Below are 57090 nucleotides of genomic sequence, written 5' to 3' on the forward strand. Positions count from 1 at the left end.
GATCCCCGAACCGAGAACGATTATCGTCACCCTCGGGGGTTTGCCAGGCGCGGAGATGAGCATCGTTGGCGTCGATCTCCCCGCCGATCGCTCCTTTGCAGTCCAGGTCGAACCCGACCGGCTGAAGATGCTGAAGGTTTTCGTGCGCCTGCCCGCCGACCAGATTCATGGCCAGGCGCAGACCTTCACATTCCGGGTCGAAGACAAGGTCAGCTTCGAGTCCAACGAATACACCGCCACCTTCAACTCGCCGGAGATCGCCAGATGAACGCCACCACGCGAAACCCCCGCGAGTTCACCGGCAGGCACATGTTGGCCACCATCCTTGCCTTTTTCGGCGTGGTCATCGCGGTCAATCTGACGATGGCGACGCTTGCCAACACAAGCTGGACCGGCCTTGTCGTCGAAAATACCTATGTGGCGAGCCAACAATTCAACAAGAAGGCCGAGGAAGGCCGTGCGCAGGCAGCGCTTGGCTGGACCGGCCAGTTGACCATCGCATGGGGCGAAGTCCGCTATTGCATCATCGACGCCGCGGGCAAACCGGTTTCCCTGCATGGCGTGAAGGTGCTGTTTCGCCATCCGGCTTACGAGAAAGAGGATGAGTCCGTCACGCTCGCCCTGGTCTCTGGCCAGGAGTTTGCAGCACCACACGTGCCAAGGGATGGTGTCTGGATCATCGAAATAGACGCCGATGCCGGCCTGGCAAGACCTTATCGCGACGTGCGCAGGGTCATGATTTCCAATGGAGCGCTAAAATGAGCTGCTGTGCACCGAGCGCGGAAGTCGCGCTGGATCTTGTCAGCGGCACCTCGGTCCTGCCCTCCAGCCAGGAAATCAGGCTGGCGAGCCGATCGCTTGGCGACGACCTTCATCAGACCGACCTTTCGGTGCCGACCGTTCACTGCGGCGCCTGCATCCAGACCATAGAGACGGCGTTGGGAAAGCTCAATCACGTCCAGGCCGCCCGCGTCAACCTTTCAACGAAGCGGGTCTCGGTCCAGTGGCGCGGCGATGAGGTTCCACCATTGGTCGCAGTGCTCGGGCGCCTGGGCTACCAGGCACATCTGTTCGAAGCCGACACCGATGCGAAGGACAGGACGTTATCGGAGCTCATCCGCGCCGTCGCCGTTGCCGGCTTTGCGGCGGGCAACATCATGCTGCTCTCGGTATCGGTCTGGTCCGGCGCCGAAGGCGCCACCCGCGATTTGTTCCACTGGGTCTCGGCGCTCATCGCCATTCCCGCCCTCGCCTTTGCCGGCGGCATCTTCTTCCGGTCGGCCTGGACTGCGCTGCGCCACGGCCGCATGAACATGGACGTGCCGATCGCCGTCGGCGTGTCGCTGGCCTACGCCATGAGCCTCTATGAGACGATCACCCATGGCGACCACGCCTATTTCGACGCGTCGGTATCGCTGCTGTTCTTCCTNCATGAGCCTCTATGAGACGATCACCCATGGCGACCACGCCTATTTCGACGCGTCGGTATCGCTGCTGTTCTTCCTGTTGATCGGCCGCACGCTCGATCACGTGATGCGCGAACGCGCCCGCACCGCTGTGAAGAGCCTGTCACAATTGGCCGCACGCGGTGCCATGGTGCTGCGCGGCGATGGCGCTCGGGACTATCTGCCGGTGGGCGAGATCGAACCGGGCATGATGTTGCTGATCGCCGCCGGCGAAAGGATCCCCGTCGATGGCAAGATCGCGCGCGGGACATCGGACGTCGACTGCTCCCTGGTCTCCGGCGAGAGCACGCCCAGTAGCGTGGCGCCGGAAGACACCGTGCAGGCCGGGGTCCTCAACCTCACCGGTCCGCTGACGATTGAGGCGACAGCGGCCGCCAAGGATTCGTTCCTGGCGGAAATGGTTCGGTTGATGGAGGCCGCCGAAGGTGGTCGCGCCCGATATCGCCGTATCGCCGACCGCGTGTCGGCACTCTACGCGCCCGTGGTTCATCTCACCGCCTTGGCAACCTTCCTGGGCTGGATGGCGGCGACCGGCGACTGGCATCGGGCGATGACGATTGCCATCGCTGTTCTCATCATCACATGCCCCTGCGCGCTTGGCCTCGCCGTCCCAATCGTTCAGGTGGTCGCCGCGCGGCGCCTGTTTGAGAATGGCATCATGGTCAAGGACGGCTCGGCCATGGAGCGCCTGGCAGCGATCGATACAGCCGTGTTCGACAAGACCGGCACGCTCACGCTTGGCCAGCCCAGGCTCGTCAACACGTCGTCGATCGATCCCGCCATGCTGGCAATCGCTGCCGACCTGGCCGCGCATTCGCGTCATCCATATTCAAAGGCCATTGCCGGCTTTGCCGTCAGCAGCAGCCAGCACAAATTCGACGCGGTGACCGAGCACCCGGGTTTCGGGATCGAAGCCACCGCCGCCGGTATCACCTGGCGGCTGGGTCGACGCGGATGGGCTGGTTGGAAGGCGCGAACCGGCGGCGAAGGCAAACATGGCTACGGCGGAACAGTGCTGACGAAAAACGGCATGATTGTCGCGTCCTTCGTTTTCGAAGATGCGCTACGCCTCGACACCAGGGCAGCGATCGATCAACTGCGCAACGCTGGTATGTGCGTGGAAATGCTGTCGGGCGATACCGCGAAAGCCTGCGCCGAGNACGAGGACCCCCACCCCGATCCGCTTCGCGGATCGACCCTCCCCACAAGGGGGAGGGTAAAAGGTGAGGATAGCCCCTCAGAACTCAATCCCCTGCTGTGCCTTCACGCCGGCCGAAAAATGATGCTTGGTCACGCCCATCTCCGTCACCAGATCCGCCGCCTCGACCAGCGCCGGCTTGGCGTTGCGGCCGGTGACGACGACATGCAGACCTTCGCGCCGCGCTTTCAGCGCCGCCACCACTCGGTCGAGATCGAGATAGTCGTAGCGTAGCGCGATGTTCAGTTCGTCCAGCACGACGAGGCTGATCGAGGGATCGGCGATCAGCTCCAGCGCCTTGGCCCAGGCGGCTTCGGCCGCCGCAATGTCGCGCTTCAGATCCTGCGTCTCCCAAGTGAAACCCTCGCCCATCGTGTGCCAGACGACGCGGCCGCCAAACGCCGCGAAGGCATCCTTCTCGCCGGTGTGCCATTTGCCCTTGATGAACTGGACGATTCCGACGCGCTTGCCATAGCCGAGCATGCGCAGCGCCAGCCCGAAGGCAGCCGTGGTCTTGCCCTTGCCGGGTCCGGTGTTGACGATCAGCAGCCCCTTCTCGACCGTCTTTTCCGCGACCTCGGCGTCCTGCACCGCCTTGCGCTTGGCCATCTTGGCGCGATGGCGCTCTTCGTCTTTTGCGTCGATGTCAGTCATTATTTCACCTTGAGCGGCAGCCCCGCCACCATCAGAAGCACCATATCAGCTACCACCGCGATCTGCTGGTTGAGCCGGCCGGCGGCATCGCGGAACCGGCGTGCCAGCGCATTGTCGGGCACAATGCCTTGTCCGACTTCGTTGGAGACCACGAACCACGGTCCGCGCGGCCGCGAAAGCACATCGGCCAGCCGTCGGCACTCCCCCTCTAGATCATGATCGGCCAGCATATGATTGGTCAGCCAAAGCGTCAGGCAGTCGACAAGCACCGGCTGGTTATCCGGCAATGCCTCGAGCGCACCTGCAAGATCAAGCGGAGCATCGATGGTCGCCCATCCCTCGCCGCGGCGCGAGCGGTGTTGCGCGATGCGCTCGCGCATTTCGCCGTCATAGGCTTGCGCGGTGGCGATATAGGCCCATGGCGGCGGCAACGCCGTCGCCAAAGTTTCGGCATGCGCGCTCTTGCCGGAGCGCGCACCGCCGATGATGAAGGTCAAACTGCGATCAGGCAAAGCTGTCGCGCAGGCTGGTCGCGGTGCCGGTGAAGCGCGAGTGCACTATGCCGACAACTGCGCCGAGCACCAGCCAGAACACCAGATTGGTCAGCGTCACCGCCACCACGAACTGATGATGCAGGCCCTCCGGGATCGGCGTTACGAAACTGTCAGGCTGCGGCGCGCCGACAATATGCGGGGCGACGATCAGGAGGACGGCGAGCACGGTCAGGGGCGCCGACGTGCGGAAGGTAATAAGGGCAAGGCCGATCGCGGTTGCCACCACCGTTGCCCACCACCAGATCTGGCGCTGTATGAGATCGGCCGCGGGCATTGCCGGCAGTTCCGGCGGCAGGCCGAGTCCCGGCGCCAGCGTGAACACGGCAAAGCCCGCCAGACCCCAGAACACGCCCTGGCGCCAGCTGCCGATGCCGCCGGCGAACTCGGAAACCGCCACCAGGACCAGCGCGAAGCCGATGCCGGTGACGATATTGGCGACGACACTGAAGGCGAAACGCTCGAAGCCGTCGGCCGGCGCCCAGCCTTCGTCCTCCGCCGGCGCGGCTGCTTCAGCCGGTGCTGCGCTGCTCACCGCATTTTCCGCCGGCGCGGCGGTGCTCATGGCATCGGGGTCCGCAGCGTTGGCGGCGGGCGCCGCGGCATGCTGATGCTCATGGCCGCCACCAGCCTTTTCGTAGACCTCCGCCTTGAGGATCAGCGGCACGGTGGCGTAGGCCTGCATGCAGGCGAGAGCGACACCGGCCACGAGCCCTGCGATCGCCGCGATGAACACGACGTTGCGAAACAGGTTCATGATGTCAGATCCTCGTCAGTGGCAGGGAAACGCCATCGAATGGCGATAGTCGTGCGCCGCATTGTGGACCGCATCGATGTGCGAGAAACCGACAACGCCGACGACGAAAATGCCCAGAAACGCGCTAAGCACGAGCTGCATGAAGCGCGACTGCGAGGAGACGGAAGCGCCGAGGGAGACGGAAGCGGTATTCATATCTTGTCCTTTCGCCCTCCACCCGAGGGCATCGAAGTCAGTTCCCTGTCGCCGGCAGGTCTCCTGGCTCGCGGATCAGCGCCCTTCCCCACCTTCCCGAAGAAAAAATCCCCAGTGGCTTGGAGAGGACTACCGCACACAGTTGCGGGGGCAGCCATGGCATTGGGCAACAAGTCAGCCCTCACCGCATTCCCTCTTGGTCCCTAACGGAACCGACGACATGCATGACTATAGGCTGAAACGGTCGCATCCGGCAAACCAAATTCCGCCGGCCAACAGCGCGAATGCGCCATGCGGCGTTACGGGTTCAACGCGGTGATCCGCTCGGCAACCAGCCGCTGCAGCCGCCACAGATGGCGATCGTGAATGCCGCGCTCTTCAAGGTTTTTCACCGTGTTGTAGAGATAGTCGGCGCCCGACCCCCAGTGCCCGCAGGACGTTGCCAGCCTTTCGACGACCTTGCCCTCGTCGAGCGGTCCGGAATAGGTCAGGCCGTTGCGGTTGATGACGAAGGCCAATGCCCTGAGCGGTCCGGCCTCGCTTGCAAGCTTGAGCATGCGCGGCCGGTAGCTTGTCGGCTTCAGCGTGACTTCGCGCCGGAAAAGCCGGCCCAACTGCTCGCGCCGGTTATTGCCGGTCAGCCGAAAGGCGACGCCCTTGCATTGTCCGCCACGGTCCAGCGCCATCATCAGGCCGGGGCTGTCCTTGGTGCCGCGCCAGCGCGTCATGTTCATGCAAAAGGACCGATGCCAGCCGCGCGCCAGCGCAACGCGGTCCTCGACATAATCTATTTCCGGTTTCCAGATCAGCGATCCATAGCCGAACAGCCATAGCGGTTCGCTGTCCGGGAGTTCGACCTGCAATTCATCCAGCAGCGCGTCATAGTCGGCTTCATCGAGATGCATCGCGTCCGGATCCGGCCCGGGGTCCCTGATCTCGCGCCAGCAGCGCGCGACCAGCTCCGGCGTAAGCGACATCTGTCGTGCGGCCACTTCCGAATCCCCCCAATTTCCGAATGTCCCGTGTCCACGACATGATTATGCGCCGCGCCTGCAACCGGCAATGCGGCACTCTGATTGACAAACGATTTGCCGGGGTGTCGGCTGACGCTTCATAGGAAGCCAGCCATGCATCCCAGCCCGAGCGAGCGCGACCCCTATAACGGCCTGAGCCGGGCCGAACCGACGCTACCGTCGTCGGCCTATTGGGATAGCGAGGCTTACCAGCGCGATCTCGACGCCATCTGGCACAAAAGCTGGCTGCTCGTCTGCCGCGAGGCCGACCTCGCCCAGCCGCTGGCGTTCCGGACATTCCGCGTCGGCACGCAGGAAATCGTCATTCTGCGGGACGAGACCGGCGAGTTGCGCGCCTTCCACAACACTTGCCGGCATCGCGGCTCGCAGCTTTGCCAGAAAAGCGAGGGCCGGCTGAAAGCGCGGCTCATCACGTGCCCCTACCACGCCTGGTCCTACTCGCTGCGCGGCGATCTCGTGCGCGTTCCCTCGAAATCGCTGCCAGATGGTTTCGACAAGGCAGATCATCCGCTCTACCGGGTGGCGCTGTCGGTGTGGCGCGGCTTTGTCTTTGTGAACCTTCAGCAGGCTGCGGCCGGCTCCGCCGGGACCTCCTTCGATCCCGCATCCGGCGACCTCGCCAACTGGCCGCTGGAAACGCTGGTATCAGGCCATGTCCTGCGCAAGGTGATGAACTGCAACTGGAAGATCTTCTGGGAAAACTTCAACGAGTGCCTGCATTGCCCGGGCGTCCACAAGGACCTGTCTCGGCTGGTGCCGATATACGGCCGCGGCCTGATGAGCCGGCACGACGACCCCGACTGGGTCCGCCATGCCGACAATGACGCGCCGGAGTTTTCGGGTCGCCTGCGCGCCGGCGCCGAGACCTGGTCGCGCGACGGACATGCCCATGGCCCGGTCTTCCCGGGTCTGACGGCGGCCGAGCGCGCGGCCGGACAGACCTATGCCACCAACCTGCCCTCGATGTTCATCGTTGGCCATGTCGACTATATCAGAACGGTGCGGCTGGTGCCGCTCGGCCCGGACCAGACCGAGCTGACCGCCGAATGGCTGTTCGCGCCCGAGGCGCTGGCTGAGACCGACGTCGACAATGTCGTCGCCTTCGGCACCCAGGTGCTGGAGGAGGATGCCGCGATCTGCGAGATCAACCAGAAAGGCCTGCGCTCGATGCGGCACCGGGCCGGCGTGCTGATGCCGGAGGAGTATGATCTGCACCGCTTCCACAACTGGGTGCGCGAGCGGCATGCTGCACTTGAGGCAACCGCCTGATCGGCGACTAAAGCGACTTCGGCAGATAGCGCCAGGTGATAAAGCCGCAAACCGCGGCCAGAATGCCCAGCGTCACGAACACCGAGCCGAGGCCGAAAAACGCCAGCACCACCGAATAAACCAGCGGCGGCGTCAGTTCGGAAAAGTCGAGATAGGTGCGGTAGACCGCGGCCATCTGCGCCCGCTCATAGGACCGCACCGAGCGCATGAAGGCGGTCGAGCCCAGTGCATCGAGCGCGATGGTGAAGAAGGCGCCGCAGAGCAGGAAAAAGCCCGTAAGCAGCGGCGCGGTAGTGCCGACCGCGCCCGCCGCAAGCAGCGTCGCCGACATCGCGAAATAGGCGAAGGTCATGGTGCGCCGGCCGCCGAAGCGTTTTCCCGCTTTGCCCCAGAAGATCGCCATGAACAACAGCGCATTGCCGGCCGAAACCAGCAGGCCGCCGGCAAGCTTGCCCTCGCCGGTAATCACCATGAACAGCGGCCCGTAGACGAAGAACGTCGTCCAGAAGCAGGAGCGGCCGAAGGCGATCAGCCAGGCCAGCCTGAGCCTGGGTTGTGCTACGAAGCGGCCGATATTGGCCAGCGGATTGGCCGGCCGTGTCTTGCCCGGCCGGATCGACCGGTTGTCGCCCAGCCTGTAGGTCCAGAACAGCGCCAGCAAGGCCAACGCAAACACCGCGACCGCGCCATGCGCGGCATAGATGCCGTAGCGTGTGTAGAGGAAGATGCCGAGTGTCGGCCCGCCGGTCCAGGCCAGCATCGACCACGCCATGCGCAGCGATTCGGCATGCATGAAATCGGTCTTGCGGATGTGATCCATGATGTAGAGGTTGAGCGTGATCGACAGCGCGCTCGCCCCCATGACGCGGCACAGCATGCCTGTCAGTTGCCCGGCAAGCGTGTGGGTGACGAAGAACAGCGAGCCTATCGCCAGCAGGCAGGCGCCGGCGGTATAGACCCAGCGCCGGGCAAACCTGCGGATCAACATCGGCATGAACAAGGTCACCGACAGGCCGAGCAGCGCCACGATGGTGTAGAGGATCGAGACGATCTGCTCGTTGTGCAGAATCTCATAGGCCTGGATCGGGATGACGCTCGATACCGTGGCGCGGGCGAAGGATTCGACCGCATAGAGCGAGGCGAAGGTGCGCCCATCCGCCGGACGCAGGGCCGGAAGCCAGATCGGATGGCGCACATGGGTGGACATTTGATCCCCAAATCAGACTCGCAGCCCAAATCTGCGCTGGCGCTTCCTCCGCCGGTAACAGGAAACCGACCCCTTCCCGGCAAAAAGCAAATTCGGCCAAAGGCTTTCCGGCTCTGGCCTAAAGCGCCGCCCGATGCAGCTGCACGGCATGACCCGGAGCGTAGAGGGCGGCCTTCTTTTGTCCGGTGCAACCGTGATAGTCGTCTTTGGGGCTGAATCAGATCGCGAGACCATGAGCATCCATACCGCACCCCCTGGAGATCAACTGAAGCGAGATCAACCGAAGCGCATCGTCGCCATCGATGTCGTACGCGGCATCGCGCTGATCGCCATGGCGAGCTACCACTTCACCTGGGATCTCGAAAATTTCCACTACACCGACCCCGGCCTCACCGCCGTCGGCTGGTGGAAGATCTATGCGCGCTGCATCGCCTCGACCTTCCTGTTCCTGGTCGGCGTCAGCCTGTTTCTCGCTCATGGCAGGCAGATCCGCTGGACCGGCTTCTGGAAACGTTTTGCCATGGTCGCCGTCGCGGCCGCCGCTATATCGGCGGTCACGTACTTCATCACGCCGGACAGCTTCATCTTCTTCGGCATCCTGCATCAGGTCGCGCTGGCCAGCTTGCTCGGCCTTTTGTTTCTGCGGCTGCCTTCCTGGCTGACGCTGGTCGTGGCGGCGGTGGTGATCGCAGTCCCCCTCTATCTCCGATCCGAAGCCTTCGATCATCCGGCGCTGTGGTGGGTCGGCCTGTCGGCGATCAACCCGCGCTCCAATGATTACGTGCCGCTGTTTCCCTGGTTCGGCGCCGTGCTTCTCGGCATCGCCGCGGCAAAGTTTGCGTCCACCACTGGCCTGCTGGCGCGGCTGGCCACGCTGGGATCAGGAAGCTGGACCAGGCCGCTCACCTTCATCGGCCGCCACAGCCTGGCTTTCTACCTGATCCACCAGCCGCTGCTGTTCGGCTGCGTCTGGCTGTTCTCGCAGATTGCGCCGGCGCCCGTCGAAACAAGGGAAGTGATCTTCCTCAAGGAATGCCAGGTATCTTGCGAACAGCAGCGCGACACGGAGTTCTGCACCAGCTATTGTGTGTGCATGCTGGACACGCTGCAAAGCGAAGCGGCATTCGACCGGCTCTACAATGGCGACCAGACCCCGGAGTTCAAAGCGCATCTCGGTGAACTCGCCGGCATCTGCACCGCAAGGACGGAGGAGAGTCCGATGACGCAGGGAGGGCAACAATGACTGACAAGCTGGCAAAACCCCGGCTGGCAAAACCCGATCTACCGAGACCACGGCTGATCCCGTGGCCGCCGGTGATCTACATCGCCGCCATCGCCATCAGCATCGTGCTCGGCCTGTTCTATCCGCTGCCCTGGATCGGCGACCTCTTGGGCGACCTTTTGTTTGCCGCCGGCTTTGTGGTGCTGTTTGCCGTCGCAGCCCTCTGGTTCACCGCTATCCGCACCATGATCCGGGCCAAAACGACGATGAACCCCAATGGCGTGCCGGAGCATCTGGTGACGTCTGGCCCGTTCGGCGTCACGCGCAACCCGATGTATCTGGCCAACACGCTGCTTTTGATCGGCGTTGCCTTCGTCTCGGGGATCGTATGGTTCCTGCCGCTGGCTTTGATCGCGGCATTTGCAACGCAGAAGGTCGCCATCGAGAGCGAGGAGAAGGTGCTGTTCGCCAAATTCGGCAAGAAGTACCGCGACTATGCGAAGCGGGTCAGGCGCTGGATCTGAGGCGACGTGGCAGGGGTGTATACCTTGGCGATTAGCTGGCGCATCCGTCTCTTCGTCATCCACGGGCGGAGCAAGGAGCGTAGCGACGCAGCACAGACCCGAGGATCCATGCCGCGACTCCAGAGCGTTGCTATGGTCCAGAATTCGCTACCGCTGCACTCCACGACCGATGTCACGGAATGGATTCTAGGGTCTCCGCGATGGAGCTTCGCTCCTGCTTCGCCCTAGAATGACGAAGTGCGGAAGGGCTCCGGCTAATCGCGAACGTTTGCGACGGGCGCGCAAACGCTCGAGGGTCCGCTCAGGTATTAACCCCCAGCTCCACCAGCCGCTCAACACATGACTCCTCAGCCTGGTCGAGCTCCGCCAGCGTCTCCTCGAGATCGCGCCGCTTCTGGCGCAAATCCTCGCGCTTCTCCTCGATGCGCTTGATCATCAGCTTGAGTTGACCGACCTCGCCGGGCGGTTCCTTATACATCTGGATGATTTCGCGGATCTCGTTGATCGAGAAACCGAGCCGTTTCCCGCGCATGATCTGACGGATCAGATGCCGGTCCGACGGACGAAACAGCCTTGTGCGGCCACGCCGCACCGGTTGCACCAGCCCCTCATCCTCGTAGAAGCGCAGCGTCCGCGTCGACACGTCGAATTCGCGGGTCAGTTCGGTGATCGAATAATATTCCCGCATCTTTGCTCCAAATGTCGGAACATCGGAAAACGCCGGTCGCCCGGGATTTCCAACGCATTCCGATCAACCCCGTTCCAAGCCGGACTCGGCATGGAACCCCGCGCAAGCCTCGCACCACATTTACGTAAAAGTCAATTGAACCCGCAACGCCTCTTTCTCAAGGGATAGCGAACCACCAGGTGGCCAGCCCGAGGAAGGCAAAGAAGCCAACGACGTCGGTGACGGTGGTGACGAAAACCGCCGACGCCACCGCCGGGTCGATCTTGAACCGGTCGAGCAATAGCGGGATCAGGATACCGGCAAGGGCTGCCACGAACATGTTGATGATCATCGCCGCCGCTATGATGCCGCCCAGATTGGCATCGCGGAACCAGACGGCCGCGACGATGCCGATCAGCACGGCGAAGATGATGCCGTTGATGGAACCCACGCCCATTTCGCGGCGGATGATGCGGCCGGCATTGTAGATGTCGAGATCCCTGGTCGCCAGCGCGCGCACCGTGACGGTCATGGTCTGCGAGCCGGCATTGCCGCCCATGCCGGCCACGATCGGCATCAGCACGGCCAGTGCCACAATATGCTCGATGGTGCGGTCGAACAAGCCGATCACCGATGCCGCCAGGAACGCCGTCAACAGGTTGACCAGCAGCCAGGGAACGCGCGAGCGCGAGGTCGAAAGAATGCTGTCGGACAGCTCTTCGTCGCCGACGCCGCCCATGCGCAGCAGATCTTCCTCGGCCTCCTGCTGGATGACGTCGACGACGTCGTCGATGGTCAGCACGCCGACCAGCCGCTCGTTCTCGTCGACGACGGCGGCGGACAGAAGATCGTATTGCTCGAAGTCCCGCGCCGCCTCTTCCTGGTCCATGGTTGCCGGAATGGCGTGCCTCGTCTCGTGCATCACGTCTCCGACCTTGGTCGTGCGCTTGGTGCGCAGGATCTGGTCGAGGTCGATGGCGCCGAGCAACTTGAAGCTTGGATCGATGACGAAGATCTGGCTGAAGCGCTCGGGCAGGTTCTTGTCTTCGCGCATGTAGTCGATGGTCTGGCCTATGGTCCAGAACGGCGGCACGGCGACAAATTCGGTCTGCATGCGGCGACCGGCGGTCTCTTCCGGGTAGTCGAGCGAGCGGCGCAGCCTGATCCGCTCGGTGAACGGCAGCTGCGACAGGATCTCGTCCTGGTCTTCCTTTTCAAGGTCTTCGAGAATGTAGACCGCGTCGTCGGAATCGAGGTCCTGCATGCCCTGGGCAATTTGCTCATTGGGCATATTGTCGACGATATCGCGGCGGATCGCCTCGTCGACCTCGGTCAGCGACGAGAAGTCGAAGTCGGCGCCGAGCAGTTCGACAAGGGCGCGACGCTGTTCGGGGTGCAGGGCCTCGAGCAGATCGCCAAGTTCCGACTGGTGCAGGTCGTCGACTTCGCGCTTCAGCGTCAGCGTATCGCGATCGGCGATCGCCGCCCCGATCTGGGCGAGGAATGATGACAGAACGGCGCCGTCCTCGCCATAGATGTCGGCGTGGGCATCGTCAGCGGCTTTGGCGCCGGTCGTGTGGTCGTCCTGGCGTTCCACCAGCGGCTCCCGCCATGGGAATTTCGGAAAAGGTGCCTGTCAGGTCTAGCGCGCAACGCACGGTAATATCAAACGAAATGCGCCCCGCCCTGCATATGGGCGAGAGCGATTTCATCAGGATATGACGCCGCCCAGGATTCAGGCGGCGCGACAGCGCATGTCGCTGGGGAAAGAGCACCCCAGCACGGTTGGGGCAGAATTGTCATGATGCAGGTTCAGGCAAAGGCCGGACCCGCCCAGGCGACAACCAGAACAGCCGGAAGCCCTTGAAGATCAGGTCGCAGACGCAGAAAGCAATCGAGGAACGGCGCGTGCGCGTGGTCGTGGCCGAACGCAATCCGCTCGTGATATCGGCGCTGCGCGACATGCTGGACTGCGACGGGCGCTTCGAGCTCCTGGCCTGCGTGCAAAGCGGCAGGCATTTTCTTGAGTTGGCAGCGGAAGGCGAATTCGACGTCGCAATCATCGGGTGGAAGCTTGCCGACATGGACGGCGCCGATGTGCTGGCCGAGGTTCACAGCCGCAAGCTCGGCGTGCGCATCGCGGTGTTTTCCAACGACCACGACATCGGCATCCTGAAGCAGTGCGTGCGCCTCGGCGCCCAGGGCTACTGCTTCCAGTTCGACGATCCAGCGATCATCTTCGAGACCATCCTGGCCGTCGCGCATGGACGCATCTGCATCCCCTACATCGACATCAATAAGGTCAACGACACGCCCTTGTCGCTGCTCACCGTGCGCGAGCGCGAACTGCTGGCCGTGCTGTCCGACGGCTGGACCAATTTGCAGATCGCGACGCGTACGGGGATTTCCGAGAACACGGTGAAGTATCACCTCAAGAATCTCTACGACAAGCTCGACGTCCGCAACCGGGCGATGGCCGTCGCGCTCTATGCGCGCGAGCGGCGTACCCAGAAGCAGCCGTTCGGGTAGGAAAGCGATGAGCCGCGGGTAGGTCACCCGGGTAGGCAACCCCCACCCGCGCGCGGCAAGATGTTACCTCTTGAGGTGTTGTTGCCATTAGCCGTCGAAACGAAACTCCCCATCACCGCTTTGCTGGATCAGGAGGAGTTCGCGACATGGCCGGTTTCACCCATCTTTTCATTCCCGGACCGACCAACATTCCCGAACAGGTCCGCCAGGCGATGAACCTGCCGATGGAGGACATGCGTGCAGCATCCTTCCCCGATCTCACGCTACCGCTGTTCGAAGACATCAAGACGGTGTTCAAGAACGAGACCGGCCGCGTCTTCATCTATCCCTCCTCCGGCACCGGCGCCTGGGAAGCGGCGATGACCAATGTGCTCAGCCCCGGTGACCGCGTGCTGATGTCGCGCTTCGGCCAGTTCTCGCATCTGTGGGTCGACATGGCCGAACGGCTCGGCTTCGAGGTCGATGTCATCGACTGCGAATGGGGAACCGGCGTGCCGCTCGAGCTCTATGCCGAGCGGCTCAGGGCCGACAAGGCGCACCGCATCAAGGCAGTCTTCTGCACCCAAAACGAGACCGCGACCGGCGTGACCAGCGACGTCGCCGGCTGCCGCGCCGCGCTCGATGACGCCAACCACCCTGCTTTGCTCTTCGTCGACGGCGTCTCGTCGATCGGCTCGATCGACTTTCGCCAGGAGGAATGGGGCGTCGATTGCGCGGTCAGCGGCTCGCAGAAGGGTTTCATGCTGCCCGCCGGCCTCGGTTTCCTCTCCGTCAGCAAGAAGGCGCTGGTGGCCTCGCGGAGCGCCACCCACCGCCGCTGTTTCTTCTCCTTCGAAGATATGATCCGCGCCAACGACGCCGGCTATTTCCCTTATACGCCGGCTACTCAGCTGCTGCGCGGCCTGCGCGCCTCGCTCGACCTGATCGCCGAGGAAGGGCTGGAAAACATCTTCGCCCGTCACCATCGCCTCGCCGAAGGCGTGCGCAAGGCGGTCGACGCCTGGGGCCTGAAGCTCTGCGCCAAGACGCCTAAATGGCACTCCGACACCGTCAGCGCCATCCTGGTGCCGGACGGCGTCGACAGCGGCGATGTGGTCAAGCGCGCCTACCAGAAATACCAGACCGCGCTCGGCGGCGGCCTCAACAAGGTGATCGGCAAGGTCTTCCGCATCGGCCATCTCGGCTGGCTGAACGAGGTGATGGTGCTGGCCTCGCTCTCGGCCGCCGAAATGGCGCTGCTCGACTGCGGCGTACGGCTGGCGCCCGGCTCCGGCGTCGGCGCCGCCATCCAGCACTTCCGCGCCTCGGCCGCCGTGCCGGTCGCCGAAGCCGCCTGAGGAGCCGACAATGAGCCACACCATCAACCACCTCAAGAAATTACGGCTGCAGCGCAGCGAGCTGGCGGTTCCAGGCTCCAGCCCGGAAATGATCGACAAGGCGGCGAACAGCGCCGCCGACTTCATCTTCCTCGACATCGAGGACGCCGTTGCCCCACCCGACAAGGAGCGCGCCCGCAAGAACATCATCCAGGCGCTCAACGACATCGACTGGCGCGCCAAGGGCAAGACCGTCTCGGTGCGCATCAACGGCCTCGACACCCATTACATGTATCGCGACGTGGTCGACGTCATGGAACAGGCCGGTGACCGGCTGGACACCATTTTGGTGCCGAAGGTCGGCGTGCCGGCTGACCTCTACATGGTCGAGGCCATGGTCAACCAGATCGAGATGGCAAAGGGTTTCAGGACCCGCGTCGGCCTCGAAGCGCTGATCGAGACCGCGCTCGGCATGGCCAATGTCGAGGCGATTGCCGCGACACCCGGCCGGCTGGAAGCCATGCATTTCGGCGTCGCCGACTATGCGGCAAGCTGCAAGGCGCGCACGGTCAACATCGGCGGCCTCAACCCCGACTATCCCGGCGATCAGTGGCATTTCGCTCTGTCGCGGATGACCGTCGCCTGCCGCGCCTATGGCTTGCGCGCCATTGACGGACCGTTCGGCGACTTCTCCGATCCGGAGGGCTACGTCGCCGGGGCCAGGCGCGCGGCGGCCCTCGGTATCGAAGGCAAATGGGCAATCCATCCCTCGCAGATCGCGCTCGCCAACGGCGTATTCTCTCCACCGGAAAAAGAGGTGACCCGTGCCAGGCGAATCCTCGAAGTGCTGAGGGAGGCGGAGGCGCAGGGCAAGGGAGCGGCCGCACTCGACGGCAAGATGATCGACGCAGCGTCGGAACGCATGGCGCGCAATGTTCTGGTGGTCAACGAGGCAATCGAACGGGCCAGCCAATTCTCTAGCGAGCCGCGCGTCGCCACGCATTGACCGTTCAGGGAGGACAAAATGGACATCCACGAATATCAGGCCAAGGAACTGCTGGCACGCCACGGCGTGCATGTGCCGCGCGGCGGGCTGGCCTACAGCCCCGAGCAGGCGACCTACAGGGCCCGCGAGATCGGCGGCGCCAAATGGGTGCTGAAGGCGCAGGTGCATTCCGGCGCCCGCGGCAAGGCCGGCGGCATCAAGCTGTGCGCCAATGACGAGGAGATTTCCAGCGCGGCCGAGGGCATGCTCGGCCGCAAGCTGGTGACACAGCAGACCGGCCCGCGCGGCAAGCTGATTTCGCGCCTCTATCTCGAGGAAGCCGTCGACATAGCGCAGGAGCTCTATGTCGGCTTCGTCCTCGACCGCAAGGAAGAGCGCGTCATGATCGTGGCTTCGGCTGCCGGCGGCATGGAGATCGAGGACATCGTCGAAAAGGCGCCGAACTCCATCCTGCGCACATCGGTCGATCCTGGCGTCGGCATGCAACGGTTTCAGGCGCGCGAGATCGCCTTCGGGCTCGGCCTCGACCACAATCTGATCGGCAAGGCGACCGAAACCATTTTCGCCTGCTATCAGGTGTTCCGCGACTACGACGCCTCGATGCTGGAGATCAATCCGCTGGTGGTGACCCGCGACGGCAATTTGATCGCGCTCGACGCCAAGATGTCGTTCGACGAGAACGCGTTGTTCCGACGGCCGGAAATCTCCGAGCTGCGCGACAAAAGCCAGGAAGATCCGCGCGAAACCTTCGCCAGCGATCGCGGCCTCTCCTATGTCGGCCTCGACGGCAACATCGGCTGCATCATCAATGGCGCAGGGCTCGCCATGGCGACCATGGACATGATCAAGATCGCCGGCGGCGAACCGGCCAACTTCCTCGACATCGGTGGCGGCGCCTCGCCGGAGCGGGTGGCGAAATCCTTCCGCGCCGTGCTCGGCGACAAGAATGTCGAGACCATCCTGGTCAACATCTTTGCCGGCATCAACCGCTGCGACTGGGTCGCCGAAGGCGTCATCAAGGCGATACGCGAGGTCGGCGTCAACGTGCCGCTGGTGGTCCGTCTCTCCGGCACCAGGGCCGAGGAGGGTCGCCGCATCCTGGCCGATTCCGGCGAGGCGGTGATCGTTGCCGACACGCTGGCCGAAGCCGCCGAAAAAGCCGTCGCCGCCTGGCGCGCGGCCACCAAGAAAAAAGCAGCCTGAGGGAGGTCGAGAAAATGGCAATCCTGCTCAACCGCAGCACCCGCGTCATCGTCCAGGGGTTCACCGGCAAGATCGGCAGTTTTCATGCCGAGGACATGAAGCGCTACGGCACCAAGCTGGTCGGCGGCGTCACCCCCGGCAAAGGCGGCCAGAAGCATCTTGGCCTGCCCGTCTTCAACACGGTCAAGGGCGCGGTGCGCGAGACCCGCGCGGAGGCCAGCATCGTCTTCGTGCCGCCGCCCTTTGCCGCCGATTCGATCATGGAAGCGGCGGACGCCGGCATTAAACTCTGCGTCTGCATCACCGACGGCATCCCGTCGCAGGACATGATGCAGGTCAAGCGCTACATGCTGCGCTACCGCTACGAGGACCGCATGCGGCTGATCGGGCCGAACTGCGCCGGGGTCATCACGCCTGGACAGGCGCTGATGGGCATCATGCCCGGCAGCATCTATCTGCCTGGCCGCGTCGGCATTGTCGGCCGCTCGGGAACCCTGGGCTACGAGGCGGCGTCGCAGATGAAGTCGCTCGGCATCGGCGTCTCGACCAGCGTCGGCATTGGCGGCGACCCGATCAACGGCTCGTCCTTCAAGGACATGCTGAAACTGTTCGAACAGGATGACGACACCGACGCGGTGGTGATGATCGGCGAGATCGGCGGACCGCAGGAAGCCGAAGCCGCGATCTGGGCGCGCGATAATATGCGCAAGCCCCTGATCGCCTACATCGCCGGCCTCTCCGCCCCCAAAGGCCGCCGCATGGGCCACGCCGGCGCCATCATCTCGGCCTTCGGCGAGTCGGCGCAGGAAAAGGTCGAAATCCTGAAGGAGGCCGGTGTGATCATCGTGCCGACGCCGTCCTCGTTTGGTGAGGTGGTCGCCGATACGCTGTCACGTATGAAGAAGGCCGCCTGAACAGCGGCCTTCGCGTTCGACCGCGCCTCATGCCGCCTTGTCGGCTGCCGGCTTCGCGACCTTGGTGCGGGTGGCGCTGCGGCGGCCGTCGACGCTGACCGGAATGTCGCCGTCGACCGTGGCGCGACGGACCACCCGGTGCTGGTCGCCGTAATCGTTGACGGCGTAGTGCTGCGTCGCGCGGTTATCCCAGATCGCCACATCGCCGGCCTTCCAGCGCCAGCGCACGGTGTTCTCCGGCGCCGTGACATAGGACTGGAACACCTCGTAGAGCTTCGCCGAATCGCTTTTGGAAAGACCGATCAGCCGTTGCACGAAATTGCCGAGCAGCAGCGAGCGCTCGCCTGTTTCGGGATGGACGCGGACAACGGGATGCTCGGTCTCGTAGATCGTCGAGGTGAAGATTTCCTCGAAGTGCTTCTTTTCCGCAGCACTCGCACGCGGCCGCACCGCGGCGTAATCGTAGGCGTTGCTGTGCACCGCCCAGAGATTGTCGGCCAGCAGCTTCAACGGCTCGGGCAGGTCCTGATAGGCGGCCGCGGTGTTCGACCAGATGGTGTCGCCGCCGGCCGGCGGTATGACGACGCCGCGAAGAACGGAGAATTTCGGATAGGCGTCGACGAAGGTGACATCGGTATGCCATTGGTCGGCGCGACCGCCGCCACGGCTGGAATCGAGTTCGAGAATGGACGCCGTTCCCTTGACGGGACCTTGCGTCGGATGCGGGACGAGGTCGCCGAGACGCTGGGCAAAGCGCTCCTGCCCGGCATCGTCGAGATGCGCCTGGTCGCGGAAGAACACCACCTTGTGCCGCAACAGGATCTGGTTGATCGCCGCGACCGTCTGCTGCGGCAGGTCGCCGGAGAGCCGAATGTTCCTGATCTCTGCGCCGACGCGTCCGGTAAGCGGGACAATATCGGCATCCGGGATGATCTGCTCTACGGGGGTAAGTCTGGTCATGGGAACCTCTTCCTCTAAAGCCGCGGGGCTGCTGGCAATGCTCCGCCGTCTGCCGGCCGCACAGCGATCGGCGGAGCAACTCCCTCATCGGGAGCCGACTTGCTTAGTAACGAGAGCACTGATCTCAGCTCAGGAGGCGAAGGCCGCCAAGGCTTGCGAGCAGTACCGAGATCCCATTCAAAGCGTAATTCTACAAATTCCATAGACATTTCTTTTCAAAGTTCGGCGGCCCTGAGAAAAATGCCTTCTGTCCAATTCGTTCGTGAGCGGCAGGCGGTGGAGCGCTGCGCGACGCGGCCCGCACCAGTGACGCTGTCGTATCCCCTTCGATATTGGAGATGGCGGGTGAATTGCATGCCTGATATTGATGGCTTCCACGCATCACGCAGGCGCCGAGATGACAGACTCCGATAAGGCTGACGCTGTCGAGCAATTGCTCGATACGCCTGACCTCGCCACCGCGCTGGAAAGCGACCAGTTCAAGAAATTTCTCGACCAGATGCCGATCGCGATCGCCGTCTCGGAATTGATCGCGAAGGAACGTGTCGTCTACGCCAATCCCGAATTCGAGAAGCTCTCGGACCTCAAGGCGCCGAAGCTTGCGCGGGAAAACTGGGCGGCCCTTTCCGGCAGGGGGCTTCATCGGCAGAAGGACAGGCCGCTCGCCGAGGCTGTCGTTGAAGACACCGATTTCGTCGGCACATTTCGCCTCGAGCGCGGCGAGGACAAGCCGGCAATCGTCGACGTTTATTCCAACGTTATCGAGGACGACAACGGCAAGCTCTGCTTCCGGCTGGTGGCGCTTGTCGACGTCACGGCACACGGTGAGACCGAGGACGCGCGACCCGCGGAGGAGCTCATCCGGGAGAAGGACACCCTGTTGCGCGAACTGCAGCATCGGGTGAAAAACAATCTGCAGATGATCACCGCTTTGATCCGGATGGAAACCCGCAACGCCACCGAACCGGACCAGAAGCGTTTCGAAAGGCTTGCCGGCCGGGTAGACGCATTGGCAATCCTCTACCAGACATTGTCGGCTGACCAGCAGAAGGATGAGGTGGATCTTGGCGTGTATCTCAGCCAGATCGCGTCCGCCGTCATGGCGTCGCACGCAGTCGAAGGTATCCGCCTCGACCTTAAGGTGGATACCTATCCGGTATCCATCAACGTTGCCATGCCGACAGGCCTGGTCGTCAATGAGTTGCTGACCAACGCTCTCAAACATGCATTCGTCGGGCGCGATGGCGGCACGATCACGCTGCACAGCGTCGTCAGCGGCGATGGTTGCCGGGTGACTGTCGCCGATGATGGGATCGGTCTGCCGACGGGTGAGACCTGGCCCAGGCCCGGCAAGCTCGGCTCCCTGATCGCGCGGTCGCTGACCGAAAATGCCAAGGCGCAATTCGACGTCAAGTCGAGTGCCGGCGAGGGAACCAAGGTCACCATCGTCTTCAAGCGATCGGCGGCGACGGACTGAGGCTATGCAACGGCGCGCCGGCAAATCCCGGCCGGACAGGTGCTTTCGGGCGCTCGCGGGTGTGGCCTTAAGTCGCAAACGATTTGGCTGCAGAAGCGGGGCGCCGGGCTTCTTTGACGGTGCGATCAGCACCATATGTGGTCCACAGCCCTCCAAAACGAGAGAAGCTCGCTCCAGCGGGTCGCACCGCGGCCGTCTGCCGGCAATGGCTATGAACCAGGAAACTGAAAACCATCATGCATGAAAATATCAGACCAGCGTCTAGAGACGTCCCCCTCATTCAGCTAGGCCTCAACCAGTGCCGCTTCCCGGTGAGCGAAGACCGCTCGGTACCCGGTGGCTACCGTTTTTGTGCCGGGCCAACGTCGCCGGATCGCGTCTATTGCGATCACCACCACACCGTCGTGACGGCCGTTGACCCTCGTCGAGCCCGTCCGGGTCTCCATTTCCCTCAACGACGCGCCGCTTAGGTCGCCCAGAAAGCCGTCCCCTGCCCCGCCACCCGGTGCAGGAGGCTGGCAGCGCGAGCTAACGTGTTCGCGTTGCAGTTTCTGCAAACTCCTGTTGCAACTCTGCAGCGGCCGGTTCAATCGCCAAAGCGATGATTCGGCCTCGACAGCCTGAAGTCGCAACGATTAAATGGCCGAAAAATAACTGGTGCGGTCGAGAAGACTCGAACTTCCACGGGTTGCCCCACAGCGACCTCAACGCTGCGCGTCTACCAATTCCGCCACGACCGCCCGTGGTAGGAGCCGGAACGAACCGGCTCGCGGCGTGTAGCAAATCGTTTCCGGCGAAACAAGGGCGCCGCGCGCAATAATCGCCGCGAATTGGCATATCGGCCTCTACAGCGCCGCGCGTCCTGTGGTACGCGCAAAGGACGGCGAACTGGACGTTTCAGCCGGATACCGCCATATGAAGGGCAAATGCATTTGGCCCCAGAGCGCAAGGCGGTTTCGCCAAGCCGGCGTGCATCACGCGAAAAACGAAAAAGCCATGACCGAACGCAGCCAGATCGCCACGTCGTTCCTGCCCTTGCCGGGTTCGACGCCGGTCGAATGGCGCATCGAGCCCGGCCTGACCGGCTACACCGATGCGCTGGCCCTGATGGAAGCGCGCGCCGAGGCGATCCGCGCGGGTGCAGCCGCCGAGATGGTCTGGCTGGTCGAGCATCCGCCGCTTTACACCGCCGGCACCAGCGCCCGCATCGAGGACCTAATCGACCCCGACCGTTTCCCGGTCTTTGCCGCCGGACGCGGCGGCGAATACACCTATCACGGGCCGGGGCAGCGGGTTGCCTATGTCATGCTTGACCTGAAGCGCCGGCGTGAGGATGTGCGCGCCTTCGTCGCCGCGCTCGAGCAGTGGATCATCGGCACGCTTGCCGCCTTCAATGTACGCGGCGAACGCCGCGAGGACCGCGTCGGCGTCTGGGTGGTGCGGCCCGAGCGCCCGTCCCTGCCCGACGGCTCGCCGGCTGAAGACAAGATCGCGGCCATCGGCATCCGGCTGCGGCGCTGGGTGAGCTTTCATGGCATCGCCGTCAATGTCGAGCCGGATCTCAGCCATTTCAGCGGCATCGTGCCATGCGGCGTGCCGGATCACGGTGTCACCAGCCTCGTCGACCTCGGCCTGCCCGTGACCATGGGCGATTTCGACCTGGCGCTGAAATCCGCCTTCGAGGATGTTTTCGGGGCAGCGGAGTCAACTTCTGCAGAACCGGCTCGCAAGGCCGGCTGAGTCTCGCCTCGACCAACGCTCAAAGCAACCGCGCCGAGGCCCACAACAGCCCGAAACCGTGAATGGCGAAGACGGCCAGCAGCGCGCCGGCCATGGCGAAACGGTCGAAGATGCGGATCGGCTTCAATTCGTGGCGCGGTTTTACCCCGCTACCCACTGTCATCAGGCTGAGGATGGCAAAGACGGCGCCCGCCACCAGCAGAAAGCTTTGGGAAAAGCCGGCCAGCCAGCCAAGCCATAGCAAGGCCGAGAGCAGGGAAAACGAGGCGAGCGCCAGGGCGACCGGCCCCGGGCAGATCTGGCGCAGCACCTGACCGCCGTCGAATTTCCACACCGGCACCAGATTGGCGATGTTGAACAGCGCGGCAAAGCCGGCAAGCGTCGCCAGAAGGGCCGCGGCGAGCCGATGTCCCTCGCCGGATGCGAGCCCGCTGGCGACGATCAGCAGCGGTACCAGGAACGCGGAAAAACCAGCGCCCATCAGCGCCACGAAGGCGACCTCGAAGCGGCTGTCATAAGGCCGGCCGCCAATGGCGATGCCGCCGAGCAGCGGGATAAAGATCATCCGCGCCTTGCGATGACCGGTTAGCCGAAAGGCCGCCATGTGGCCGAGCTCATGCAGGGCAACCACCGAGGTCAGGATCGCGGCCAGCGCCAGGCCGCCGAGATTGAGCCCGAAGAACGGCCAAAGGATGAAAGCCGACAGAACGGCGAAACCGACCTGGCTCAGCGGATGCTCGAACCAGCCGCCCTTGCGATACTGTCCGGTCCTCGCCCAGATCTCCAGCTTGCCGAGCTCGCGGCGCATGGCGAAGTAGCGGAACACCAGGAAGGCGACGCCGCGATAGCGATCGGTCTGACTGAGCGTCACCCGCGTGCCGGCACCTTCCGAGGTGAGTTCGGTGGTCTCATAAAAATCCTTCCAGAACGACGCGTCGAGCGCGGTATCCTCGATGACCCGCATCGAAAAACGACTGCCTTCGACGACGTCCTCGAAGCGCGACCTTCGCTCGATCGGCTGGCCGTCCCGGCCCTCCCAGGACAGCAGGATGCGGGCCGTGCCCTGCCCGTCCAGCGGCTGGGCCGAGAGTATCTCGCCGGACCAGCCGGCATCGCTGCCGAGCGGCCACAGCGCCTGCCAGAGGCGCTGCCGGTCCACCGCAACCACGCGGCTCAGCCGCACCGTGCGCAAACCGAGCGGCGCGGTCATCAGAAGGAAAATCAGTCCGAGATTACCGGCCACGAGAAGGGCCGTCACGATCGGCGACACCTGAGGTTTTTGCTCCCTGTCTTGGCGGGGCAGCCTAGCGTCATGGCGGCAAGAAAGGCTTAACGGCACAGCGCCTTCCTGCCCGCCTAAAACAGTGCGGCGAACCGCAGTTGCATCACATGGCGCCGATCCAGACGGCCATGGAAACCAGAAACGCACTCATGCACACCAACGAAACGACGTCCTGAACAAGATCGCTCATAACTCTCTCCTGTTGTTGCTATGTTCTTATTTTGTTCTAACTTTGTTCGAAAGTCAATGAGCGGAAAGCGGCATGCCGACGAATCCTGACAGCCGGTTTGGGCAGGGTTAACGAAAGGTTGACGGGGTGACGGCAGTGCTGACGCAGGGCGCATCGCATGCCTTTGCGATCGGCCGAGACGCACCAATCACTTCGTCATCCTAGGGCGGAGCAAGGAGCGCAGCGACGCGGCGCAGACGCTAGGATGACGAAGTTGGGGCCTACAACGGAACGACCTTGCCATCCGCCAACGTCACCCGGCGGTCCATGCGCGAGGCGATTTCGTGATTGTGGGTCGCGATCAGCGCGGCAAGGCCGGACTGCTTGACCAGCGCGCCAAGCGCCTCGAAGACATAGGACGCGGTGACCGGGTCGAGATTGCCGGTCGGCTCGTCGGCCAAAAGCAGCAAGGGCGCATTTGCGACCGCGCGAGCAATGGCGACGCGCTGCTGTTCGCCGCCGGACAGCTCCGACGGCCGGTGCGACGCGCGCTTGCCAATCTGCATATAGTCGAGCAGCTGTGCTGCGCGCTCCGACGCCTCCTTGCGCGAAAGCCCTTTGATCAGCTGCGGCATCATGATGTTTTCCAGTGCCGAAAACTCCGGCAGCAGATGATGGAACTGATAGACGAAGCCGACATCGTTGCGGCGGATTGCCGTGCGTTCGTCGTCGGAGAGCCGTCCGCAGGCGCGGCCGGCCAGAATGACGTCACCGGCGTCGGGGCGCTCGAGCAGGCCCGCCGTGTGCAGCAGCGTCGACTTGCCGGTGCCCGACGGCGCCACCAGCGCCACCATCTCGCCGCGCTTCAGCGAAAAGTCGGCGCCGTTCAAAATGGTGAGCTTGCGCGGCCCCTGGACATAGTGCCGCTCGACGCTCTTCAGCTCGATAATGATCTCGGACTTCATTCGTATCTCAAGGCCTCGACCGGATCGAGCCGTGCGGCGCGCCATGCCGGAAACACGGTTGCAAGGAAGGACAGGCCGAGCGCCATCAGGATGACGTAGGTGGTCTCGCGTGGGTCCATCTTTGCCGGCAGTTGGCTGAGGAAATAGAGTTCCGGATTGAACAGCACCTTGCCGGTCATCCAGGAGAAGAACTGGCGGATCGATTCGATGTTGGTGCAGATGAGCACCCCGAGCAGCACGCCGGCGAGCGTGCCGGTTACGCCGATCGCAGCGCCCGTCATCAGGAAGATGCGCAGGATGGCGCCGCGCGAGGCGCCCATTGTGCGCAGGATGGCGATATCGTGGCCCTTGTCCTTCACCAGCATGATCAGGCCGGAGATGATGTTGAGCGCCGCCACCAGCACGATCAGCGTCAGGATCATGAACATGACGTTGCGCTCGACCTGCAGTGCTGAAAAGAACGTCTCGTTGCGCTGGCGCCAGTCGACCATGTCGATCGGCCGTTGCGCCGCCGCATCGACCAGCGGTTTCAGCGCGTCGACATTATCGGGATTGTCGACATAGATCTCGATCGTCTGCGCCCTGCCGTCCATGTTGAAATAGAGCTGCGCTTCGGAAAACGGCATGTAGACGATGGAGCTGTCATATTCCGACATGCCGACCTCGAAGATCGCCGCCACCTTGTAGCCCTTCAGCCGCGGCGTCGTGCCCATCGGCGTGACGTCGCCATCCGGCGATATCAGCGTGATGGTGTCGCCAAGCACAAGGCCGAGATTCTCCGCCATACGCTTGCCGATGGCGACGCCCTCGCCGGAGTCGAAACCGTCAAGCGTGCCTTGTTTGACGTTTTTGGCGACGATGGCGATCTTGCCGAGATCCTCGGCGCGTATGCCGCGCACCAGCGCGCCCATGCCGCCGCCGACATTGCCTTGCGCCAGCACCTGGCCGTCGATCAGCGGGATCGCGTATTTGACGCCGGCCACGCCGTTGATGCGGGCTGCGACCTGCGCATAGTCCTCAAGCGGCGAATCCAGCGGCTGCACGATCAGATGGCCGTTGACGCCGAGGATGCGGGTCAGAAGTTCGGCTCGAAACCCGTTCATGACAGCCATGACGACGATCAGCGTGGCGACGCCTAGCATGATGCCGAGGAAGGAGATCGAGGCGATGACCGAGATCACCGTCTCCTTGCGGCGCGACCGCAAATAACGCCAGGCGACCATGCGTTCGAACATGGAGAACGGGCCGGCGACCGGAGATTTGGCGACCGGAGACTTGCCAACCGGAGACTGGGCTACCGAAGACTTCGCTGCCGCGGCTTCGCTCATGCGGTTGCACCGAAGCGTTTCCTGGCCTCCGCGACCGGCAGCGTCTCGCGCTCGCCGGTCCGGCGGTTCTTGATCTCGATCTCGCCGGCGGCCACGCCGCGCGGCCCGACGATCACCTGCCAGGGCAGGCCGATCAGGTCTGCGGTGGCGAACTTGCCGCCCGGCCGCTGGTCGGTGTCGTCGTAAAGCACATCCTTGCCGGCGCTGGTGAAGGCGGCGTAGAGCTCGCCGCAGACGCGGTCGCACTCGGCGTCGCCGGCCTTCATGTTGATCAGGCCGATGTCGAACGGCGTCACCGCTTCCGGCCAGATGATGCCGTTATCGTCATGGCTGGCCTCGATGATCGCTGCCACCAGCCGCGACGGACCGATACCGTAGGAGCCGCCGGAAACGAAATGATCCTTGCCGTCGGGCCCGGTCACCTTGGCGCCCATGGGCTTGGAATATTTGTCGCCGAAATGAAAGATGTGGCCGACCTCGATGCCGCGTGCCGAGACCCGGTCGGCTTCGCCAAGCTTGTCCCAGGCCGCCTCGTCATGCATCTCGTCGGTGGCGGCGTAAGGCGTCGTCCACGTTTTGACGATGTCGGCGATCTCGCCGTCATTGCCGAAGTCGGTTTTCTCGCCGGGCACCTGGAGCGACAGATATTCGCGGTCGCAATAGACCTGGCTCTCGCCGGTGTCGGCCAGGATGATGAATTCATGGCTGAGATCGCCGCCGATCGGCCCGGTGTCGGCCCGCATCGGAATGGCCTGCAGCCCCATGCGCGTGAACGTCCTGAGATAGGATACGAACATGCGGTTATAGGCGGCCTTCGCGCCCTCGAAATCGAGGTCGAAGGAATAGGCATCCTTCATCAGGAATTCGCGCGAGCGCATGACGCCGAAGCGCGGCCGCACCTCGTCGCGGAACTTCCACTGGATGTGGTAGAGGTTGAGCGGCAAGTCCTTGTAGGACTTGACGTAGGCGCGCACGATCTCGGTGACCACTTCCTCATTGGTCGGACCGTAGAGCATGTCGCGGTCCTGCCGGTCCTTGATGCGCAACATCTCCTTGCCGTAATCGTCATAGCGGCCGCTTTCGCGCCACAGATCGGCCGACTGGATGGTCGGCATCAGGATTTCCAGAGCGCCGGCGCGGTTCTGCTCCTCGCGGATGATGCGGCAGACCTTGTCGAGCACCAGCTTGCCTAGCGGCAGCCAGGAAAAGCTGCCCTGCCCCTGCTGGCGGATCATGCCGGCACGCAGCATCAGCCGGTGCGAGACGATCTCGGCCTCGCGCGGATTTTCTTTCAGGATGGGCAGGAAAAACTGCGACAAACGCATGGACAGGTCCGTGAGAGAGGAGGCTGCGCCGGAATCGGCGCGGCTGGCTTGCTTGCCCCGGCTTCATAGCTATTTCGTGACGGAATGGAAACCCGACCGGCCGCATCGGTCCGAAATCGCAAAAATCGATTCTTCTTCCAAAGACCTTCGCACCGAAAACGATAATGCTTTTGATGCAAAATGATGACCCGGACTCCGAAGTGCTCACACACGCTTTGCGCGTCCGGGCGACGCGGCACACCTGACCAGATTAAGGCGGCAGCCCCGGTGTTGTTCGTTTCGCAAGCAAAGCCTGCCGCACTATTGTGCACTGCAGCACAGATTGCCCGATTGCGGGCAAAATTCTGCGTGACAATTTCATCAGGGTTAGGCTAGTGTGCCCCGATAACCGAGAGGGTGGAGAAAAATCTGCTCTCCTACGCGGTCAAAGTCTTGGGAGGATGCGATCTAGGCGCGGTTACCCGCTGCCGCCGGAAACCGGAAAACAGATCGGAACGCGTTTAAATTGCAAGGCCTTGTGCCTTGCATTTTTTTTGCCCGATCATCTGGTTAGATCAACCTGTTCCCAAATCACGTGAGCTTGCGTCAGCCTGATGCCCAGTCGTGATTCTAATGCGGGTCGGCCATGCCTGGCCGCCGATTGTGCATCGCAGGCTGGCGAGACAAAACCTGAGTTTGGCGCTCCGAAAACAGGCACGAACACCCCACCCGATCTGCCGGCGGGAAAGTGGTTAGTTTGCAGGTGCCTGGCTGGCTTCGGGGATGATATGCGGGACTTCGTCGAGGCTGTAGCCCAGCCCGTGCGTCAGGCTATAGAAAACCCCCATGACGACAGCCGTGACGATGGTGGTGCGGATCACGGCGCGCAGCATATGCGGCCCGCGCGGCGCACTCGCAACCGTGCCCAGCGTCACGTCCTGGTCGTCATCCTGCGTCTTGACGCTGAACGGCAGCACGATGAACAGCATCAGCCACCAGGTGATGAAGAACAGCGCGGCAAACGAAATCCAGCTCATGCCTGCTCCAGTTCGACCAGCGTGCCGAAGAAATCCTTGGGATGCAGGAACAGCACCGGCTTGCCGTGGGCGCCGGTTCTGGGATTGCCGTCGCCCAGCACGCGGGCGCCGCTCGCTTTGAGGTGATCGCGCGCGACAAGGATGTCGTCGACCTCGTAGCAGACATGATGCATGCCACCCGAGGGGTTCTTGTCCAGAAAGGCCGCGATCGGCGACCGTTCGCCCAGCGGCTCCAGGAGTTCGATCTTGGTGTTGCCGACATCGACGAACACCACGGTAACGCCATGCTCGGGCAGCGCTTGCGGCGCGGTGACCTTCGCGCCAAGCGTATCGCGATAGGCCGCAATCGCCGCGGCCAGGTCCGGCACGGCAAGCGCTACATGGTTCAGGCGTCCGAGCATCGATGCTCCGTGGCTAGTGGGTGAATGGTGAATACCAATCTCGATCAGCGCAGCACGTCGACCCTTCACTATTCACTATTCACTATTCACTATTCACTATTCACTATTCACCATCCACTACCTCGTCACAAACACCGTCACCAGCGGCTTCTTGCCCCAGGCCTCGTTGGCTGCGCCGCGCACGGCGCGGCGCACCGCTTCCTGCACCAGATCGAGGTCCTTGCGGCGCTGGCGAGGGATCGAGTCGACCGCGCCGACGGCCGCGTCGAGCATCAGATCTTCCATGTTTTCGCCACGGGCATCGGCCTCGGCGACGCCGATGGCGACCAGATCGGGATCGCCGGCGAGCTCATATTTGTCGTCGAGCACGACATTGACCGCGACATGGCCGGCGAAGGATAGCTTGCGCCGGTCGCGTATGCCCATCGCCTGGTCGGTGCCGATCAGCCTGCCGTCCTTGTAGATGCGGCCGAACGGCACCTGGTCGATGATCGTGGCCGGACCCGGCGCCAGCCGCAGCATGTCGCCGTCGCGCACCTGCGCCACCTGGCCGATGCCGGAGGTCGACATCAGCGACCCCTGCGCCACCAGATGCGCGGCTTCGCCATGCACGGGAACGCCGATCTGCGGCCGCACCCACTCATACATCCTGCGCAATTCGCTGCGGCGGGGATGGCCGGAGACATGCACAAGCGCGTCGCCATCCTCGATGATCTTGATGCCGAGGTCGATGAGGCGGTTCTTGATCTCGAGGATCGCCTTCTCGTTGCCGGGAATGGTGCGTGAGGAAAACACCACCGTGTCGCCGGCCGTCAGCGACACCGATTTCATCTCGTCGCGCGACAGTTTTGCCAGCGCTGCCAGCGCCTCGCCCTGGCTGCCGGTGCAGATGATGACCAGGTTCTCGCGCGGGATGAAGCCGAAATCCTCTTCGGCGATGAACTCCGGCAGCCCGTCCATGTAGCCGAGCTCGCCGGCGACATCGATGACCCGCCTCAGCGAGCGGCCGAGCACCAGGCACTGGCGGCCGGCATCGCGCGCCGCCTTGGCGATCGAAACGATGCGTCCGACATTGGACGAGAAGGTGGTGACGGCGACGCGGCCGACGGCGCTCTGGATGACGCCCCTGAGGCCTTCGCCGACCGCCACTTCCGACGGCGATTCGCCTTCGCGCAGCGCATTGGTGGAATCGCAGACCAGCGCCAGCACGCCCTTGTCGCCATAGGCGCGGAACCGCGCCTCGTCGGTCTTGGGGCCGATCGTCGGTTCCGGATCGATCTTCCAGTCGCCGGTATGGATGACGGTGCCGGCCGGCGAGGTGATCGCCAGCGACATCGGCTCGGGGATCGAGTGCGCCACCGGAATGGCCTCGATCGAGAACGGGCCGACGGTGAATGTCTCGCCTGCCCGGTAGATCGTCACCGGAATTTTCTTCGGCGCGCCCTGCTCGCCCTGGCGCTTGGCATCGAGCAGGCCGGCGCTGAACGGTGTCATCCACACCGGCGCCTTCAGCTTCGGCCAGATGTCGAGCAGCGCCCCGTAATGGTCTTCGTGCGCGTGGGTGATGATGATGCCGCGCAGGCCGGCGAGGTTCTCCTCGATGAAGCGCGTATCGGGCAGGATCAGGTCGACGCCCGGATGCGCCGCGTCGGGAAAGGTCACGCCGACATCGACGACGATCCACTCGCGCGCGCTAGGCGGCCCATAGCCGTAAAGGGCGAAGTTCATGCCGATCTCACCGACGCCGCCGAGCGGCACGAAGACGAGTTCGGCGTTTTGCGCTTTCGCCATCAATTTTCCCTTCCCGGCCCTTGCGACCAGCCCCTAAATCTTTGCCGACGCGACGGCGCCGAAATGCACGTCGCCGGCGGCTACCGTCACAACCGACCCCTCATCATCGCGGATCACGAAACGGCAGTCCGCGTCAATGGTCTCGAAGGTACCGCGCACCACATTCCCGTCAATCCTGACAGCAACCTCGCCGCCAAGCCCCGCCGCGCGCGATAGCCAGCGACGCCGGATGGCGTCGAGCCCGCGTCCGTCATCCCACAGCCGGGCATTGTCCGTCCAGGCATCGGACAGCGCCAAGAACAGCGTTTCGGCGTCGCATGTCGCGCCCAGCGCCTGAAGCGATGTCGCCGGATACGGCAAATCCGGCGGATGCGCCACCACATTGACGCCGATGCCCACCGCCACCGCGAAACGGCCGCCATCGAGAATGGCCGATTCCAGCAGGATGCCGGCCAGCTTGGCGCCGGAGGCCAGCACATCGTTCGGCCATTTCAGCTCGAAGCGGTTCTGCCCCTGGCTGGCGCCGTCGAGGCTGATAGCGATCCTGCCCTTCGGCACCACGGCGTCGAGCGCATCGGCCAGCGACAGGCCGGCGACGAAGCCCAGCGTCGCCGCCAGACGCAACTCACCGCCGGCGATGACCAGCAATGTCGCCGCCAGATTGCCCTCGGGCGATACCCAGGCCCTGCCGCGGCGGCCACGGCCGCTTTCCTGCTTCTTGGAAACGACCCACAATTTGCCGGGGTCGCCTGCCCTTGCATGGTCCAGCGCCAGCGTGTTGGTGGAACCCACACTGTCATGCGCCTCGAGCCGGAACCCTTCCGTCTCAGAGGTCGGAGCCAGCCGAAATGCCATCCGGTCAGAAAAATGTCTTGGCGGCGGCTTCGGCGTAGGTCGCGATCGGACCGCCGATCAGCACATAGAACAGCACGAAAGCGCCGGAGACACCAAGCACGAGGCGCAGCTCAACCGCCATCGGCACGAAGCCACCGGCCGGTTCGTCGAACCACATGATCTTGATGATACGCAGATAGTAGAAAGCGCCCACGACGGAGGCCAGCACGCCGATGATCGCCAGCGCATAGAGGTTGGCGTTGATGGCGGCGAGGAACACGTACCATTTCCCCCAGAAGCCGGCGAGCGGCGGGATGCCGGCCAGCGAGAACATCAGGATGGTCAGGATCGTCGCCATGATCGGATTGGTCGACGACAGACCGGCGAGATCGCTGATCTGCTCGACATTGCCTTCCTTGCGCCGCATGGCGAGGATGAAGGCGAAGGTGCCGAGCGTCATGACGAGATAGATCAGCATGTAGATGGCGACGCCGCGCACGCCGGCCTGGCTGTTGGCGGCAAGGCCGACCAGCGCATACCCCATATGGCCGATCGAGGAGTACGCCATCAGCCGCTTGATGTTGGTCTGGCCGATGGCGGCAAAGGAGCCGAGCGCCATCGATGCGATCGAGATGAAGACGATGATCTGCTGCCAGTCGGAAGCGATCGGCTTGAAGGCGCCCATGGTGACGCGCACGATCAAGGCCATTGCCGCCATTTTGGGAGCGGCCGCCAGGAAGGCGGTGACCGGCGTCGGCGCGCCCTCGTAGACATCGGGCGTCCACATGTGGAACGGCACCGCCGAAATCTTGAAGGCAAGGCCGGCCAAAACGAAGACCAGGCCGACGACGAGACCCAACTGGCGCTCGCCGCTGCCAAGCGCGGAGGCAATTTCCTGGAAGCCTACATTGCCGGTGTAGCCGTAAATGAGGCTGATTCCGTAAAGCAGCATGCCCGACGACAGCGCGCCCAGCACAAAATACTTCAAACCGGCCTCGGTCGAACGCAGATTGTCGCGGTTGATCGCCGCCAGCACGTAGATCGCCAGCGACTGCAGTTCGAGGCCGAGATAGAGCCCGATCATGCCGTTGGCCGAGATCATCAGCATCATACCGAGCGTGCAGAGCAGGATCAGCACCGGGTATTCGAACTTATCGAAATGCTCCTGCCTGGCGAAGCGCATCGACATCACCAGCGTCACCGCCGAACCGATCAGCGACAGCACCTTCATGAAGCGGGAGAACGGATCCTGGATGAAGGCGTTGCCGTAGGCGCTCCCCTGCCCCGTGGGAAAGATCAGCCATAGGCCTGCGATCACCAGCACGGCGACGGCAAGGCCGGTCACCAGAATGGCCGTGTTGGCGCGCGAATAGGCGCCCACCATCAACAGCGCCAGCGCGCCGATGGCGAGGATCAGCTCCGGCGTCGAGAGCGAAAGGCTGGAGTAAAGGTCCGGCGTCATGGTTCGCAAAACCTCTGGTCAGTTCGCCGCCGCGGTCTGCGCGGCGCCGATGGATTCGGTGACATTGGTGACGAGCGCCTTGACCGACTGGGCCGTGGCATCGAAGACGGGAGCGGGATAAACGCCGAAGAAGATGACCAGCACGACCAGCGGGTAGATGATTGCCTTCTCGCGCGTCGACAGATCGAGCAGGCCCTTCAGGCTTTCCTTGGTCAGCGCGCCGAAGATGACCCGGCGGTAGAGCCACAGCGCGTAGGCCGCCGACAGGATGACGCCGGTGGCGGCGAAGAAAGCCACCCAGGTGTTGACCCGGAACACGGCGAGCATGGTCAGGAACTCGCCGACGAAGCCTGACGTGCCGGGCAAGCCGACATTGGCCATGGTAAAGATCAGGAACACGGTTGCGTATTTCGGCATGTTGTTGACCAAGCCGCCATAGGCGTCGATCTCTCGTGTGTGCATGCGGTCGTAAATGACGCCGACGCACAGGAACAGTGCGCCCGAGACGAGGCCGTGGCTCAGCATCTGGAAGATCGCGCCCTGCACGCCTTCCTGGTTCATGGCGAAGATGCCCATGGTGACGAAGCCCATATGGGCGACGGAGGAATAGGCGATCAGCTTCTTCATGTCCTCCTGCATCAGCGCCACCAGCGAGGTGTAGATGATGGCGACGACCGACAGCGTGAACACCAGCGGTGCGAACATTTCCGACGCCAGCGGGAACATCGGCAGGGAGAAGCGCAGGAAGCCGTACCCGCCCATTTTCAACAGGATGCCCGCCAGGATCACCGAGCCCGCCGTCGGCGCTTCGACGTGCGCATCGGGCAGCCAGGTGTGCACCGGCCACATCGGCATCTTCACCGCGAAGGAGGCGAAGAAGGCTAGAAATAGCCATGTCTGCATGTGGGCCGGGAAGTTGTGGGTCAGCAGCGTCGGGATGTCGGTGGTGCCCGCCTGGAAGAACATCGCCATGATGGCGAGCAGCATCAGCACCGAGCCGGCGAGCGTATAGAGGAAGAACTTGAACGAGGCGTAGACGCGGCGCTTGCCGCCCCAGACGCCGATGATGATGAACATCGGGATCAGGCCGGCCTCGAAGAAGACGTAGAACAGCACGATGTCGAGCGCGCAGAACACGCCGATCATCAGCGTTTCCAAGAGCAGGAAGGCGATCATGTAGGCCTTGACCCGCTTGTCGATCGCTTCCCACGACGCCAGGATGCAGAGCGGCATCAGGAACGTCGTCAGGATGACGAACAGCATCGAAATGCCGTCGACGCCCATATGGTAGGAGATGCCGGAATCCAACCAGGCAAACTTCTCGACGAACTGGAAGCCGGCTTGCGAATTGTCGAAGCCGGTCCAGATGAACAGCGAGATGATGAAGGTGGCCGCTGTCGTCGTGAACGCGATGGCGCGGATGTTGCGACGCGCATTCGGGCTGTCATCCCTGATGAACAGGATCAGCAGCACACCTACGAGCGGCAGGAAGGTGACCAGCGAGAGGATTGGCCAGGCGGTCATCAGAGCATCATCCAGGTGACGAGTGCGGCCACGCCGATCAGCATGGCGAAGGCATAGTGATAGAGGTAGCCGGTCTGCAGCTTGACGACGCGGTCGGTGACATCGACGACGCGCGCCGAAATGCCGTCAGGACCGAGCCCGTCGATGATGGTGCCGTCGCCGGTCTTCCACAGGAACCGGCCCAGCGCCTTTGCCGGCCGCACGAACAGGACGTCGTAGAGCTCGTCGAAGTACCATTTGTTGAGCAGGAAGGCATAGAGCAGCCGATGGTTGGCGGCGACGCTCCGGGGCAGTTCCGGCGAGCGGATGTAGAACTTCCAGGCGACGGCAAAGCCGATGACCATGGCGACGAACGGTGCCAGCTCGACCCACAGCAGATCGGAAGAGCACACGTCTGANGGAGTTCAGACGTGTGCTCTTCCGATCTTCGCCCGCGGCTCGCCGTGGAAGGTCATGAAGATCAGCCGCCAGGAGTAGAAGGAGGTGAAGCAGGCGGCGATGACCAGCAGGACAAAAGCGAGGCCGGCGACCGAATTGTGGCCGGCAAAGGCAGCCTCGATGATGGCATCCTTGGAGAAGAAGCCGGCGGTGCCGATGACGGTCACCGGAATGCCGACGCCGGTCAGTGCCAGCGTGCCGATCACCATCATCCAGTAGGTCTTCGGAATGAGCTTCCGCAGGCCGCCCATCTTGCGCATGTCCTGCTCGTCGGAGACGGCATGGATGACCGAGCCCGAGCCCAGGAACAGCAGCGCCTTGAAGAAGGCGTGCGTGAACAGATGGAAAATCGCCGCGCCATAGGCGCCGACGCCGAGCGCCACGAACATGTAGCCGAGCTGCGAGCAGGTCGAATAGGCGATGACGCGCTTGATGTCGTTCTGGACCAGGCCGACGGTCGCCGCGAAGAAGGCGGTGAAGGCGCCGATGAAGGTCACCACGGTCAGCGCCGAATGCGACAGTTCGAACAGCGGCGACAGCCGCGCCAGCATGAACACGCCGGCCGTCACCATGGTGGCGGCATGGATCAGTGCCGAGACCGGGGTCGGGCCCTCCATCGCGTCCGGCAGCCAGGTGTGCAGCGGCACCTGCGCCGACTTGCCCATAGCGCCCATGAACAGCAGCAGGCAGACGATGGTCATGGCTGCCTGCTTGTCCAGCGCGTAGCCGAGGAAGGTCAGCACGGCCGCGCCTTGTGGGGCGCCTTCAGCCGGAATGAACGTCGCGGCATTGGCGAAGATGGTGCCGAGATTGACCGAGCCGAACAAAACGAAGACGCCGAAAATGCCGAGCGCAAAGCCGAAATCGCCGACGCGGTTGACGACGAAGGCCTTGATGGCAGCAGCATTGGCCGACGGCTTCTTGTACCAGAAGCCGATCAGCAAATAGGAGGCGAGACCCACCCCTTCCCAGCCGAAGAACATCTGCACGAGGTTGTCCGCCGTCACCAGCATCAGCATGGCGAAGGTGAACAATGACAGATAGGCGAAGAAGCGCGGCCGGTTCGGATCGTGGTGCATGTAGCCGATTGAATAGATGTGGACCAGCGCCGACACCGTGTTGACCACCACCAGCATGACCACCGTCAGCGTATCGATCCTGAGCGCCCAGGACGCGTCGAGCCCGCCGGATTGGATCCAGCGCAGTACCGGCACGGTGAACACCTCGCCTTCGCCGAAGCCGACGGAGAAGAAGGCGACCCAGGACAGCACGGCCGAGATCACCAGGAAGCCTGAGGTGATATATTCCGATGCCTTGGCGCCGAGCGCATTGCCGAACAGGCCGACAATCAGGAAGCCGAGCAGCGGAAGGAAGACGATCGCTTGATACATGTTAGCCCCGTCAACCCTTCATCTGGTTCACGTCTTCGACCGCGATCGAGCCGCGGTTGCGGAAGAAGACGACGAGAATGGCAAGACCGATGGCCGCTTCGGCGGCCGCGACCGTCAGCACGAACAGGGCAAACACCTGGCCGACGAGATCGCCCAATGCCGCCGAGAAGGCAACGAAATTGATGTTGACCGCCAAAAGGATCAGCTCGATCGACATCAGGATGACGATGATGTTCCTGCGGTTCAGGAAGATGCCGAACACGCCCAGCGTGAACAGGATCGCCGATACGGTCAGGTAATGTGCGATGCCGACGACCATGGCCAGATCAAACCTTTCCCGGCATTTGTTGAATCATTGAACGCGCGGATACGATGGCGTCCAAAAGGCTGTCTATGGCAGAAGGCTCGAAGATAACTGTTGCATCATTCCGGCCTGCCCCCTGAACGTATGTGAAATCTTCGCTCTTGATGTTCAGCGTAAGATTCCCGTCGCGATTCCAGACGAATACCCAGGCCTTTTCAGTCGAATCAACCCGCCAAGAGGCAACCTGCTCTCCCCAGTATTTTTTCTTCAAACGACCGAACATCGTCAGAGCCCCTCGCCCGACTTGACCTTGCGGATTTCCATGCCTGTCGCCGGCGTGCGGCCGACCTGGGCTGCGATCGACTGCCGCTTGATCCCTTCCTTGTGGCGCAGCGTCAGGACGATGGCGCCGATCATGGCGACCAGCAGGATGAGGCCCGAAATCTGGAAGTAGTAGAGGTAGTCGGTATAGAGAATGTCGCCGAGTGCTGCGGTATTTGTCCGCGCGGCAAGATCCGGGATGGGTTTGGAGACCGTCGAGGCCAGTTGCGGCGCGAAGGTGTAGCCGCCGAGCACCACGATCAGCTCGGCCGCCAGGATCAGCCCGACCAGCGCGCCGATCGGCGCATATTGCAGGGCGCCTTCCTTCATCTCGGCGAAGTCGACATCGAGCATCATGACGACGAACAGGAACAGCACCATGACCGCGCCGACATAGACGACAAGCAGGATCATCGCCAGGAACTCGGCGCCGGTCAGCATGAACAGGCCGGCGGCGTTGAAGAAGGTCAGGATCAGGAACAGCACGGAATGCACGGGGTTGCGCGACGAAATGACCATGAAGGCCGACGCCACCGCGACAAAGGCGAAGAGGTAGAAAAAGGCCGCCTCTAGTCCACTCAGCATTGGGGATCCCCCGGGTTCCTGTCCAAACAGGACATCCGTCCTGTTTGATTTCTGCGACCGCCTCCGGCCGGCAAGTTGCGTTGTCCTTAGACGAGGCCCCTCGCCCCGTCCATGCGTCAAATGTCAGCGGTAGGGCGAGTCCAGCGAGATGTTGCGCGCCAGTTCGCGCTCCCAGCGGTCGCCATTCGCCAGCAGCCTGTCCTTGTCGTAGTAAAGCTCTTCGCGCGTCTCCGTCGCGAACTCGAAATTCGGCCCCTCGACGATGGCGTCGACCGGGCAGGCTTCCTGGCAGAAGCCGCAATAGATGCACTTCACCATGTCGATGTCGTAGCGCACGGTGCGGCGCGTGCCGTCATTGCGGCGCGGGCCGGCCTCGATGGTGATCGCCTGCGCCGGACAGATCGCTTCGCACAATTTGCAGGCGATGCAGCGCTCTTCGCCATTGGGGTAACGGCGCAAAGCATGCTCGCCCCGGAAGCGCGGGCTGATCGGCCCCTTTTCGTGCGGATAGTTGATCGTTTCCTTCGGCGCGAAGAACTGGCGCATCGACAGGAAGAAGGCGCTGACGAAATCCTGCAGCAGCAGCGATTTTGCGGCCTGGCCAAAAGCGGACATCACGCAAACCCCGTGATTTTGAGGAAGGCCGCGGTGGCAACGACCATGAACAGGGAGATCGGCAGGAACACTTTCCAGCCCAGCCGCATCAGCTGGTCGTAGCGGTAGCGCGGCACGAAGGCCTTCACCATCGAGAACATGAAGAACATCAGGCAGATCTTGAGCACGAACCAGATCACGCCGGGCACCCAGGTGAAGGGGGCGAAGTCGAAGGGCGGCAGCCAGCCGCCGAGGAACAGGATGGTGGCCAGCGCGCACATCATCACCACGGCGACATATTCGCCGAGGAAGAACAACAGGAACGGCGTCGAGGAGTATTCGACCATATGGCCGGCGACGAGTTCCGACTCGGCTTCCACCAGGTCGAAGGGCGGGCGGTTGGTCTCGGCCAGCGCCGAGATGAAGAAAATGACGAACATCGGGAACAGCGCCAGCCAGTGCCAGTCGAGGAAGCTGTTGGGCAGGCCAAGCTTGGTGCCCAGCCCATCCTGCTGCGACAGCACGATGTCCGACAGGTTGAGCGAGCCGACGCAGAGCAGCACGGTGACGATGACGAAGCCGATCGAGACTTCGTAGGACACCATCTGCGCCGCCGAGCGCAGCGCGCCGAGGAACGGGTATTTCGAGTTGGACGCCCAGCCGCCCATGATCACGCCGTAGACCTCGAGCGAGGAGATGGCGAAGACGTAGAGGATGCCGACATTGACGTTGGCGATCCCCCAGCCGGCATTGACGGGAATGACCGCCCAGGCCGAGATGGCGAGCACCGCCGAGACCAGCGGCGCCAGCAGGAACACGCCCTTGTTGGCGCCGGACGGAATGACCGGTTCCTTGAAGACGAATTTCAGCAGATCGGCGAAAGCCTGCAGCGTGCCCCACGGGCCGACGACGTTCGGGCCGCGGCGCAATTGCACCGCCGCCCAGATCTTGCGGTCGGCGTAAAGCAGGTAGGCAACCCCGATCAGCAAAACGACGATCAGCACGACCGACTTTAAAAGGATGATCAGCGTCGGCAGCACGTAGAAGGAGAAGAAGGTGTCCATGTCTACTCTGCCGCCTGCCTGAAGCCGTTTTTCGCCAGCGCCGAGCATTCCGCCATGACGGCGGAGGCCCGCGCAATCGGGTTGGTCAGATAGAAATCCGTGACCGGCGAGGTGAAAGTGCCCTTGTTCAGCCGCCCGCCGAGCTTCGCCACCCTAGCGACGTCATAGGCATTGCCGGCTTCGACATGATCGATGCGGGCGAGATGCGGGTATTCGCCATAGAGTTTGGCGCGCAACTGCTGCAGCGAATCGAAGGGTAGTTTCTTGCCCAGCACATCGGACAATGCCCTCAGGATCGCCCAGTCTTCGCGCGCGTCGCCCGGCGCGAAGCCCGCGCGGTTGGTCTGCTGCACGCGTCCCTCGGTGTTGACATAGGTGCCGGACTTTTCGGTGTAGGCGGCTCCCGGCAGGATGACATTGGCGCGGTGCGCACCGGCGTCGCCATGCGTTCCGACATAGACGACGAAGGCGCCGCCGGTCTTGGACATGTCGATCTCGTCGGCGCCGAGCAGGAACAGAACCTCGCTCTTACCCAGCATGCCGGCAACGTTCTTGCCGCCCTTGCCAGGCACGAAGCCGACATCGAGACCGCCGACGCGCGCGGCCGCAGTGTGCAGCACGGCAAAGCCGTTCCAGTCGGCGCGGGCAGCGTTGACGGCGGTGGCGAGTTTCGCCGCCTGGCCGAGCACCGCCGCGCCGTCGGCACGCGACAGCGCGCCCTGGCCGACGATGATCAGCGGATGCGTCGCCTTCTTCAGCACCTGGAAGAACTTGCCATTGCCGTCAGCCAGGTCTTTCAGCGACTCCGGACCGGCGCCGAGCTGTTCGTAGTCGTAACGCGTGTCGCCGACCTCGCCGATGACGCCGACCGGCAGATTGCCGATCCTCCAGCGCTTGCGGATGCGGGCATTGAGCACCGAGGCCTCGAAGCGCGGATTGGCGCCGATGATCAGCACCGCGTCGGCCTGCTCGATGCCCTCGATGGTGGGGTTGAAGATGTAGCTGGCGCGGCCGAGCGCGGGATCGAGTGCGGCGCCGTCCTGGCGGCAATCGGTGTTCTTCGAGCCCAACGCAGCCATAAGCTGCTTCAGCGAGTAGATTTCCTCGACGGCGGCAAGATCGCCCGCAATCGCGCCGATTTTCTCGGGCGCCGCATTCGACACCGCATCCCTGATCGCAACGAACGCTTCGGCCCAGCTGGCCGGCGCCAACTTTCCGTCCTTGCGGACATAGGGGCGGTCGAGGCGCTGCGTGCGCAATCCGTCCCAGATGAAGCGGGTCTTGTCGGAAATCCACTCCTCGTTCACCGCCTCATTGACGCGCGGCAGGATGCGCATCACCTCGCGGCCGCGGCTGTCGACGCGGATTGCCGAGCCGACGGCGTCCATGACGTCGATTGATTCTGTCTTGGTCAGCTCCCACGGCCGTGCCTGAAAGGCGAAAGGCTTGGAGGTCAGCGCGCCGACCGGGCAGAGGTCGATGACATTGCCCTGCAGCTCCGAGGTCATGGCGCTTTCGAGATAGGTGGTGATCTCGGCATCCTCGCCGCGGCCGATCAGGCCAAGCTCGGAAATGCCCGCAACTTCCGTGGTGAAGCGAACGCAGCGCGTGCAGTGGATGCAGCGGTTCATAACCGTCTTGACCAATGGGCCGATATACTTGTCTTCGACCGCGCGCTTGTTCTCGTGATAGCGCGAGGAATCGACGCCGAAGGCCATCGCCTGGTCCTGCAGGTCGCATTCGCCGCCCTGGTCGCAGATCGGGCAATCCAGCGGATGGTTGATCAAGAGGAATTCCATCACGCCTTCGCGGGCCTTCTTGACCATCGGCGTGTTGGTGAAGATTTCAGGCGCCTCGCCATTGGGTCCCGGACGGAGGTCGCGCACATTCATGGCGCAGGAGGCCTGCGGCTTCGGCGGCCCGCCCTTCACCTCGATCAGGCACATGCGGCAATTGCCGGCGATCGACAGCCGCTCATGGAAGCAGAAGCGCGGCACTTCCGCGCCGGCGTCCTCGGCTGCCTGCAGCAGCGTGTAGTGGTCGGGTACAGTGATCTCTTTCCCGTCGACCTTGAGCTTTGCCATCAATTGCCCCCGGCGGTCTGCGCCGTCTCATATGCCTGAAACAGATCGCTCAGCCTGATGCCATTGATCATCATGCCGGCGACTTCAGCGTTTTCTATCTTCAGATTGCTCATATTCACATTGCCGAAAAACGCGTTCGAGAGGTTCGCGTCGTCCACCACGGCCGCCGACAGGTCGACGTTGTGAAACTGCGTGTTCGACAAGTTCACATCGTCAAATCTGGAGTTGCTGACGATGGCATTGCGCACATCGAGAACATCGCTCCTGTCGTGGATCTCCATGCCTGCCACCCCTACTTCTTCGCCTTGGCGGCCAGCGTCAGCGCCGCGGCCTGGCGGGTCCACTCGTCGCGGCCGATACGGCCGGTGAGCGACAGGTAGTCCTCGACCCAGGCGATCTCTTCCGGCGCCCAGGCGGCGATCTGGGCAAAGGTCCAGATGCCGAGGCCGTTCAGCACTTTTTCCAGCTTCGGCCCAACGCCGGTGATCGCCTTGAGATCCGACGGCTTGGCCGGACGAGCCACGGCCTTGGGCTGTCTGAAATCCTCCGGCATCAATCCGATCGTCGCGCCTTCGGCGACGGCATCGGTCTTCTCCGGCTCGGCATCGACGGTGCGAGCGGCAATATCGGTCACATCCTGGGCAAAACTCTGCGCCTCGGCGATCAGGGTTCTGGTCGCCGCGCGCGCCTTGGTGGCCGGCGCGGTCTCGGAGAACTCTTGGCTGCGCTGCTCGAAATCGTCGATGATCGGCTGGAAAATCCGCTGCGATGCCTCGGCAGCACCCGACAAGGCGCCTAGCCACACGCCAAAGGCATGGTTGGCAAGGCCGAAGCCCAGCGCCGACATGGCGGCGGCACCCGCGACAGGATGCGCGAGAAGGTTGACGGCGCTGGCCATCTCCTTCGGCATCATCCTTGTCAAATCCTGGTTCATCTTCTCAAGCTGGTCCAAATTGGGCATCAAAGGGTTCGAATAGGGCGCCATAGACATCTCCTGGTCGTTTCTTCGTCAGCCCCGCCCTATATTTCCGTCCGGGGCTTGCGCCCGATTTCAATCTACTCAGCAGCCACCATCACCGGTTCGGCCCGGTGCGCGTTGCGCGAAAACTCGTCGATGCGCCGCTCCACCTCGCCGCGGAAATGCCGCATCAGGCCCTGGATCGGCCATGCCGCGGCATCGCCCAGCGCGCAGATCGTATGACCCTCCACCTGTTTGGTGACGTCGAGCAGCATGTCGATCTCGCGCTTCTGCGCCTCGCCGCGCACCAGCCGCTCCATCACCCGCCACATCCAGCCGGTGCCTTCGCGGCATGGCGTGCACTGGCCGCAGCTCTCATGCTTGTAGAAATAGGAAAGCCTGGCGATCGCCTTCACGATATCGGTCGACTTGTCCATGACGATGACAGCCGCCGTGCCGAGGCCGGATTTCAGGTCGCGCAAAGCATCGAAATCCATCGGCGCATCGATGATCTGCTCGGCCGGCACCAGCGGCACCGAAGCGCCGCCCGGAATGACCGCGAGGAGATTGTCCCAGCCGCCCCGAATGCCGCCGCAATGCGTCTCGATCAGCTCGCGGAACGGGATCGACATCGCCTCCTCGACGGTGCACGGATTGTTGACGTGGCCCGAGATGCAAAACAGCTTGGTGCCGACATTGTTGGGCCGGCCGAAGGACGAGAACCAGGCGGCGCCACGGCGCAAAATGGTCGGCGCCACCGCGATCGACTCGACATTGTTCACGGTTGTCGGACAACCGTACAAGCCGACATTGGCCGGGAATGGCGGCTTCAGCCGGGGCTGGCCCTTCTTGCCTTCGAGGCTTTCCAGAAGTGCTGTTTCCTCGCCGCATATATAGGCGCCGGCGCCGTGATGCATGTAGATGTCGAAATCGTATCCGGACGTGTTGTTCTTGCCGATCAGCCTGGCCTCGTAGGCCTCGTCGATGGCGCGTTGCAGCGCTTCGCGCTCGCGGATGAACTCGCCGCGCACATAGATGTAGGCGGCGACCGCGCCCATGGCGAAGCCGGCGATGAACGAGCCCTCGACCAGCGTGTGCGGATCGTTGCGCAGGATATCGCGGTCCTTGCACGTGCCGGGCTCGGATTCGTCGGCGTTGACAACGAGATAGCTCGGCCTTCCGTCGCTCTGCTTGGGCATGAACGACCATTTCAGCCCGGTCGGGAAGCCGGCGCCGCCACGGCCGCGCAGGCCGGACGCCTTCATCTCGTTGACGATCCACTCTCGCCCCTTGGCGATGATGCCGGGCGTGTTGTCCCAGGCGCCGCGCGCCATCGCGCCGGCCAGCGACTTGTCGAAGAGGCCGTAGATGTTGTTGAAGATGCGGTCTTTGTCGGCCAGCATGACTTACCTCTTTCCCCGCAAGACGATCGAGAACCACACCAGCACGCCCATGCCGGTCGCGGCCATCGATTCCAGGGTATCCGAAAACGGCAATTCGACGAGGCGCCGAAGCCCCTCCAGAAGGATGTTGGCAGCAGCGATGCAGACAACGCCGATGACAATGCTGCGCAGCGTCAGCAAAGATCCGGTGCTTTGCGCTTCAGCCATCAACGTGGCTCCTTGCCGAAGACGCGGATGTATTCGGCGACGCCGCCCTTGGCGAGCGCCTTGGCCTGCTTGCCCCAGTCGTCGCGCTCGATGCGGCCCTGGAAAGCGAGATATCCATCCACCCAGTCGCGCTCGGCCTTATTCCAGGATGCGACCTGTGTGAAGGTGAAGATGCCAAGCGAATGAAGGATGCCCTCGATCTTCGGGCCAATGCCCGAGATCAGCTTGAGATCGTCGACCGCAGCCGGCCTGTCGATTCCGGCCGGACGGTTCTTGTCCTCGAGCGACGGCTTTGCGGGCCTGGCTGCCGGCGCCTTGAAGGCCGGGGCCACCGCGGCCTTGACCGCTGGCGCCTTGAATTCCGGCGCAGTGAAGGCAGTTGCCGGCGTGGCGGTGGTCTTCGGGCCATTACGCTGCTTGGCGACCTTCTCGACTTCAGGCGCCGCGGTGTTGGCGTTGGCGGCCGAATGCAGGGGCGCCGGGACGCTCGCCGCTTTTTCCGCCGCCGGTGCAACCTTGGCCCTGGAGGGCGACTTCAACGCCGAGCTGGTTTCCGGCGCATCGGTTTTCGGCTTGCCGGCGTTGGATGGCGCGACCGGGGCGGCCGCTGCAGGAGCGGCAGGCGCCGGAACGGGCGCTGCAATAATCGCGTCGGGCGCCGCGTGGGCAGCCTTGCTCGCCGCCCTGGCTTCCTTGTCGCGCGTCGCTTTGAGGATCGCCTTTTCGCTCTTCAGCGTCGTCAGGCCAGGCGCCGGCTCCGAGCCGGTTCTGCCATTTTGCGGTCCCGTGGGAACCGAGGCACCCTTGCCTGCATCATAAAGATCGATGATTTCGGCCAGCCGCTCAGGCGTCAGATCCTCGAACGTGTCCTTGAAGACCATCACCATCGGCGCGTTGACGCAGGCGCCGAGGCATTCGACCTCCTCCCACGACAGCGTGCCCTTGTCGTTGGTGTGGAACTGGTCGTGATGGATTTTCGAGCGGCACACATCCATCAGCGCTTCCGAGCCGCGCAGCATGCAGGGCGTGGTGCCGCAGACCTGGATATGCGCGCGCGTGCCGACCGGATTGAGCTGGTACTGCGTGTAGAAGGTCGCGACTTCGAGCCCGCGAATGCGCGGCATGCCGAGCATGTCCGAAATCGTCTCGATCGCCGCCTTGGTGACCCAGCCTTCCTGCTCCTGCGCAATCATCAGCAAGGGAATGATCGCCGACTGCTCCCGGCCCTTCGGATATTTCTTGATCCATTGCTTCGCAACCGCGGCATTCGCCCGGTTGAAGGCGAAGGAGGCTGGCTGAACGCTTGCTTCTGCGAGACGGCGGACTGACATTTAGCGATCGACCTCACCAAACACGATGTCGAGGGAGCCAAGAACGGCAGTGACGTCGGCCAGCATGTGGCCGCGACAGAGGAAATCCATGGCTTGCAGATGCGCGAAGCCGGGCGCGCGCAGCTTGCAGCGATAGGGCTTGTTGGTGCCGTCCGAGACGAGATAGACGCCGAACTCGCCTTTCGGCGCCTCGACCGCGGCATAGACCTCGCCGGCCGGCACACGGTAACCCTCAGTATAGAGCTTGAAATGATGGATCAGCGCTTCCATCGAGCGCTTCATCGCCTGGCGCTTGGGCGGCACCACCTTGCCGTCGAGGTTGGACACCGGCCCGGTGCTTTCCTTGCCAAGCAAGAGGTCGACGCACTGGCGCATGATCTTTGCCGACTGGCGCATCTCTTCCATGCGCACGAGGTAGCGGTCGTAGCAGTCGCCGTTCTTGCCGATCGGGATGTCGAAATCCATCTCGGAATAGCATTCATAAGGCTGCGACTTGCGCAAATCCCAGGCCGCACCCGAGCCGCGCACCATGACGCCGGAAAAGCCCCAGGCCCAGGCGTCGGCCAGCGACACGATACCGATATCGACATTGCGCTGCTTGAAGATGCGGTTGCCGGTAAGCAGCTTGTCGAGGTCGTCGAGCGACTTCAGGAACGGGTCGATCCACTTGCCGATGTCCTCGACCAGCTTCGCCGGCAGATCCTGGTGCACACCGCCCGGACGGAAATAGGCCGCGTGCATGCGCGAACCCGAGGCTCGTTCATAGAACACCATCAGCTTTTCGCGTTCGACGAAACCCCACAGCGGCGGCGTCAGCGCGCCGATATCCAGCGCCTGCGTCGTCACATTGAGGATGTGCGACATGATGCGGCTGAGCTCGGAATAGAGCACGCGGATCAGCTGGCCGCGCTTCGGCACCTCGATGCCGAGCAACCGCTCGGTGGCGAGCGCGAAGGCATGCTCCTGGTTCATCGGCGCGCAATAATCGAGCCGGTCGAGATAGGGCACGGCCTGCAGGTAGGTCTTGTGCTCGATCAGCTTTTCGGTGCCGCGATGGAGCAGGCCGATATGCGGATCGACGCGATCGACCACTTCGCCGTCGAGCTCCAGCACAAGACGCAAAACACCGTGCGCCGCAGGGTGCTGCGGTCCGAAGTTGATGTTGAAGTTGCGGACGGAGGTTTCAGCCATTCTGGCGCCTCAATTCGTCTTGGCTTTTTCGTCCCCAGGCAGGACGTAATCCGTCCCTTCCCATGGCGAAAGAAAATCGAAATTGCGGAATTCCTGCTTCAATTCCACCGGCTCGTAGATCACGCGCTTGGCTTCGTCGTCGTAGCGCACCTCGACGAAACCTGTCAGCGGGAAGTCCTTGCGCAGGGGATGGCCCTCGAAGCCGTAATCCGTGAGGATACGGCGCAGGTCCGGATGGCCGGAGAACAGCACGCCATAGAGATCGTAGGCTTCGCGCTCATACCAGTCGGCGCCGGGATAGACAGCGGTGAGCGACGGCACCAGCGTCTCTTCGTCGGCCTGCACCTTGATGCGGATGCGCAAATTCTGCTTCGGCGACAGCAGATGATAGACGACATCGAAACGCTTGACGCGCGACGGGTAGTCGGCGCCGCAGATATCGATGATCGAAATGAACTGGCAGCCCGAATCGTCACGCAGGAAGCTTGTCACCTCGATCAGATTGTCTGTAGCAACCGAGATCGTCAGTTCGCCATAGGCAAGCACTGCATCGGTGACGCGGCCCGGCAGCTTTTCGCCGAGATAGGTCGACAGTTCGCTCAGGGATGCGGCCATGGGTCTACCGTTCGATCGTGCCGGTGCGGCGGATCTTCTTCTGCAGGAGAAGAATGCCGTAGAGCAGCGCTTCGGCGCTTGGCGGGCAGCCGGGCACATAGATGTCGACCGGCACGATGCGGTCGCAGCCGCGCACCACCGAATAGGAATAGTGATAATAGCCGCCGCCATTGGCGCAGGAGCCCATCGAGATGACGTAGCGCGGCTCCGGCATCTGGTCGTAGACCTTGCGCAAAGCCGGGGCCATCTTGTTGGTCAGCGTTCCCGCCACGATCATGATGTCGGACTGGCGCGGCGACGCGCGAGGAGCCACGCCAAACCTTTCAGAATCATAGCGCGGCATCGAGGTGTGGATCATCTCGACGGCACAGCAGGCGAGACCGAAGGTCATGAACATCAGCGAGCCGCTGCGTGCCCAGGTGATCAGCGCCTCGGTCGAGGTGACCAGAAAACCCTTGTCGGCCAGTTCATTGTTGATCTCGAGGAAGAACGGATCGTCGGAACCGACCGGACGTCCGGTATTGGGGTCGATCAGGCCTTTGGGCTTCGGCGCGACGAGCGTTCCGGAACTGTCGTTCAATCCCATTCCAGCGCTCCTTTTTTCCATTCATAGGCAAAGCCGATGGTCAGCACCGCCAAAAACACCATCATCGACCAGAAACCGAGCATGCCGATCTTCGAGAACGACACCGCCCACGGAAACAGGAAGGCCACTTCCAGATCGAAGATGATGAACAGGATCGACACCAGGTAGAAGCGGATGTCGAATTTCATCCGGGCATCGTCGAACGAGTTGAACCCGCACTCGTAGGCGGAAAGCTTCTCCGGATCGGGATTGCGATAAGCCACCAGGAACGGCGCGATGATAAGCGCCAAGCCTACAACTGCGGCCACGGCGATGAAGAGGACGATGGGCAGGTATGAACTGAGGAGTACGTTCATGCTCGGCTTTCCGTTGGCGGCCAATCCACTTTGATTACAGCAACCAACCCTAATGCGGAAGCGCGACAGTTTAACCGCTGAACCGTTTTAGGTGCCTTTGCTGCAACGCGGCGAGGGTTAGCGCAGGGCTTTCAGCGAAGCAAGTCAAACCTTGTTCAAAAGACAGTGCTGGACGGCAGGCCGGGAAAAACTGGTCCGATCTCCTCCTGTTTGATTTCCTTCATCTTTCACTCCACTTTTGTCTCCTGACACATCTCCCGCCATTTGCCTGCTAGCATGACCGGAATCGCCGGCTAAAGTCGGGAAAAATGGTTCGAGGCAAGACACTTTGACGAAGGACAATATCTCACTCCCGACGGCCAGGCGCATCGCGCTCGCCGCGCAAGGATTTCTCGATCCCCGCCCGGTCGGCACGCCCGATCGCCGCCACCTCGCCCGCGTGCTGTCGCGCACCGGCCTGCTGCAGATCGATTCCGTCAGCGCCGTGGTGCGCGCCCACTATATGCCGCTCTATTCGCGCCTTGGCCCCTACCCGCTCACCCTGCTCGACAATGCCGCAATCACCCGCAAGCGCACCGTGTTCGAGTACTGGGCGCATGAGGCCTCGTTCCTGCCGTTCGAGACCTACCCACTGATGCGCTGGCGCATGCAGCGCGCTGAAAGCGGCGACGAAATGTATCTGGGCCTCGCCAAATGGGGCCGCGAGCACGCCGCCTATATCGAAGAGATCTACCGCGCGGTCGCCGAGCGCGGCCCGATTGCCGCTTCGGCACTGGAGGGCCAGAAAGGTTCGGGCGGCTGGTGGGGCTGGAGCCACGCCAAGCACGCCTTCGAATGGCTCTTCTGGGCCGGACGCATCACCACGGCGCACCGCCGTGGCTTCGAGCGTTTCTACGACCTGCCCGAGCGCGTGCTGCCGCAGGCGATCCTCGACCTGCCGGTGCCGGCGGCCGAGGACGCGCACCGCGAATTGCTGCGCATTTCCGCCCGCGCCCACGGCATCGCGACGTCGGGTGACCTGCGCGACTATTTCCGCCTGTCGCCGGCCGATATGAAGGGCCGGCTGGAGGAACTGGTCGAGTTGGGCGAACTGCTGCCGGTGCGCGTCGAAGGCTGGGACAAGCCGGCTTACCTCTATAAGGACGCCCGTCTGCCGCGAAAGATCGAGGCCCGCGCGCTACTGGCGCCCTTCGATCCGGTGGTCTTCGAGCGCTCGCGCACCGAGCGCCTGTTCGATTTCCACTACCGCATCGAGATCTACACGCCGGCCGAAAAGCGCCAATATGGCTACTACGTGCTGCCCTTCCTGCTCGGCGACCGGATCGTCGCCCGCGTCGATCTCAAGGCCGACCGGCCTGCGAGTGTCTTACGCGTCCACGCCGCCTACGCCGAAGCAGGCGCACCGCCGGAAACTGCCGCAGAGCTGTTCGAGGAATTGAAGCAGATGCAGGGCTGGCTTGGCCTTGAGCGCATCGAAGTGGCGCCGGCCGGCAATCTGGGGAAACCCCTGGTCGACATCGCCATGTCGTAGCAGTGCGTTGACACAACTCCCCGCAACAGCCTAAATCCGCTCCAGACGGTCCCCTGCCCGCAACGGCAAGGGCCAAGAGGGAATGCGGTGCGGGACGAAAATCCCAAATCCGCGGCTGTCCCCGCAACTGTAAGCGAAGAGCCAAGGCCGAAAGCCACTGGGTAACACCGGGAAGGCGGCTAACCAAGGCGATGACCCGCGAGCCAGGAGACCTGCCGTCTGAGACAAAGTATCCGATCGCCTGGCGGGTTTCCGGGCAAGGAGCACGGTTTTTGGACCAGAACAGCAGTTTTTCGGCTGGCACAGCGGATGTTTCGTCTGCCAATAGCGACGCGTTGGCTGGCGTGACCGTCATCGTCTGCGCCTCATGCCGCGATGAAACCGGCTCAGACGCTCACCCCCGCGCCGGCGAACTGCTGGCCGACGACACGCGCCTCGCCGCAGCCGATGACAACATCCGCGTCCGCACCGCCGAATGTCTCGGCAATTGCAAGCGCCGCCTCAGCGCCGCGATCCTGCGTGATGGCTGCTGGAGCTATGTCTTCGGCGATCTGGCCGCAACCAGCGGCGCCGATCTCGTCACCGGCGCAAAGCTCTTCGCGACTTCGACCGACGGTCTCATCCCGTGGCGCGGCCGGCCCGATAGCCTCAAGCGCGGCCTCGTTGCCCGCATCCCACCCCTCGATATGCTGAAGGACTGACGATGAACGTTTCAAACCCGACCGGCAATCTCTCCCGTGTTCCCTGCACCGTCGTCACCGGCTTTCTCGGCGCCGGCAAGACGACGCTGGTCCGCCATCTCCTGGAAAACGCCGGGGGCAAGCGCATTGCCATCATCGTCAACGAGTTCGGCGACATCGGCATCGACGGCGAGATTCTCAAAGGGTGCGGCATCGACACTTGCCCCGAGGAAAACATCGTCGAACTGGCCAATGGCTGCATCTGCTGTACAGTCGCCGACGATTTCGTGCCCGCCCTCGACAAAATCCTCGCACTGACGCCGAGGGTCGACCACATCCTGATCGAGACCTCGGGCCTCGCTCTGCCCAAGCCGCTGGTCCAGGCGTTCCAGTGGCCGAGCGTGAAGAGCCGGGTGACGGTCGACGGTGTCATCGCCGTGGTAGACGGCCCGGCGCTGGCCGAGGGACGCGTCGCCAACGACATGGACGCGCTTCAGGCGCAGCGTGTCCAGGACGAGACGCTCGACCATGACGACCCCGTCGAAGAAGTCTTCGAAGACCAGATCGCCTGCGCCGATTTGATCATCCTGTCGAAGAGCGATTTGATGGATTCAGCCGGTTCGGCCCGCGCCAACACCATCATCAATGAGCATTCCGCCCGCGCGGTAAAAATCGTGCCGACCGCGCATGGCAAGGTCGACCCGTCGGTGCTGCTTGGCCTCGGTCTCGCCGTCGAAGACGACATCGAGAACCGCAAGTCGCACCATGACGGCGCCTTCGACCACGAGCATGACGATTTCGACACCTTCATCGTCGACATCCCCTCGATCACCAATCCGGACGAACTGGCCAGGCGCGTCGCTACGGTGGCCGAGGAAGAGAATGTTCTGCGCGTGAAAGGCTTCGTCGATGTCGGCGGCAAGCCGATGCGGCTTTTGCTGCAGGCCGTCGGCCGACGCGTCAACCATTATTATGACCGCGCCTGGACGACCGAAGACGATCGCCGCTCGCGTCTCGTCGTCATTGGCCTGAAGGGGCTGAACCGCCCGGCGATCGAGCGTATACTCGCCGGCTGATCTCAGGCACGAGCCGCGATGCACATACTCACCACGACCTCCGCCTCGCTCGACGATCTCGCCGAGCCCGTCGATCTCGGGCAGACGCCGGCGGATATCGTGGTGCTGTCCTTCACCGACAGCGACCTCGCCGGCCTCGCGGCGGCCTGGAAGGCCGATGCCGTCCGCCTGCCGTCGATGCGGCTGGCGGCGCTGCGCGACCTGCGCCATCCCATGTCCGTGGACCTCTGGATCGACAGCGTCGCCCGCCACGCCAAGGTGATTTTGGTGCGCATCCTCGGCGGCTACGACTGGTGGCGCTATGGCTGCGACCAGCTTGCCGCGACTGCCCGTGCGAACGGCATCAAGCTGGCACTGCTGCCGGGTGAAAGCCACGACGAGGATTTCAGGCTGATCGAAGCCTCGACGCTGCCGCGCGAGGAGTTGGACGGCCTGCTTGGCTATTTCCGCGAGGGCGGACCGGAGAATATGGCAGCACTGATGCAGCGGCTAGCGGGGTTGGCTGGGTCCGATGTGGCGGCGGCTGAGCCGGTCAGCGTGCCGAAAGCTGGCTACTACGAGCCAGGCCGCGGCGTCGTAGGCAAGTTGGATTTGGCCGATGTCGGCGTTCCTTCACACCCCCCTCTGTCCTGCCGGACATCTCCCCCGCAAGGGGGGAGATCAGCCGTCACCAAAGGCGGCTCCTCTCCTGCTCCTTTGGAGATCTCCGCAAGGTCTGCGATTGGCGAAAACATTTATGAGAGCACAATCTCCCCCCTTCCGGGGGAGATGTCCGGCAGGACAGAGGGGGGTGGGCGGGAACTCGGCGCAGACAACATCAACTCTCCCATCATCCCCATCCTCTTCTACCGCTCAATGCTGCTGGCCGCCGATGTCGCGCCAATCGATGCGCTTTTTGATGCACTGCGCCAACGCGGCATGAGACCGGTCCCGATCTTCGTCTCCAGCCTCAAAGACCCGACCTCCCTGGCCTTCGTCGGAACCGCGCTGGCCGCACTCAACCCCGCCGCCATCATCACCGCAACCGCCTTCGCTTCCGGCGCCGAACCCGGCGTCGAAACCCTGTTCGACCGCGCCGGCGTGCCTGTCTTCCAGGTCATCGTCGCCACCACCCGCCGCGACGTCTGGGACAACAACCAGCGCGGCCTGGCGCCCGCCGACCTTGCCATGCATGTCGTGCTGCCCGAACTCGACGGCCGCATCCTGGCCGGCGCGATTTCCTTCAAGGGCGAGAGCGAAACCGACCCGGCACTCGGCCACCGCGCCTTTGCAAACCGGCCGGAACCGGATCGCGTGGCGCAAGTGGCGGAGCGTGTCGCGGCGTTCATCAAGCTGCAGCAGACGCCCCGCGCGACGCGTAAGTTGGCGATCCTCATTCCGGACTATCCGAGCGCGCCCGGCCGCACTGGCTATGCAGTGGGCCTGGATGTGCCGTCCAGCGTGCTGGCCATGCTGCATGACCTGAAGGAGCAGGGCTATCGCGTTGAAGGGATTCCGCAAACGCCGCGTGAGTTGCTGGACCCGTTGGAGCGGAGAGGCGATGGGCTGGGGTTGGAGGAGTATCTGGACTTCTCAAAGGATTTGCCGGCTGACGCACTGGCTGCAGTCGAGGCGGCATGGGGCGCCCCTTCACCCTCCCCCTTGTGGGGAGGGTCGGTTCGCGACATTCGCGAAGCGGATGGCGCGAAACGGGGTGGGGGTAGCGGTGCACCACCCCAACCCGGCCCTGCGGGCCACCCTCCCCACAAGGGGGAGGGTAAGAGCGGCTTCCCCTTCCGCGCCGCCACCTTCGGCAACATCACTGTCGCTCTCGCCCCCGACCGTGGCCGCTCGGCCCACCGCCGCGCCGATTACCACGACCCGACGCTCCCTCCCCGCCACAACCTCATCGCCTTCGGCCTGTGGCTGCGCAAATCGCTCCGCATCCATGCTCTCATCCATGTCGGCGCTCATGGCACGCTGGAATGGCTGCCCGGCAAGACGGTAGCGCTCTCACAAAACTGCTTCCCCGAGATCGTCACCGGCTCGTTGCCCGTCATTTACCCCTTCATCGTCTCCAATCCCGGCGAAGCGGCGCAGGCGAAGCGGCGTATCGCCGCCGTCACGCTTGGCCATCTGCCGCCGCCGCTGACCGGTGCCGGCCTCGACGAAGGGCAGCACAGGCTCGAACGCCTCGTCGACGAATATGCCCAGGCCGACGGCCTCGACCGCCGCCGCCGCGATCGTCTGGCCAAGCTGATCGTCGACACCGCGCAAAAGAACGGCCTCGCCTCCGAAGCAGGTGTCGCCCAAACCGATGCGCCCGACGAGGCGCTGCGCCGCATCGATGCCTGGCTCTGCGACCTCAAGGATTTCGCCATCAAGGACGGCCTGCACATTTACGGCCGCGCGCCCGACGACGAACCCGACGCCGTGCGCCGGCAAAGTGCCGAAGCCGAGAAGGCAGCACTTCTTGCCGCGCTCGACGGCCGTCACATCAAGGCGGGTCCGGCGGGCGCACCGGCGCGTGGCCGCTCCGACGTGCTGCCCACCGGCCGCAACCTGTTCACCTCCGACCCGCGCACCATGCCGACGCCGACCGCCTACGATCTGGGAAAGGCGGCGGCAGAAGAAGTCGTGCGCGGCTATATGCAGTCGCATGGCGACTGGCCGCGCTCGCTGGTCATCGACCTCTGGGGCTCGGCCTCGCTGCGCACCGGCGGCGAGGAGATCGCGCAAGGCCTGGCGCTGATGGGCTGCCGGCCGCAATGGGATTCGGCCACCGGCCGCATCACCGGCATCGAAGTGCTGCCGCCGGCCACGCTCGGTCGCCCGCGCGTCGATGTCACCTGGCGGATTTCGGGTCTGTTCCGCGACATGTTCCCGACCCAGATCGCGCTGATCGACGCCGCCGCCAACGCCGTTGCCGCGCGTGACGAGGACGATTCGGAAAACCCGCTCGCCGCCAGAACCCGCGCCGATGGCAAGATCGGCCCGCGCATCTTCGGCACCTCGCCCGGCACCTACGGCGCCGGCGTCGAGGACCTGCTGTCCAGCGGCGACTGGGTCGGGCGCGAAGAAATCGGCCGCGCCTATCTCGATGCGACGTCGCATGCCTATGGCGGCGCCAAGAGCGAAGGCATCGCTTCCCCCGGTGCCTTCGAGACCCGCGTCGCCGAGGCCGATCTTCTCGTCCACACCGGTGACGACCCCGGCCGCGATATACTTGAAGGCTCCGCCGACGTCGCTTTCATCGGCGGTTTTTCGGCGGCGCTGGCGGCACTGGGCCGCAATGCCGACGTGATCGTGCTCGACACCACGGATCCGCAGAAGCCCAAGCCGCGCTCGGTCGGCGAGGCTGTGTCGCGCGTGGTGCGCGCCCGCGCCGTTAATGCGCGCTTTATAGCCGGCCAGATGCGGCATGGTCCGCGCGGCGCTTCCGAGTTTGCCGAAACCGTCGACCGCCTCATCGGCTTTGCCGAAACCACGCACGCCATTTCGGGCGCGTTGATCGAGGCCGTGCATGACGCCTATGTCGGCGATCCCGATGTCCGCGCCTTCATCCTGCGTGAAAATCCGGCCGCTGCCAAAGTCATCGCCGAGCGCTTCCTGTCGGCGCGCCGGCGCGGTCTCTGGCATCCCTTGCGCAACTCGGTCGACGACGATCTCGCGGCGCTGATCGCCGAGGCCGAGGCGCTCGGGGTTGCGGCATGAACGCCTTTTCAAGGCGCGGCGCCTGCCCGGCTCTGTCAGCGCCGATGCAGACCGGCGATGGCCTGCTGGTGCGGCTCAACCCGGTTGCTGGAGGGCTTTCCCCCAAGTCGCTGATCGGACTCTGCGAATCCGCCTTGAAGCGCGGCAACGGCATCATGGAAGTGACCGCGCGCGGCAGCCTGCAGATACGCGGGCTGACGGCGGAAAGCGCAGCGCTGCTGGCGGCGGAGGTGGATGCGCTGGGCATCGCCGTGCGCACCGGCGTGCCGGTCGAGACCGGGCCGCTGGCCGGCATCGATCCGCGGGAGATTGCCGATCCGCGAGCTTTGGCTGAGCGGATCAGGATGGCGGTTGAGGAGGCTGGGCTGACGGCAAGGCTGGGACCGAAGGTTTCGGTGGTTGTCGACGGCGGCGGGCAGTTGACGATGGATGCGGTGACGGCCGATGTCAGGCTGAAGGCGGTGCGGGTGGGCGGCAACGTTATGTGGGCTTTGTCTGTTGCCGGCGACGGTCAAAGCGCGAGGCCGCTTGCGACGGCCGATGAGGATGCAGCGCGCGATATTGCGGTTGCTGTGCTGAGGATGGTTGCCGAGAAGGGGCGTGACGCACATCCTCGGGATTTGTCGGAGAGGCAATTGGCCTCTCTCGCAAGCTGGCATTCCTTCGCGCCCCCCTCTGTCCTGCCGGACATCTCCCCCTCAACGGGGGAGATCAGCAGGGTCGCCGGCGGCTCTCCACTTTCCACGCTGAAAATTGGCGAAATCGCCCACGAAGACGCAATCTCCCCCCTTGAGGGGGAGATGTCCGGCAGGACAGAGGGGGGTGTGCAGGATCGCCGGCCTATCGGTCTTTTCCCCTTATCCAACGACACCACCGCTCTCGGCATAGCCCTCCCCTATGGCAGCATGCCGGCCGAAAAACTCATCGCCCTCGCCCAAAGCGCCCTGTCCCTCGGCGTCGCCGAAATCCGCCTCGCCCCCGGCCGCGCCTTGCTGTTCCTCGGCCAACCGTCGTCCGCAAACCACCCCCTGCGAGCCACCGCCGCCGCCCTCGGCTTCGTCACCATCGCCGCCGACCCGCGCACCCGCATCGCCGCCTGCCCCGGCACTCCTGCCTGCGCATCCGGACAAATCGCCACGCGCGATATTGCCGAGACAATCGCCGCCGAAATGACCGATAGTCTCGACTTCACACTGCACATTTCCGGCTGCGCCAAGGGCTGCGCGCACCCCGGTCCGGCGGCGCTGACATTGGTCGGCGGCGAAAACGGAGCCGGACTTGTCGTGAACGCGACGGCAAAGGCCCTTCCTGCGGGCTACAGGCCGGGCTATGACGCCGCACGCGGCGTCAGTCGCGTCGCGGCGATGATCCGCAGCGCACGATTTCAGGGCGAAACCGCCGCCGCTTGCCTGACAAGGCTCGGGCCGGCGGCAATCGCCGAAAGCTACCGACAGGAATAAGCATGGCCGCCTACTATTACATCCATGACGGCAACGCCATCTATGAGCGCTCTTTTGCCATCATCCGCGCCGAGGCAGATTTGTCCCGCTTTTCCGAGGCCGAGGCCGACGTTGCCATCCGCATGATCCATGCCTGCGGCCAGGTCGAAGCATCAAGTCATTTTGTCTTCTCCAGCGATTTCGTCGCCGCCGCCCGCAGCGCTTTGGCGGCCGGCGCACCGATCTTCTGCGATGCCGAAATGGTCTCGCATGGNTTTCGTCGCCGCCGCCCGCAGCGCTTTGGCGGCCGGCGCACCGATCTTCTGCGATGCCGAAATGGTCTCGCATGGCGTCACCCGCGCCAGGCTGCCGGCCGGCAATGAGGTGATCTGCACCTTGCGCGACCCGCGCACGCACGACATCGCCAAGCAGATCGGCAACACCCGCTCGGCCGCCGCGATCGACCTCTGGGGCGAACGCATGGCCGGTTCGGTCGTGGCCATCGGCAATGCGCCGACAGCGCTCTTCTATCTCCTGGAAAAGCTGCGCGATGGCGCGCCGAAACCGGCCGCCATCATCGGCATGCCGGTCGGCTTCGTCGGTGCCGCCGAATCCAAGGATGCGCTGGCCGAGAATTCCTATGGCGTACCCTACGCCATCGTGCGCGGCAGGCTTGGCGGCAGCGCCATGACTGCAGCCGCGCTCAATTCGCTGGCGAGGCCCGGCCTGTGAACGCAGCTGTCAAAGAAGATCTGGCAAAAGGCCGCCTCGTCGGCGTCGGCACCGGTCCCGGCGATCCCGAACTCTTGACGCTGAAAGCCGCGCGCGTCCTGGCCGAGGCCGATGTCGTTGCCTATTTCGCCAAGCGCGGCAACAACAGCAACGCGCGCGCCATCGTCGAGGCGCGTTTCCGGCCGGATATGCTGGAACTGCCGCTTCTCTATCCCGTCACCACCGAGATCGACAAGGATCACGACGACTACCGTTCGCAGATCACCGATTTCTACGAGGAGTCGGCCGAGAAGGTCGCCGAACACCTCGAAGCCGGCCGCATGGTCGCCGTGCTCTCCGAAGGCGACCCGCTGTTCTACGGCTCCTACATGCACCTGCATGTCCGCCTCGCCCATCGCTTCCCGACCGAAGTCATCCCCGGCGTCACCGCCATGTCGGGCTGCTGGTCGCAGACCGGCGTGCCGATCGTCCAGGGCGACGATGTGCTGACGGTTTTGCCCGGCACGATGAGCGAATTCGAACTGA

The 57090-nt window shown here is 63.5% G+C and carries 52 protein-coding genes, 1 tRNA gene, 2 pseudogenes and 2 riboswitches (1 of these 57 only partly in view); of the genes and pseudogenes, 20 read left to right on the forward strand and 35 right to left on the reverse strand.

What is annotated here, in order from left to right:
• The 3 genes and pseudogenes from X756_RS0135285 to X756_RS01000000165975 form a co-directional block, all read left to right on the forward strand.
• Nucleotides 1-268 (forward strand): FixG Ig-like domain-containing protein (locus X756_RS0135285; protein WP_280806620.1); only part of this gene is annotated, 268 nt, incomplete at its 5' end.
• Nucleotides 265-762: a FixH family protein gene (locus X756_RS141110; protein ID WP_023731209.1), complete on the forward strand. Its 498-nt coding sequence runs from the start codon at nt 265-267 to the stop codon at nt 760-762. The genes X756_RS0135285 and X756_RS141110, both read left to right, overlap by 4 nt.
• Nucleotides 759-2625 (forward strand): annotated as a pseudogene (locus X756_RS01000000165975) (heavy metal translocating P-type ATPase); the annotation flags it as partial. The gene X756_RS141110 and the pseudogene X756_RS01000000165975, both read left to right, overlap by 4 nt.
• Before the next feature lie 78 nt (nt 2626-2703).
• On the opposite strand, the gene cobO reads toward X756_RS01000000165975, so the two are convergent.
• The 5 genes from cobO to X756_RS141085 form a co-directional block, all read right to left on the reverse strand.
• Nucleotides 2704-3318 carry a cob(I)yrinic acid a,c-diamide adenosyltransferase gene (gene cobO, locus X756_RS141105; protein ID WP_023731212.1) on the reverse strand — a complete coding sequence of 205 codons (615 nt, stop codon included), beginning with the start codon at nt 3316-3318 and terminating at the stop codon, nt 2704-2706.
• A complete protein-coding gene (gene cobU, locus X756_RS141100; RefSeq protein ID WP_023731213.1) occupies nt 3318-3830 on the reverse strand; it encodes a bifunctional adenosylcobinamide kinase/adenosylcobinamide-phosphate guanylyltransferase in 513 nt (170 codons plus the stop codon). Before cobU ends, cobO begins: the two co-directional genes overlap by 1 nt.
• On the reverse strand, nt 3823-4626 hold the full coding sequence (locus X756_RS141095; RefSeq protein WP_023731214.1) for a CbtA family protein: 804 nt from the start codon (nt 4624-4626) through the stop codon (nt 3823-3825). Before X756_RS141095 ends, cobU begins: the two co-directional genes overlap by 8 nt.
• A gap of 15 nt (nt 4627-4641) precedes the next feature.
• The gene (locus X756_RS141090) at nt 4642-4821 is read right to left on the reverse strand and encodes a CbtB domain-containing protein (RefSeq protein WP_023670784.1); all 180 of its coding nucleotides are present in this window, start codon (nt 4819-4821) and stop codon (nt 4642-4644) included.
• 35 nt (nt 4822-4856) lie between these two features.
• Nucleotides 4857-5053, reverse strand: a riboswitch (cobalamin riboswitch).
• A 67-nt stretch (nt 5054-5120) separates the two neighbouring features.
• A complete protein-coding gene (locus X756_RS141085) occupies nt 5121-5813 on the reverse strand; it encodes a gamma-glutamylcyclotransferase (RefSeq protein WP_027050266.1) in 693 nt (230 codons plus the stop codon).
• A 135-nt stretch (nt 5814-5948) separates the two neighbouring features.
• On the opposite strand from X756_RS141085, the gene X756_RS141080 reads away from it, so the two are divergent.
• On the forward strand, nt 5949-7124 hold the full coding sequence (locus X756_RS141080; protein WP_023731216.1) for an aromatic ring-hydroxylating dioxygenase subunit alpha: 1176 nt from the start codon (nt 5949-5951) through the stop codon (nt 7122-7124).
• A 7-nt stretch (nt 7125-7131) separates the two neighbouring features.
• Here the strand turns inward: X756_RS141080 and X756_RS141075 are convergent, their stop codons facing one another.
• Complete coding sequence (locus X756_RS141075) at nt 7132-8331, reverse strand: MFS transporter (protein ID WP_023731217.1); 1200 nt, start codon at nt 8329-8331, stop codon at nt 7132-7134.
• A 232-nt stretch (nt 8332-8563) separates the two neighbouring features.
• Between X756_RS141075 and X756_RS141070 the strand changes: the two genes are divergently transcribed.
• Both X756_RS141070 and X756_RS141065 read left to right on the forward strand, forming a co-directional pair.
• Nucleotides 8564-9574, forward strand: coding sequence for a DUF1624 domain-containing protein (locus X756_RS141070; protein WP_023731218.1), 1011 nt, complete (start codon nt 8564-8566; stop codon nt 9572-9574).
• A complete protein-coding gene (locus tag X756_RS141065) occupies nt 9571-10077 on the forward strand; it encodes an isoprenylcysteine carboxylmethyltransferase family protein (RefSeq protein ID WP_050589304.1) in 507 nt (168 codons plus the stop codon). The genes X756_RS141070 and X756_RS141065 overlap by 4 nt, the downstream gene beginning before the upstream one ends.
• Nucleotides 10078-10378: 301 nt before the next feature.
• Here the strand turns inward: X756_RS141065 and X756_RS141060 are convergent, their stop codons facing one another.
• Nucleotides 10379-10765: a MerR family DNA-binding transcriptional regulator gene (locus X756_RS141060; RefSeq protein ID WP_006203215.1), complete on the reverse strand. Its 387-nt coding sequence runs from the start codon at nt 10763-10765 to the stop codon at nt 10379-10381.
• 157 nt (nt 10766-10922) lie between these two features.
• Nucleotides 10923-12341, reverse strand: coding sequence for a magnesium transporter (mgtE, locus tag X756_RS141055; protein WP_023670790.1), 1419 nt, complete (start codon nt 12339-12341; stop codon nt 10923-10925).
• A 266-nt stretch (nt 12342-12607) separates the two neighbouring features.
• Here mgtE and X756_RS141050 point away from each other — a divergent pair, with 266 nt between their 5' ends.
• The 5 genes from X756_RS141050 to sucD all read left to right on the forward strand — a co-directional run bounded on the left by X756_RS141050 (nt 12608) and on the right by sucD (nt 17712).
• The gene (locus X756_RS141050) at nt 12608-13273 is read left to right on the forward strand and encodes a response regulator transcription factor (RefSeq protein ID WP_023670791.1); all 666 of its coding nucleotides are present in this window, start codon (nt 12608-12610) and stop codon (nt 13271-13273) included.
• A 146-nt stretch (nt 13274-13419) separates the two neighbouring features.
• Nucleotides 13420-14610 carry an aminotransferase class V-fold PLP-dependent enzyme gene (locus X756_RS141045; protein WP_023731220.1) on the forward strand — a complete coding sequence of 397 codons (1191 nt, stop codon included), beginning with the start codon at nt 13420-13422 and terminating at the stop codon, nt 14608-14610.
• Between the two features lie 10 nt (nt 14611-14620).
• Nucleotides 14621-15595 (forward strand): CoA ester lyase, encoded by a 975-nt coding sequence (locus X756_RS141040; protein WP_023731221.1) that lies wholly within the window; start codon nt 14621-14623, stop codon nt 15593-15595.
• A gap of 18 nt (nt 15596-15613) precedes the next feature.
• Nucleotides 15614-16798: a malate--CoA ligase subunit beta gene (locus tag X756_RS141035; protein ID WP_023731222.1), complete on the forward strand. Its 1185-nt coding sequence runs from the start codon at nt 15614-15616 to the stop codon at nt 16796-16798.
• Between the two features lie 14 nt (nt 16799-16812).
• A complete protein-coding gene (gene sucD, locus X756_RS141030) occupies nt 16813-17712 on the forward strand; it encodes a succinate--CoA ligase subunit alpha (protein ID WP_023670795.1) in 900 nt (299 codons plus the stop codon).
• Nucleotides 17713-17739: 27 nt separating this feature from the next.
• Here the strand turns inward: sucD and X756_RS141025 are convergent, their stop codons facing one another.
• Nucleotides 17740-18672 carry a TauD/TfdA family dioxygenase gene (locus X756_RS141025; protein ID WP_023727685.1) on the reverse strand — a complete coding sequence of 311 codons (933 nt, stop codon included), beginning with the start codon at nt 18670-18672 and terminating at the stop codon, nt 17740-17742.
• Nucleotides 18673-19069: 397 nt separating this feature from the next.
• Between X756_RS141025 and X756_RS141020 the strand changes: the two genes are divergently transcribed.
• Nucleotides 19070-20149, forward strand: coding sequence for a histidine kinase dimerization/phosphoacceptor domain -containing protein (locus X756_RS141020; RefSeq protein ID WP_023731223.1), 1080 nt, complete (start codon nt 19070-19072; stop codon nt 20147-20149).
• A 655-nt stretch (nt 20150-20804) separates the two neighbouring features.
• Here X756_RS141020 and X756_RS141015 read toward each other — a convergent pair.
• Nucleotides 20805-20889, reverse strand: a tRNA-Leu gene (locus X756_RS141015).
• A gap of 256 nt (nt 20890-21145) precedes the next feature.
• On the opposite strand from X756_RS141015, the gene lipB reads away from it, so the two are divergent.
• Nucleotides 21146-21889, forward strand: coding sequence for a lipoyl(octanoyl) transferase LipB (lipB, locus tag X756_RS141010; RefSeq protein ID WP_023731224.1), 744 nt, complete (start codon nt 21146-21148; stop codon nt 21887-21889).
• A gap of 19 nt (nt 21890-21908) precedes the next feature.
• Here lipB and X756_RS141005 read toward each other — a convergent pair whose 3' ends face one another.
• From X756_RS141005 to X756_RS140880, 25 genes are all read right to left on the reverse strand, one after another.
• The gene (locus X756_RS141005) at nt 21909-23159 is read right to left on the reverse strand and encodes a peptidase M50 (RefSeq protein ID WP_023700369.1); all 1251 of its coding nucleotides are present in this window, start codon (nt 23157-23159) and stop codon (nt 21909-21911) included.
• Between the two features lie 462 nt (nt 23160-23621).
• Complete coding sequence (locus tag X756_RS141000; protein ID WP_023712714.1) at nt 23622-24305, reverse strand: ABC transporter ATP-binding protein; 684 nt, start codon at nt 24303-24305, stop codon at nt 23622-23624.
• On the reverse strand, nt 24302-25633 hold the full coding sequence (locus X756_RS140995; RefSeq protein WP_023731225.1) for a lipoprotein-releasing ABC transporter permease subunit: 1332 nt from the start codon (nt 25631-25633) through the stop codon (nt 24302-24304). The genes X756_RS141000 and X756_RS140995 overlap by 4 nt, the downstream gene beginning before the upstream one ends.
• Nucleotides 25630-26958: a proline--tRNA ligase gene (gene proS, locus X756_RS140990; RefSeq protein WP_023670802.1), complete on the reverse strand. Its 1329-nt coding sequence runs from the start codon at nt 26956-26958 to the stop codon at nt 25630-25632. Before proS ends, X756_RS140995 begins: the two co-directional genes overlap by 4 nt.
• 731 nt (nt 26959-27689) lie before the next feature.
• Entirely contained in the window at nt 27690-27974 is a 285-nt protein-coding gene (locus X756_RS140980; RefSeq protein WP_023670803.1) for a DUF1467 family protein, read from the reverse strand.
• Nucleotides 27971-28375, reverse strand: a complete 405-nt coding sequence (gene mce / locus X756_RS140975) for a methylmalonyl-CoA epimerase (RefSeq protein WP_023731227.1) — start codon at nt 28373-28375, stop codon at nt 27971-27973. The genes X756_RS140980 and mce overlap by 4 nt, the downstream gene beginning before the upstream one ends.
• Nucleotides 28376-28492: 117 nt before the next feature.
• Nucleotides 28493-30166, reverse strand: a complete 1674-nt coding sequence (locus X756_RS140970; protein ID WP_023670805.1) for a ribonuclease J — start codon at nt 30164-30166, stop codon at nt 28493-28495.
• 33 nt (nt 30167-30199) lie between these two features.
• Nucleotides 30200-31021, reverse strand: a complete 822-nt coding sequence (locus tag X756_RS140965) for a biotin--[acetyl-CoA-carboxylase] ligase (RefSeq protein WP_023731228.1) — start codon at nt 31019-31021, stop codon at nt 30200-30202.
• Nucleotides 31022-31025: 4 nt separating this feature from the next.
• Complete coding sequence (nuoN, locus tag X756_RS140960) at nt 31026-32462, reverse strand: NADH-quinone oxidoreductase subunit NuoN (protein WP_023731229.1); 1437 nt, start codon at nt 32460-32462, stop codon at nt 31026-31028.
• An 18-nt stretch (nt 32463-32480) separates the two neighbouring features.
• Nucleotides 32481-33986, reverse strand: a complete 1506-nt coding sequence (locus X756_RS140955; RefSeq protein ID WP_023731230.1) for an NADH-quinone oxidoreductase subunit M — start codon at nt 33984-33986, stop codon at nt 32481-32483.
• Nucleotides 33987-35825: 1839 nt separating this feature from the next.
• The gene (gene nuoK, locus X756_RS140950) at nt 35826-36134 is read right to left on the reverse strand and encodes an NADH-quinone oxidoreductase subunit NuoK (protein ID WP_023670810.1); all 309 of its coding nucleotides are present in this window, start codon (nt 36132-36134) and stop codon (nt 35826-35828) included.
• A gap of 7 nt (nt 36135-36141) precedes the next feature.
• Complete coding sequence (locus X756_RS140945) at nt 36142-36402, reverse strand: hypothetical protein (protein WP_023670811.1); 261 nt, start codon at nt 36400-36402, stop codon at nt 36142-36144.
• Between the two features lie 2 nt (nt 36403-36404).
• Nucleotides 36405-37025, reverse strand: a complete 621-nt coding sequence (locus tag X756_RS140940; RefSeq protein ID WP_023670812.1) for an NADH-quinone oxidoreductase subunit J — start codon at nt 37023-37025, stop codon at nt 36405-36407.
• 123 nt (nt 37026-37148) lie between these two features.
• On the reverse strand, nt 37149-37640 hold the full coding sequence (gene nuoI / locus X756_RS140935; RefSeq protein ID WP_023731231.1) for an NADH-quinone oxidoreductase subunit NuoI: 492 nt from the start codon (nt 37638-37640) through the stop codon (nt 37149-37151).
• Nucleotides 37640-38683 (reverse strand): NADH-quinone oxidoreductase subunit NuoH, encoded by a 1044-nt coding sequence (gene nuoH, locus X756_RS140930; RefSeq protein ID WP_023685202.1) that lies wholly within the window; start codon nt 38681-38683, stop codon nt 37640-37642. The genes nuoI and nuoH overlap by 1 nt, the downstream gene beginning before the upstream one ends.
• 2 nt (nt 38684-38685) lie before the next feature.
• Nucleotides 38686-40767, reverse strand: coding sequence for an NADH-quinone oxidoreductase subunit NuoG (gene nuoG / locus X756_RS140925; protein ID WP_023731232.1), 2082 nt, complete (start codon nt 40765-40767; stop codon nt 38686-38688).
• A complete protein-coding gene (locus X756_RS140920; RefSeq protein WP_023731233.1) occupies nt 40767-41048 on the reverse strand; it encodes a pentapeptide repeat-containing protein in 282 nt (93 codons plus the stop codon). Before X756_RS140920 ends, nuoG begins: the two co-directional genes overlap by 1 nt.
• An 11-nt stretch (nt 41049-41059) precedes the next feature.
• Nucleotides 41060-41752, reverse strand: coding sequence for an NADH-ubiquinone dehydrogenase subunit (locus X756_RS140915; RefSeq protein ID WP_023731234.1), 693 nt, complete (start codon nt 41750-41752; stop codon nt 41060-41062).
• 71 nt (nt 41753-41823) lie between these two features.
• A complete protein-coding gene (gene nuoF / locus X756_RS140910) occupies nt 41824-43128 on the reverse strand; it encodes an NADH-quinone oxidoreductase subunit NuoF (protein ID WP_023670819.1) in 1305 nt (434 codons plus the stop codon).
• A gap of 3 nt (nt 43129-43131) precedes the next feature.
• Nucleotides 43132-43335 (reverse strand): hypothetical protein, encoded by a 204-nt coding sequence (locus X756_RS140905; protein ID WP_023690953.1) that lies wholly within the window; start codon nt 43333-43335, stop codon nt 43132-43134.
• Nucleotides 43335-44666, reverse strand: a complete 1332-nt coding sequence (locus X756_RS140900) for an NADH-quinone oxidoreductase subunit E (protein ID WP_023731235.1) — start codon at nt 44664-44666, stop codon at nt 43335-43337. The genes X756_RS140905 and X756_RS140900 overlap by 1 nt, the downstream gene beginning before the upstream one ends.
• Complete coding sequence (locus X756_RS140895; protein WP_023670822.1) at nt 44667-45857, reverse strand: NADH-quinone oxidoreductase subunit D; 1191 nt, start codon at nt 45855-45857, stop codon at nt 44667-44669. It lies immediately after the preceding gene.
• A 9-nt stretch (nt 45858-45866) separates the two neighbouring features.
• A complete protein-coding gene (locus tag X756_RS140890; RefSeq protein ID WP_023731236.1) occupies nt 45867-46472 on the reverse strand; it encodes an NADH-quinone oxidoreductase subunit C in 606 nt (201 codons plus the stop codon).
• A 4-nt stretch (nt 46473-46476) separates the two neighbouring features.
• Nucleotides 46477-47058 (reverse strand): NADH-quinone oxidoreductase subunit B, encoded by a 582-nt coding sequence (locus X756_RS140885; protein WP_023670824.1) that lies wholly within the window; start codon nt 47056-47058, stop codon nt 46477-46479.
• On the reverse strand, nt 47049-47414 hold the full coding sequence (locus X756_RS140880; RefSeq protein WP_023670825.1) for an NADH-quinone oxidoreductase subunit A: 366 nt from the start codon (nt 47412-47414) through the stop codon (nt 47049-47051). Before X756_RS140880 ends, X756_RS140885 begins: the two co-directional genes overlap by 10 nt.
• Before the next feature lie 328 nt (nt 47415-47742).
• Between X756_RS140880 and X756_RS140875 the strand changes: the two genes are divergently transcribed.
• From X756_RS140875 to X756_RS140850, 7 genes and pseudogenes are all read left to right on the forward strand, one after another.
• Nucleotides 47743-48945: a winged helix-turn-helix domain-containing protein gene (locus X756_RS140875; RefSeq protein ID WP_023731237.1), complete on the forward strand. Its 1203-nt coding sequence runs from the start codon at nt 47743-47745 to the stop codon at nt 48943-48945.
• A 29-nt stretch (nt 48946-48974) separates the two neighbouring features.
• Nucleotides 48975-49180, forward strand: a riboswitch (cobalamin riboswitch).
• Between the two features lie 37 nt (nt 49181-49217).
• A complete protein-coding gene (locus X756_RS140870; protein WP_023731238.1) occupies nt 49218-49646 on the forward strand; it encodes a DUF1636 family protein in 429 nt (142 codons plus the stop codon).
• A gap of 2 nt (nt 49647-49648) precedes the next feature.
• On the forward strand, nt 49649-50701 hold the full coding sequence (gene cobW, locus X756_RS140865; protein ID WP_023731239.1) for a cobalamin biosynthesis protein CobW: 1053 nt from the start codon (nt 49649-49651) through the stop codon (nt 50699-50701).
• Nucleotides 50702-50719: 18 nt separating this feature from the next.
• Nucleotides 50720-54394, forward strand: coding sequence for a cobaltochelatase subunit CobN (gene cobN / locus X756_RS140860; RefSeq protein ID WP_023731240.1), 3675 nt, complete (start codon nt 50720-50722; stop codon nt 54392-54394).
• Nucleotides 54391-55854, forward strand: coding sequence for a precorrin-3B synthase (gene cobG / locus X756_RS140855; RefSeq protein WP_023731241.1), 1464 nt, complete (start codon nt 54391-54393; stop codon nt 55852-55854). The genes cobN and cobG overlap by 4 nt, the downstream gene beginning before the upstream one ends.
• Before the next feature lie 2 nt (nt 55855-55856).
• Nucleotides 55857-56565: pseudogene (locus X756_RS01000000165985) on the forward strand (precorrin-8X methylmutase).
• A protein-coding gene (locus tag X756_RS140850; protein WP_031194705.1) for a precorrin-2 C(20)-methyltransferase crosses the window boundary here: on the forward strand, nt 56562-57090 show its 5' portion. It continues 245 nt past the right edge of the window; 529 of the gene's 774 nt are visible here — the first part of the coding sequence; its start codon is at nt 56562-56564; its stop codon lies beyond the right edge, outside the window. The pseudogene X756_RS01000000165985 and the gene X756_RS140850 overlap by 4 nt, the downstream one beginning before the upstream one ends.

Origin of the sequence: Mesorhizobium sp. LNJC405B00 (genome assembly GCF_000502615.1) — a bacterium.
In the GTDB taxonomy this organism is placed as follows: domain Bacteria; phylum Pseudomonadota; class Alphaproteobacteria; order Rhizobiales; family Rhizobiaceae; genus Mesorhizobium.

What these genes read in the sequence shown, in the direction of transcription:
- X756_RS141110 (WP_023731209.1), top strand. Translation starts at nt 265, where the DNA reads ATGAACGCCACCACGCGAAACCCCCGCGAGTTCACCGGCAGGCACATG.
- cobO (WP_023731212.1), bottom strand. Translation starts at nt 3,318, where the DNA reads ATGACTGACATCGACGCAAAAGACGAAGAGCGCCATCGCGCCAAGATG.
- X756_RS141095 (WP_023731214.1), bottom strand. Translation starts at nt 4,626, where the DNA reads ATGAACCTGTTTCGCAACGTCGTGTTCATCGCGGCGATCGCAGGGCTC.
- X756_RS141090 (WP_023670784.1), bottom strand. Translation starts at nt 4,821, where the DNA reads ATGAATACCGCTTCCGTCTCCCTCGGCGCTTCCGTCTCCTCGCAGTCG.
- X756_RS141080 (WP_023731216.1), top strand. Translation starts at nt 5,949, where the DNA reads ATGCATCCCAGCCCGAGCGAGCGCGACCCCTATAACGGCCTGAGCCGG.
- X756_RS141075 (WP_023731217.1), bottom strand. Translation starts at nt 8,331, where the DNA reads ATGTCCACCCATGTGCGCCATCCGATCTGGCTTCCGGCCCTGCGTCCG.
- X756_RS141070 (WP_023731218.1), top strand. Translation starts at nt 8,564, where the DNA reads ATGAGCATCCATACCGCACCCCCTGGAGATCAACTGAAGCGAGATCAA.
- X756_RS141065 (WP_050589304.1), top strand. Translation starts at nt 9,571, where the DNA reads ATGACTGACAAGCTGGCAAAACCCCGGCTGGCAAAACCCGATCTACCG.
- X756_RS141060 (WP_006203215.1), bottom strand. Translation starts at nt 10,765, where the DNA reads ATGCGGGAATATTATTCGATCACCGAACTGACCCGCGAATTCGACGTG.
- X756_RS141045 (WP_023731220.1), top strand. Translation starts at nt 13,420, where the DNA reads ATGGCCGGTTTCACCCATCTTTTCATTCCCGGACCGACCAACATTCCC.
- X756_RS141040 (WP_023731221.1), top strand. Translation starts at nt 14,621, where the DNA reads ATGAGCCACACCATCAACCACCTCAAGAAATTACGGCTGCAGCGCAGC.
- X756_RS141035 (WP_023731222.1), top strand. Translation starts at nt 15,614, where the DNA reads ATGGACATCCACGAATATCAGGCCAAGGAACTGCTGGCACGCCACGGC.
- sucD (WP_023670795.1), top strand. Translation starts at nt 16,813, where the DNA reads ATGGCAATCCTGCTCAACCGCAGCACCCGCGTCATCGTCCAGGGGTTC.
- X756_RS141025 (WP_023727685.1), bottom strand. Translation starts at nt 18,672, where the DNA reads ATGACCAGACTTACCCCCGTAGAGCAGATCATCCCGGATGCCGATATT.
- X756_RS141020 (WP_023731223.1), top strand. Translation starts at nt 19,070, where the DNA reads ATGACAGACTCCGATAAGGCTGACGCTGTCGAGCAATTGCTCGATACG.
- lipB (WP_023731224.1), top strand. Translation starts at nt 21,146, where the DNA reads ATGACCGAACGCAGCCAGATCGCCACGTCGTTCCTGCCCTTGCCGGGT.
- X756_RS141000 (WP_023712714.1), bottom strand. Translation starts at nt 24,305, where the DNA reads ATGAAGTCCGAGATCATTATCGAGCTGAAGAGCGTCGAGCGGCACTAT.
- X756_RS140995 (WP_023731225.1), bottom strand. Translation starts at nt 25,633, where the DNA reads ATGAGCGAAGCCGCGGCAGCGAAGTCTTCGGTAGCCCAGTCTCCGGTT.
- proS (WP_023670802.1), bottom strand. Translation starts at nt 26,958, where the DNA reads ATGCGTTTGTCGCAGTTTTTCCTGCCCATCCTGAAAGAAAATCCGCGC.
- X756_RS140980 (WP_023670803.1), bottom strand. Translation starts at nt 27,974, where the DNA reads ATGAGCTGGATTTCGTTTGCCGCGCTGTTCTTCATCACCTGGTGGCTG.
- mce (WP_023731227.1), bottom strand. Translation starts at nt 28,375, where the DNA reads ATGCTCGGACGCCTGAACCATGTAGCGCTTGCCGTGCCGGACCTGGCC.
- X756_RS140970 (WP_023670805.1), bottom strand. Translation starts at nt 30,166, where the DNA reads ATGGCGAAAGCGCAAAACGCCGAACTCGTCTTCGTGCCGCTCGGCGGC.
- X756_RS140965 (WP_023731228.1), bottom strand. Translation starts at nt 31,021, where the DNA reads ATGGCATTTCGGCTGGCTCCGACCTCTGAGACGGAAGGGTTCCGGCTC.
- nuoN (WP_023731229.1), bottom strand. Translation starts at nt 32,462, where the DNA reads ATGACGCCGGACCTTTACTCCAGCCTTTCGCTCTCGACGCCGGAGCTG.
- X756_RS140955 (WP_023731230.1), bottom strand. Translation starts at nt 33,986, where the DNA reads ATGACCGCCTGGCCAATCCTCTCGCTGGTCACCTTCCTGCCGCTCGTA.
- nuoK (WP_023670810.1), bottom strand. Translation starts at nt 36,134, where the DNA reads ATGGTCGTCGGCATCGCACATTACCTGACCGTATCGGCGATCCTGTTC.
- X756_RS140945 (WP_023670811.1), bottom strand. Translation starts at nt 36,402, where the DNA reads ATGTTCGGTCGTTTGAAGAAAAAATACTGGGGAGAGCAGGTTGCCTCT.
- X756_RS140940 (WP_023670812.1), bottom strand. Translation starts at nt 37,025, where the DNA reads ATGCTGAGTGGACTAGAGGCGGCCTTTTTCTACCTCTTCGCCTTTGTC.
- nuoI (WP_023731231.1), bottom strand. Translation starts at nt 37,640, where the DNA reads ATGTCCGCTTTTGGCCAGGCCGCAAAATCGCTGCTGCTGCAGGATTTC.
- nuoH (WP_023685202.1), bottom strand. Translation starts at nt 38,683, where the DNA reads ATGGACACCTTCTTCTCCTTCTACGTGCTGCCGACGCTGATCATCCTT.
- nuoG (WP_023731232.1), bottom strand. Translation starts at nt 40,767, where the DNA reads ATGGCAAAGCTCAAGGTCGACGGGAAAGAGATCACTGTACCCGACCAC.
- X756_RS140920 (WP_023731233.1), bottom strand. Translation starts at nt 41,048, where the DNA reads ATGGAGATCCACGACAGGAGCGATGTTCTCGATGTGCGCAATGCCATC.
- X756_RS140915 (WP_023731234.1), bottom strand. Translation starts at nt 41,752, where the DNA reads ATGGCGCCCTATTCGAACCCTTTGATGCCCAATTTGGACCAGCTTGAG.
- nuoF (WP_023670819.1), bottom strand. Translation starts at nt 43,128, where the DNA reads ATGCTGGCCGACAAAGACCGCATCTTCAACAACATCTACGGCCTCTTC.
- X756_RS140905 (WP_023690953.1), bottom strand. Translation starts at nt 43,335, where the DNA reads ATGGCTGAAGCGCAAAGCACCGGATCTTTGCTGACGCTGCGCAGCATT.
- X756_RS140900 (WP_023731235.1), bottom strand. Translation starts at nt 44,666, where the DNA reads ATGTCAGTCCGCCGTCTCGCAGAAGCAAGCGTTCAGCCAGCCTCCTTC.
- X756_RS140895 (WP_023670822.1), bottom strand. Translation starts at nt 45,857, where the DNA reads ATGGCTGAAACCTCCGTCCGCAACTTCAACATCAACTTCGGACCGCAG.
- X756_RS140890 (WP_023731236.1), bottom strand. Translation starts at nt 46,472, where the DNA reads ATGGCCGCATCCCTGAGCGAACTGTCGACCTATCTCGGCGAAAAGCTG.
- X756_RS140885 (WP_023670824.1), bottom strand. Translation starts at nt 47,058, where the DNA reads ATGGGATTGAACGACAGTTCCGGAACGCTCGTCGCGCCGAAGCCCAAA.
- X756_RS140880 (WP_023670825.1), bottom strand. Translation starts at nt 47,414, where the DNA reads ATGAACGTACTCCTCAGTTCATACCTGCCCATCGTCCTCTTCATCGCC.
- cobW (WP_023731239.1), top strand. Translation starts at nt 49,649, where the DNA reads ATGAACGTTTCAAACCCGACCGGCAATCTCTCCCGTGTTCCCTGCACC.
- cobN (WP_023731240.1), top strand. Translation starts at nt 50,720, where the DNA reads ATGCACATACTCACCACGACCTCCGCCTCGCTCGACGATCTCGCCGAG.
- cobG (WP_023731241.1), top strand. Translation starts at nt 54,391, where the DNA reads ATGAACGCCTTTTCAAGGCGCGGCGCCTGCCCGGCTCTGTCAGCGCCG.